The sequence below is a fragment of the Cellvibrio mixtus subsp. mixtus J3-8 genome (assembly GCF_000766945.1).
In the GTDB taxonomy this organism is placed as follows: domain Bacteria; phylum Pseudomonadota; class Gammaproteobacteria; order Pseudomonadales; family Cellvibrionaceae; genus Cellvibrio; species Cellvibrio mixtus_A.
The window spans coordinates 273,172-330,842 of the sequence record NZ_KN266207.1 but is presented as its reverse complement, the minus strand read 5'-3'; the positions used below and the strand labels follow the sequence as shown (position 1 = coordinate 330,842).

The window sequence follows — 57,671 nt, the reverse complement described above, 5'->3', positions numbered from 1 at the left end:
GCCCACTAAATCCCTCGAGTTGTTGATGGAAATTACCATCAGCAGGCGCTCCCATGGTTAATGGAGTGGATTTCACTTCCGCAGTACCGCCACCGGAAATTAATACCTCGCCAGTCAGGAGATTGAGGAAGTCTTTATTAAGGATGGTTTTGCCGTTTTCCTGGAAGGCATAGGTTAAATCCAACGATTGATTGGACTTAATATTGCTTTTCATTGGCTGTACCGTCAGTTGCAAATTGCTCACCACCGTCACACGGCTGCCGGGAGCCATATCGGTTTTAACTTTCCATTGTCCCGCCGGGGGATGCTGAACCGTAATCAAATCGTATTTGTCGGTACGATACCAATTCACATTATTTTTGGGGTCAGTATCACTAAACTCTTTGCCATCCGGTGCAACAATTATTGTGGCCGGCACTTCAGCACGGCGAAAAATCAGGGCGGTAAATTCCTGGATGCTGCTGTCTACCAGAAAACCATTTTCATCCAGCGGAACCCGCTCGGCGGGAACAGCCTGATCGAAAATTCGCAAAAAAGTGCTCATCAATTCGTCAGCTGTCTCAGCAACTTCTGAAATACCATCGGTGGCGATGGAGAGTTTTTTCATCAACTCCTGATCCGAATCACCGGAAAGCGCAATGGTATGAATACGGTAGTCCGAAGCTTTTAAACGCGGTAATAATTCGGTGAGCACGCGTTTGCGCTCATTGAGATTTACGACGGCTTCCTTACTGATATCCACCACACCATCCGTCAGCAAAATAATATTGCGCCGATAATCGTTGGACGGTGCTGCATAATCTTCAGCGGCTTTTTCCAATGCACCACCAATATTAGTGAACATGGCGACGGAATTAATCGTATGGGCTTTTTGCGAACCTTCAGCGCGCCACGCCTTGTCAACCACACGATGGGGAACCAGCATATTAACGGATTGGCCAAATGTCCAAATACCGGCTTTGCTGTTATCCGGCAGTAAACGCACGATTAAATCCACAGCAGGTTTACGCAGGTTTTGCGGATCGGTTTTTTTCATACTTCCCGAGATATCAATCAATACCCGCACATCAGCCGGTAATGGTTTTGCGATCTCATCAGCCCATAAAGGGCCATTCATGAACAGCGCAACAGAAAGTAAAAATAAACACAGCTGGCGCATGAGGTTTCCTGTCGGTAAATCGGCGCGTGCAAAAAGCAGGCAAAACCGGCTTATTGTGAATGTTATTGCCATTAGTTATAGCAGCAAGCAGCCAATTCGCCATTTTTGACAGGAATGGAATTTGTAAAAAACCGTAGTTGGAATTAGTTGGTTGATTACTATCCCGGCAGATAATCAAACACGGCGGCAAGTGAAGAGAAACAAAAAAGCCAGCAAAATACTGGCTTTGGCAAGGCTAGTTGGCAATGAATTGTAATTTGCTAGCGAATAGCGCGAATAGGTTCGCCGTGGAGGAGTTCATCGCGCGCAATACGTTCATCGCGCGATAAACCGCGGCCGGAATTACGATCATTCCGCGACGGATTGTAACCGTAATCGTCTTCATCATCATGATAGGTATTTTGCTGGAACGGACGGTATTCTTCCTGCGCCGGGCGGCGGTTACGCGTGAGTATCTGATAGATCAATGATAAAACCTGTGCGATCGCCCAAATCCCCAGCATTACTTTCAGCAGTGGTTTGATCGCAATAAATCCACCTTCAAAAAAACCAAACACCAGGGTATAAATCCCCGGGGCCATGGTCATTTTTTCCTGGTCAATCGCATATGGGGTAAAGAGCAGTACCATTACGGTGATTACCATAAAATGCGTGATAGCTCGTCCCAGCCGACAGAACAATAGCCAGGCAGCCAATGAACAACCCAGGGCACCAGCCAGGTAGAGCGCCCATGCATATTGGTATTCAGTGATATTTTCCATTAGCAGTACCTCCAGGCATTTATTTCAATAAACATCAATTCACCCAACGAATTACATAATCTTCAAGGTCATCGGGATTTACCGACGCTTCATGAAGCACCCGACCACGTACCGACACACCGGCACTGTGAATGGAGCCCGGATCACCAGACACCAGTGGATGCCAATCAAATAAGGGAATACCTTCAGCAACCAGGCGATAGGCACAGGTTTCCGGTAACCAGTAGGTATCGCCAACCGATTCCGGCGTAAGCACTGCACAAGCTTCTACTAACTGCTGGCGATTAGTGTATTCCTGGCAGCGGCAAGTGTCATGGTCCAGATAACGGCAAGCCACTTTGGTGTAATACACATCGCCGGTATCTTCATCTTCCAATTTGTGCAGGCAGCATTTACCGCAACCATCGCACAGGGATTCAAATTCCTCTGGCGACATCTGTTCCAGCGTTTTTGCTAACCAGAATACTTGTTGTGCCATATTGATTAATGACCGGATAACTTGGAGTTAAGCGCACGAATGCGCTCTGCATCAGCATCGCGTTCAGCGCGCGGTGGCATCTGCAAATAAAAACCTTTTTCTTCCAAACTCTCTGCCACTTTTTCTACACTGGCATTAGCGAGTTTTTTCCCAGGTGTTAATAACAACACCATCGCTTGTTGCGGTTTTCCAAAAAGCGCCAATAAATCTTCCGGAACCCGGCTCAGGCCTTCCTCCTTTTTTACGTAGAGGTACATTCCTTCTTCTTTTGGGCTGCGATAAATTTCACAAATAATTTTCATAAGTAGCTGGCTTTCGTAGATAACAGGCGATTAAACAGTCAGGTTCAGGTTAATACACAGATTAGGATACAAACTGGCTTTGTGCTGCGATGCGCAATAATCCTTCGCCGATCAAACCGAAACGCCAGCCTTGCAAACGCACTGGCAATTGGTATTCACCGCCGTTCATTCCCGAACGCACAATAAATTCGTAATCTTTTTTGCGAATCAATATTTCGGCGGGAATTTGTTGTTGCTCAGCGAACTCACGGACAAAATTTTTCAGATTTTTCATCAATGGCCCCTCACTCTGCGCCAGCGGAGGATCAAGCCGAGCAGGCCAGGAGGATTCATCGCGATCCAATGCCGTGCTCACAATCTGCAAAATCGTTTCGCCATCATTTTTAATCGTGCGCGACGGAACATCCGGCACTTTTTGTAAATGGGCAAGATCCTGTACTTTTTTGCGCGCAATTTCCCACAGCGATGGCTCTTTGATTAGGCGATTACGCGGGATGTCGCGCGCGCGCGCTTCACATTCGCGCCAGATGCATAAATCGCGCAGAATCGATAACTCTTGCGGGCGCAATTTCCACGCAAAACCTACTTTCTGGTAAGCGTCAGAAAATTCTTCCGGCTTGCGCGCATTCGAGACCAAATCAGCGCAATCGCTTTTTACCCACTCCAGGCGGTTATTGGCTTTCAACAATTGCAACAACTTTCCATACACAACAAGCATATGGGCCACATCCAGTGCTGCATATTTCAATTGAGCAAGGCTTAATGGCCGCTGCAACCAATCAGAGCGGGTTTCATCTTTGGGAATTTCGATAGTCAGCAGGTTTTTTACCAGCGATGAATATCCGAGGCTGAAACCCAAACCAGCAAATGCAGCAGCAATTTGCGTATCAAACAATGGCGCAGGTACAACGCCTAACCAGCGTTGGAACACTTCCAAATCTTCCGAACAGGAATGCAATACTTTGGTTACTGCCGGATCAAGCATTAATTCCCGTAGTGATTCGTTGTTGGTAATCGCCAGGGGATCAATTAGATAGCACCCTTTGCCATCGCCGATTTGCAGCAAGCCAGCAATCGGATAAAACGTTTCGCTGCGCATAAACTCCGTGTCCACAGCAATAGCCGCTTGTTGGCGCCAGGTAGCGCAAAGCGCAGCTAATTGATCATCCTGATCAATCCAGATTGGTTCAGTAGGAATTAACATTAGGCAATTATCTACACAACAGGTATTTATGGAATTTATAAACTGCGGCGCGATGAAAACGCGTGCGCGAGTGTACCGCCGTCAATAAATTCCAACTCACCACCAAGCGGAACACCGTGGGCAATACGCGATACAGTGACATTTAAATTTTTGGCGCGCTCACTGATGTAATACGCCGTAGCTTCACCTTCCACTGTAGGGTTAGTCGCAAGAATAACTTCACGAATTCGATCTTCGGGATGCCCGGGATCATGCTGCAATAATTTTATTAATTGATCGACACCAATATCTTCCGGGCCTATGCCATCAATAGGCGACAGATGGCCGAGCAACACAAAATATTTACCCTGGTAAGTACCCGCTTGCTCAATCGCCAGTACATCACCCGGCGTTTCCACTACACACAACAAACTGTTATCGCGACGATTGTTGGCGCAAATACCACAAAATTTTTGTTCGGTGAGCGTGCGGCAGCGTTCGCAACGGCCAACACCGGCGACAGCTTTTTGCAAACTCATAGCAAGGCGCTCCGCGCCTGCGCGGTCGCGTTCCAATAAATGCAACGCCATACGTTGGGCAGATTTAGGGCCAACGCCAGGCAGGCAGCGCAGTGATGCCATAAGTTCATCAATAAGCGGACTAAACATGAAGGCTACTTTCTAATGGTGATAAATTAATTTTTAGTGGTAATAAACTGGTTTTATCAAACCTTAAAATGGCATTTTGAAATCAGGCGGAATTCCCATGCCTGCAGTCATTTTTGCCATTTGGTCACGATTTTGCTGTTCGATCTTGCGTACCGCATCATTCACCGCAGCAGCGAGCAAATCTTCCAGCATTTCTTTATCTTCACTTAACAAACTGTCGTCGATGCTTACTCGTTTTACATCGTGGCGACCAGTCATCACCACGGAAACCAAACCAGCACCCGCCTCACCTTTCACTTCAGCTTTGGCCAGGTCTTCCTGCATCTTTTGCATATTGGCCTGCATTTGCTGGGCCTGTTTCATTAAATCGCCAAGACCTTTCATAGCGCCCTCTTTCCAAAAATAAAATTAAAATAAATTGATCAAAATTTTAATTGACCGGTTGAATGGTATCTTCACGTAAAGTCGCGCCGAATTGTGCGATCAACTGTTGCACAATTGGATCATTCTTGATTGCATCAATCGCTTGCAATTGCCGTTCTTCGCGCAAACGAATCGCCATCATTGCCGGCGTTTCTGCAGTAATTTTGCCCAACTGGATACTGACACGAATGGCTTCAGTGAAATAATCCGTGAGCAAATCAGCCAAACGTTTTTCATGGCTCACATCAAATAACGTGCTGTTGTTTTCATCCAATACAAATTGGAACGTATTGCCTTGCCGGCCAGTCAACTGGCAATTGGCAACAGTGCTTTGCAAAATGCCGGTAACTCCCAGGCCCAAATAAATTTCCGTCCAATCCTGCGGCCCTGCTTGCTCATAAGGAACCTTGCGCAAGGGTTTTGCGCGTACAGGTTCAGGCGTTATCGGTTTGGGTACGGGAACAACGGTTTCAACCGCAGCAGCAACAGCCGGGGAGTTAAATACAGAGTCTAATATGGCCGCGGCAGGCGGCTGCGCCGCCTCAGACTTTTTTGGCTCGTTTACTCCATGTCCAACCGATACAGAATCCTGACCTGCAACAGTTGGTGCTTCGTAATACGCGGGAGCTTGTGCATATTCCGCATATTCATCGTCAGGAACATTGTCATAAGGGCCATCAAACGGTGGTGGTTCAGGCATCGCTGCAGGCGCTACAGGTTGCGGTGCAGACAGAGGGGTGCTTGCCGGCGCAACAGGAGCACTCGCTTGATTAATTACCGGCGCCGGAGCCTGGGCAACAGGAGTCGGCTGTGCGGCTTGATGTTCTTGTACCTGTGGCGCCGATACCTGTGGTACAGGCGGGATTTGCGAGGCAACATGGGCAACAACCGGATTGGATACAACAGGGTTTGCAGGAATGTTAGCTGGCGCTGTCGGCGCGACCGGTTTTATCGGCGTATTGGATTGCGGCAATGCCTGGGTCGGCATCTCTATTACGCCCTGCGGTTTGAACGCCAGCATACGTAACAGCACCATCTCAAAGCCGGCGCGAGGATCCGGTGCCAGGGGCAAATCGCGACGGCCTAACAACGCAGTTTGATAAAAGAGTTGCACATCCTCCGCTGGCATTTGTTGCGATAACTGCAGGATACGCTCGCGATCACCATGGCTGTTATCAACCGCTTCCGGCAATGCCTGGGCGATAGCAATGCGATGCAACACTGCCAGCATTTCTGCCAGCGCGCTGGCGTAATCCGGTGCTTGCTCCGACATACGCTCCACCGCCGCAAGAACTGCGCGGCCATCGTAACTCGCCAACGCAGTCACTACATCGTAAACGGCGGTCTGGTCGATAGTCCCCAACATGGCACTGACTTCAGATTCGGTAATCTTGCCGGAACCATAGGCAATCGCCTGGTCAGTAAGGCTCATCGCATCGCGCATACTGCCATCGGCAGCGCGGCCCAAATGCCAAAGGGCAGATTCTTCGTAGGGTACCAATTCCTGCTCCAGCACAAACTTCAAATGCTGGACGATTCGCTCAGGGTTCATATTTTTCAGGTTGAACTGCAAGCAGCGCGACAGGATGGTCATCGGTAGTTTTTGCGGATCAGTGGTCGCCAGCAAAAATTTCACATGGGGTGGAGGTTCTTCCAGGGTTTTCAACAGTGCATTAAAGCTACTGTTGGAGAGCATATGGACCTCGTCGATGAGGTAAACCTTATAGCGGCCACGAGTTGGCGCGTACTGGACGTTTTCCAGTAACTCACGCGTATCTTCCACTTTGGTACGCGAAGCAGCGTCCACCTCGATCAAATCAACAAACCGACCTTCAGCAATTTCGCGACAACTTGAACATTGGCCACAAGGCTCGGAACTTACACCGGTTTCACAGTTGAGGCATTTCGCCAAAATACGCGCGATGGTGGTTTTACCCACGCCGCGCGTACCGGTAAACAAATAAGCATGGTGCAGGCGATTGTGGTCCAGGGCGTTAATCAGGGCCTGGAGCACATGCTCCTGCCCCACCATTTCGCGGAAAACCCGCGGACGCCACTTGCGTGCCAGAACTTGATAGCTCATGCCGGATGCTGCTCTCTTGCAAAAAAGACGAATGGAAAATCAGGCGGCGATTATAGCGGCGCAAGGCGCAAATAGACACCAAGCGCAAAGAATCCATTAATCAAATAACGTTAATTTCAGGGAAGAAAAACAGATTTAAAGTGAAGGGAGTCAGGAGACAACAGTTAGGAGGCAACCTAATCAGCCACACCCCGGCACATAACTTACTGCTACCGTTGCTCCCTTCCGGGCCTGGCGGGGTTTACAGATCATCATTGCGAGGGGACCGATCAGGTCACCATAGTGCTTGCATCGATAACCGGGCGGCTACCGCAAGAGGCGCGCATTATCAACACTTTGCCCTGCCATTGCAAGGCAGAATTTACCATTTACTTTTTTTGAACAATTGTTGATCCATAAAGGCAACAATTTATTTATTGCCCCCAATTTCTTGCTCCCTGTGTTGGGATTTCCTGTAAAAAGATTATCGCGAATTTCGGGGTGTAATAAATTGCGCCACAGCGATTGAAAACATTCGCACCGCAATTCGTCAAAACATGACCAATTCCCTGTTATTAAAAAGATTTTTTCCTCCATGGCGTCCATTGCAATTCCTTTTTTCGTCTCCATCATCTAGGCTTCACAAAGTTATTTTTACCGACAATCAACTCACAAGGTTCAGGAGTATTTTTATGGCAACAGTGACCCTCAAAGGAAATCCTTTCAATACCAACGGAAACCTGCCAGCAGTTGGCAGCAAAGCACCTGCTTTCAAACTGGTAAAAACCGACCTTTCCGAAGTGTCCTCTGGTGATTTGGTTGGCAAGCGCGTTGTGCTGAATATTTTCCCAAGTGTTGATACTCCTACTTGTGCACAATCGGTACGCACATTTAACGCCCAAGCCAGCGCGCTCGATAACACCGTTGTGATTTGCGCATCGCAAGACCTGCCTTTTGCCCTGGCCCGTTTCTGCGGTGCGGAAGGTTTGGACAAAGTAATACCGGCATCAGCGTTTCGCTCCGCTTTCGCGTCTGATTTCGGTGTAAAACTGGTTGATGGCCCCCTCACCGGTTTGAGTGCCCGCGCTGTAGTAGTACTGGATACCGAAGGCAAAGTGCTGCACACCGAGCTGGTGAGCGAAGTTGCCCATGAACCCAACTACGATGCAGCATTGAAAGTACTGGCTTGATTGCCGTGACTTAATTTTTGAAAGCTTCGAGTTGAAAACGCCAGCATGATGCTGGCGTTTTTTATTTATACGTCATTTGCCAGCCTTCCCTGCCTCGCCCGTATTCAACCCAACTAATTGCATCAGCCCGTCGTTTTCTTATTACCAAAAACTCTGAAAAACCCCTGTCTTTTTCGCTGGCAACGTCGCCTGGCAAATAGCCACTGCCTATACTCAAGCCAGTAACTGCGCGGTGTAAGGGGAATCTCCTTGCGAAACGCCACGCGCGGTTAAGTAAAGGCAACCAAGGGAGCCGTACGGATGCCACCTCAGGGTACTATCCCCAAACAACCAGGTTACATACGCGAGTTACTGGATGCAGTACCCGCCGGTATTATCGTGACCCATCAGGATGGCCGCATTAGCTATATCAATGCCGAAGCCGAACGCCTGTTTGGTTATTCCCGCGAAGAGCTGCTTGAAAAAAGCATCGATCTGCTGCTTCCCGAACGCTACAACCGAAATCATGCGCAATTGCGCCAGAGTTATATCGATCAACCCTCTACACGCTACATGGGTGCAGGGCGAGATTTGTATGGCAAGCGTAAAGACAATACCGAGTTCCCGCTTGAAATCGGCCTGCGCTCACTCCTTGCCGATGGTGAACAATTTATTGTTGCCACTATCGTTAATATTTCTCGCCGAAAACAACTGGAAGAGCGATTGAGCAAAGTGATTGAAGCCTCCCCTTACGGCCAGTTATTGGTCGATGAGGGCGGCATCATTCAAATGATAAACCCCAGCCTATTGAAATTATTTGGTTACACCAGAGAAGAGTTGCTGGGGCACTCCATGGATATTTTATTACCTGAACGCTATCGCGAAGGCCACGAAAAATTACGCGAGGGCTATATCCAGAAACCCAGCTTGCGCCCCATGGGATTAGGGCGCGATTTAACCGGGCGCCATAAAAGCGGGACGGAAATTCCCATTGAAATCGGTTTAAGCCAGGTTGCCAGTGACACCGGCAATTTAACGTTAGCCGTGGTTACTGATATTTCAGAACGCAAACGCCTGGAATTAAACCTGAAACAAGCAAATGCACACCTGGAAGAATTTACCTATGTCGCCTCACACGATTTGAAATCACCATTGCGCGGCATCAGCGATTTGGTGGAGTGGATTCACGAAGACCTCGGCGACGATGCTCCTGAAGCGGTCCAAAAAAATATCGAACGTATTCGCTTGCGTATCGAACGTATGGAACGGCTGATTGAAGATTTATTGCTTTATGCGCGCGCCGGTAAACGCGCCAAAGAATCTTCCGTGATTGACGTAGAAGCATTGATTAACGGAATTGTTGAAATGCACCCTATACCGGCAAATTTTTCCATTCAACAAGAGGTGCACCTTAAAGAAATTACCGCTGCTAAAATCCCGCTGGAAACCGTATTGCGCAATTTATTTAGCAATGCGCTAAAACACCACAACGGCATAAATCCCCGCATTACCATCAGCGTTGAAGCAAGTGGCAGCTATTCCCTGTTTAAAGTAACAGACAACGGCCCCGGCATTCCCAAAAATGCACAGGAACGCGTTTTTCGCTTATTCCAAACACTGGGGAGCGGTGAATCTAGCGGTAGTGGTATTGGCTTAGCACTGGCCAAGCGCCTTACCGAAAGTCACGGAGGGCAAATTGAATTAATTAGCAATACCGATAATCCCGGCTGCAGTTTCCATGTGTGGTGGCCGCGCTTTGCGAGGAAAGATATCGATGAATAAATCCAATAAAGTAAATATTTTAATTGTAGATGACGATGATGTTGCAGCGGAATCTGTAGTACGCAGTTTGCGTAAGCATGAAATGGATTTCCCAATTACACTCGCGCGCGATGGCTTGGAAGCGCTGGAAATTTTGCGCCACCAAAATGATCAACTCCGTGTTGAAAAACCTTATTTGATTCTATTGGATTTGAATATGCCACGCATGGATGGCTTTGAATTCCTGCAAGAGGTTCGCAGCGATAAAGAACTGCACGACAGCATTATTTTTATCTTGACCACCTCGGACGCCGATTCAGACCGCACGCGCGCCTATCACCAAAATATTGCAGGCTATATGGTGAAATCGTCAGTGGGTCCACAATTTTCCAAATTAGCCAATTTGCTGGAAAACTATCGTAGTACCGTAAGCCTGCCCATGTAATATTTCAATCGGCCCGCACAACAAAGGCCAGAGGTTCGTTAGGCATGAAGCTTGAGAATTACGCTGACAGCAAATCCCTGCAAATCCTTTTAATTGAGGATGACGATGTTGATTTGGAAAAAATTAACCGCCTGCTTCGCAAAACATTATTGAAATTGCGCATTATGGAATCAACCTCTGCACAGCATGCGCTGGGGTTGTTGCAGCAATACCAGTTTGATTGTGTGATCGTGGATTATCAACTTCAGGACGCATTAGGTTCCGAGTTAATACAGAAAATCCTGCATCATAGATCTACACCAACGCCCGTTATTATGATTAGCGGCAATACCGATGAACGGGTTATCGCAGAAGCTATGCGTGATGGTTTGTTCGATTACTTACCTAAACGTAATCTTGATGCAGACCTGTTGCGCCAAACGTTACAAGCCAGCCAACTCTGGGCGGAAGCAGAACATCAGTCGAAAGAAGACAGGCTTAGATTTAATGAACTGGCCGAAGGCTTACCACAACTTACCTGGACCTGTCTCCCCAGTGGGCGCTGTGATTTCCTCAATCGACGCTGGTGTGAATACACCGGTATTTCCGCCGAAGAACAATTAGGATTTGGCTGGCTGGATCAGATACACCCGGATGATCGCGACTATTTAATGAAAGCATGGATGGAAGCGGTTGAATCCAGCAAAGAAATGTTTGTGATATTTCGTATTCGTCGCCACGATGGTGTCTATCGTTGGTTTGACACGCGCGCAGTGCCACAAAAAAATGAACAAGGAGAAATTATTCGTTGGCTGGGTAGCAATACGGATATTACCGATGTAGAGCTGACCCGTCAGGCCCTGGCCAATAGCGAACAACTTTTTCAGGCAGTATTTGATTATGCTCCACTGGGGATGATGTTAATAAACCTGCGAGGGCAAATTATGCAAATTAATCCTGCCTTGTGTCAGATCCTCGGTTACGGCAACCATATTTTTGATAATGATCGCGAGCCCTTACCGACAACATTCAATGCAATTGTTGGTTCCCACGATCTGGATAATGCGTTATTCCAGCTTGAAAAATTACGCACAGATAGTATCCGCTTTGTACAATTTGAAGCGCAACTCACGACACGCAACGCACAGTTTGTCCCCACATTAATCAGTGCTGCGTTTATTAATAAATTTAATGATGAATCCTGTTACCTATTGCAGGTATATGATTTGTCTGAACGCAAACGCTATGAATCACAACTCATAAAACTCGCCCATTATGATACGCTCACAGGCCTCGGCAACCGCGCCAAACTCCAACAGGAAATCGAATTCCTGATCCAGAAATCCCATCGCAGTGCAGCACCTTTTGCTGTACTGTTTGGCGACCTTGATCATTTTAAACAAATTAATGACGGGCTTGGCCACGAAGCCGGCGATCAATTATTAAAAATAGTCGCGCGACGCTTGCAAAAATCCTTGCGCCATGAAGACAGTGTTTGTCGTTTGGGTGGAGACGAGTTTGTCATCTTGTTACAAGACGTCACCAAGTTTGAGGCCGTAGTTTCTGTGGCTGACAAGCTGATCAAAAAAATCAGGAAACCAGTGAAGCTGGGCAATAACCGTGTTCATGTAGGTATAAGTTTTGGAATAGCGCTCTATCCTACTGATGGCAATGATGCCAAAACATTATTACGCAATGCCGACAGCGCACTCTATGATGCAAAAGCCAAAGGGCGCAATTGCTACCAGCTGTACCGCAAGGAATTAACTGAATATGTTCATAACCGCTTACTACTTGACACAGATTTACGCAAAGCGATTAGCAATCGTGAATTTGAGCTTTATTACCAACCTGTTATTAATTTGGAAACCAAAGAAATTGTATCTGCCGAAGCACTGATTCGCTGGCACCACCCTACCCGGGGAATGGTTCCACCTGATGAATTTATTTCCTATGCCCAGGAAACAGGCCTCATTGTCGCCGTGGGTGAATGGATTGTTCTGCAGGCTTGCACCCAGGCAATGGAATGGGAAAAAGCGGGGTTCCCGCTGGCGGTATCGGTGAATATTTCTGCGCGCCAGTTTGTGCAACAAAATTTAATCAATATTATTGAACACGCACTGGAAACTTCACACCTGCCTGCCGAGCGATTGATTATTGAAATCACCGAACAAATGTTTTTGGAGAATACCGATAACAATCTAAAACAAATCAGCCAACTCAAAGCATTGGGGATAAAAATATCCCTGGATGATTTTGGCGTGGGTTACTCATCACTGAGCTATATTATTCGTTTTGCACCGCAAAACCTAAAAATAGATCGATCATTTGTAAACCGCATCGGCACCGCCAAAGAACACGATGAAATGATCAAAGCCATTATCGGTTTAAGCAAAATCATCCCCATGCAAATTGTTGGTGAAGGAATTGAAGACGTGAACCAGCAGCATTTTTTATACAGTAACGGCTGTAACTTCGGTCAGGGTTATTTATTCTCCCGCCCTCTACCACAACATCAATTGCTCGATTTTTTACGCAACCATACCGGGCAACAGCCTGCCAAAATTGCCTGATGTTTTAAAAAAAAACCAAAGCATCAGCTTAAACAGGCACCCCTGCCCATAGCTCACAGTCACAGTCACAGTTCAGGAATGGGCCTTCTTAAATAGTAACAAAAGCGGGCTTGCAAAAATAAAGAATACCAATTGCCAAAACGGAATAAAAATAAACGCCAATGCACCTTGGGCATCCAGGTGAATGAACAACGTATCAATCATCACACCAATACCCAGCAAACCGACAATTGCAGCCGTAATTGCGATGGCAATTAATTTTGATTTTTGCGCGATAAATGAAGTAATCATTGCGACATACAACCAGGGCACCAATCCCCACGCAGTAAAGCCTAACGAACTTGATGACCATGCATCATTCGCAGCATTGAGGGTTAACACTAATACAATTAGCGAAAATGCTAACAACAATAGAAAGATCAGGTGTTTCATAGATTTCATATGAAAATTCCCGTTGAATTTTATAAACCAGGATATAAAAACCAAACCACTCTAATTATTGGGCCATTATCAATCGATTTTTTTCAATTTAAAAATATTGAATTTTATAGAGATTTTATAATCATCAGGCCAAATAAAATGCCAGCGCAAGAATCCATAAAAAAACTTTTAATAGGGATAAGTACTACGAAGCCTACGCCATATTATAACGAATTAAAATAACGCCACATCCGTCCTCCACACTTTATTGACAGCTATCCCCTCCTTTATTAACCTGCATCACAAACCTTTGTGTCCTGCTGAAGCGTTGCCGCATGTAACAGGCCGCCATTGGGTAGGCCAGTGTTGGTTTTGGGACAAGATGAGAATCCTGTTCGCCCCTTCCCCATGAATTACCCTCTGTAAATGGCAGGTATTTTTATGAAATATATTGTTATCTATATACTGACTGTTATCACATCACTTGCCTTTGCAATTGACGATAAAGATTACAACGGAAAATATGACCCTGCGCGCGATTCTTTTGCAGACTTTGAAGCTGCAAAGAAGGATGCCCAAGCGAGTGGGAAGTTAATTTTGGTGGAGTTCGGGGGCGAATGGTGCGTGTGGTGCCATCGCATTGAAAAGTTTATTTTGGCTAACCCGGAAATCAATAGTGGCATCGATGACGTTTTTATTTTCCTTAAAGTGAATGTAAGTGACGACAATAAGAATGATAAATTTATTAGCCAGTTTCCGGAAATAAAGGGTTATCCATTTTTTGCGATCACAGATAGTAGCGGTGTTGTAATCGGTTCCCAAAACACAGGATTACTTGAAAAAGGCAAAGGATATTCAGCTGAAAGATTCAAAGAATTTATTGCAAAATGGAAAGCAGTTCAGGCCAAACAAAAATAAATGAAGGCGGCAATTGCCGTCTTTTTCATTTCAATTTAATCATAATTTACCACTCCCAATCCCATATTAAACTGGCTTCCCGCCCGCGATTGGGTACACCACCGACTAAACCTGTGCCTTGCGCAGGAGTAAAATACTCTTTATCGAAGGCATTTTTTAGCGCAAGTGCAATACTCGTTTGCGCGCTTATTTCGTAACGCAATTGACTATTGGCATACCATATAGAATCCAGTGTTGCACGCTGGGTGGTGGTGAGTTGGTATTGGCGCTCGCCTTGATAAACTGTCGATAAATTCCAATTCCAGCGGCCATTGTGATAATTCACATCCAGCGAACTTAACTTATCGGCTTCACGGAAATATGCATCGGGTAAATCGCGGAATGAACTTAAATGGCCGCGCAGCATCCACTGTTGACTCAACTGCCAATCCACGCGCAAACCGGCACCATAATTTTTTTGACTGGAACCGTTCATGTAGGTGCGCGTGGTTCCATTAAAACCCACGCTAATGGGATTTTCATAATAGTTGCGATAAAAATTTGCACCTACACTAAATTGATCCCAGGTTCCAACCCATAACAATTCACTGGATTTAACCGTTTCACTTTTCAAATTCGGGTTGCCGACCAACACCGGATTATTGAGCAAATCGGTTTCACCTTGCGTAGGTGCACGAAAGGCTTCGCTGTAAAGTAATTTGATGGTGTGCGTGGAATTAAGTTGGTGAACCAATCCAAAACGCGGGCTGGAGTGCGTGTCAATTGCTTGGTAGTCATCATGGCGAGCACCCGCAGTCAAGCGGGTCTTATCGCTCAGCTGATAAAGAAATTGTGCATATATACCGGAAACATTGCGCGACTCTTCTTTTCCGACCAGGGTTCCATGATCAAGATTGCCGTGATAGGTCACCGGAAATTGACGGTTGGCCCATTGGGCAAGATCATAATTGTTATAGGAACGCGCGCGAATTTCGTGTTGACGTTGCCATTCCACACCAAACTGCGCACTAAGCTGCTGGTTGATATCAAGGTCATTGGCGAGATTAAAACGATAAGCTTCACTCGCCAATACGCCTTTGGTAAGAAAAGGATCATTACTGGCAGGAATACTGTTTGCTGCCAAACCGCCTGCGGACAAAATCAACCCTTTTAATTCTTGCTCCGCTTTTTCATGGCTGATTGCGATGTTTACCTTCCACGCATCTGAAGGATTAAATTGTTGATCCAACCGCAAGTGCTGGAAGGCTTGCCAATAATTATTAAATTTATCGTTAATTTTTTCCAGCACGTAAAAATCACTGGCTGCTTGTTCGGAATAAAATGCTTGTATTTTGGTATTGCGATATTGGATGTTCCAATCAAACATTTTTTCTTCACGCGGATCATGTGTTACCTGGTTAGCAATGCGATATTGCTGCCCTTCATCTTCAGCAAGGTGTGCATATAAATTAGTTTGCCAATCGCCGTTGCTACCGGCGAGATTAATATCTACCGCGCGCCGCTGGCTTTCGCCTATTCCCACCGCAATTTTATTGATCTGCTTGCGGCTGACGATATTGATAACGCCAGTGAATGCACCTGAACCATAGATTGATGATGCAGGGCCGCGGATAATTTCAATTTGCTCAATGTTAGCCAGCGGATAAAGATGCATCGCGCCTTCAATGCCGCCGGAGCGCGGATCCGTAAATACCCGTCCGTCAACCAGCATTAATACTTCGCGCGATTGGCCGCTTTGGCGCCGCCCGCGAATACTAAACGCATAACTCATTGGGCTATCAGCGGCGCGGCTGGTTTGAAAACCGGGAACGAGATTAAGTAGCTCATGCAAATAATCCAGGCCCAATGCATCTAATTGTGCACGCGTAAATACGGTGGTTGATGATGGAACCGTTTTGATCGATTCTTCACGCAATGTTGCACCAACAATATTGACCTGCATTAACTGCTCGAGATCCATATCAAGCAGGCCCGTTTGCTTGGCATGCAGCGGCGGCGCTACACAAAGCATTGCAAGGCCGAAAAAAAAGAAACGGATAAAGCCTGGCATCATTGAGTTCATTGTTGTTAAAACTGCCAATCCATACCTATGCTGGCTTCCCGGCCGCGATTGGGAACTCCGCCCCGAATTCCAACACCCAATGCCGGGCTGGAATAGGATTCATCCAGCAAATTTTTCAGGCTCAACCTGAGTTTTGTTTGCGTATTAAAGTTATAACTGACTTGCCCGTTCGCGAGCCAATACCCCTCCAGATATCCCTGCTGGTTGAGCGTGATTAAATAATTGCGCGGCCCCTGGTAACTCGCCGACAAATTCCAGTTCCAACGCCCGTGCTGGTAATTTACAACCGCAGAAGCCAGGTGCTCTGCTTCCGCAAATGCGGAGTCCGGCAAATCGTATAGATGGGTGTAACTCGCGCGCAACAACCAGCGCGCATTCAATTGATAATTGACATCCAGCGATGCGCCCTGCGCTTCCTGGTCTTCACCATTGATGTACGCGCGTGCGCTGCCTTGAAATGCAGTGAGGATAGGATTTTCATAACGGCTGATAAAACCGGCTAATTCCATACTGGTGCGCTTGCCTGTTGCGATCCACGCCAGGTTCCAGGTTTTTACCAGCTCGTGATCAAGGTCGGGATTGCCTACCAGAAACGGATTGTTAAGCAATGCCACTTCTACAAAGTTAGGCGCACGAAACGCTTCGCCGTACAATAATTTAATGCTGTGAATAGTATTTAACTGATGCACTAAACCCAAACGTGGACTGATGTGATCACCAATACCTTCGTAATAATCGTAACGTCCACCCAGCGTCATGCGCGTCGCTTTACCTAAATCATAAATCCACTGCCCGTAAAGGCCGGCAGTCTCGCGTGAAATCGCTTTTTCCACGGCGGCGGAGTAATCGAAATTACCGTAGTAATCTACACGTTGCCTGGCAACCAACTGCTCCAGGTTGTAATTGGTGCGGCCACGTGTTTCGTCTTCTTCAGCGCGTTGCCAATCAAGGCCAAATTGCACATTGCCCTGCGCTGCCAAATCTATTTCATTAGCAAATGTCAGCTGTGTTGCACGGGCATTGAACGTTACTTTGGCCAACATGGGTTCGCTGCTGCCGGGGCGGCTCGCCGCAAGGAGTTCACCGGCCGCGGTTAACGGCGCGTGAAAATGTTGTTCGCCATCGCGATACGCCAACGTCAATTTCGTATGCCAGTTATCTGCCGGTTCAAATGTTTGCTCAAGACTCAAGTGGCGAAATTGCTGGCGATATTCATTGAAATCGTTGAGCACTTTTTCCAGCGTATAAAAATCATCGCCTTCAAGGCGATACCAGGCAGCTTGTAACCGACGGGAATCATCGTGCACATCAATATCAATATCCAACTCGCGACGCGGATCATCCGTCGTTCTTCCATCGGCAAGGTGATAGGTTTGCCCATCATCGCCGTAAGCATGGAAAAATATATTGCTTTGCCAGTCATCAACTTGCCCGGACCAATGCCAATCCAGTTGATGGCGATTATCGCTACCCAATGCAGCTTTAACACTGGTTTCGCCGTGCCGGCTGATAATGTTGATTACGCCGGTGTAAGCACCGGAACCATACAATGCAGAACCCGGCCCCTGTATCACCTCTACACGTTCGATTTGCGCTAATGGAAACAATGAAATACCGGTGTCTGCTCCGACCGCGCGGGGGTTGCCAAACAAACGGCCATCCACCACTAGCAAAATTTCCAGGGCGCGGTTCCCCAAGCGGCGGCCACCGGAACTATAGGTGTAGTTGAAGGGGTTGTCCGCATTACGGCTCACCTGGAAACCGGGCACTAACCTGAGCAATTCGTACAAATAATCCAGCCCCAACCGGTCAATTTGTTCACGCGTAAACACCGTAACGACTGAAGGAACAGTCTTGAGCGATTCTTCCGTCATGGTGGCGCCGGTCACCGGAACTTCCAGCAACTCCTCCAGATTCAATTCGAGGTAGGCAATATCATTGTCATCTGCATAGCTAACGCTGGCACAACACACAGCCAGAACCAGGATACCCGCATGAAAGAATTTCCTGTTACCCATCTATCCTCCGCACTTGAGTGTTTCGCGCCAAAAATTTGCTGCGCAACCAATCGCGCGTCTCCTGGCGATTAAACAGGTTGCATACAAGGCCGCTGGATAAACTTCGCCAAACAGACATCACCAACCTGTTCTCTTGCCGCCGTCCCATTGCTGCAACCATTCTTCAAACGGCTGGACGGGCAATGGTTTGGAAAAATAATACCCTTGCATAAGTTCGCATCCCTGGCTCGCCAATACCTGGCTTTCTTCTGCCGTCTCTACACCTTCGGCGATGGTTTCCATTCCCAATGAATCGGCAAGGCGAATAATGGAAGTAACAATCGCGAGGGACGCGCTGTCGGTTTGCATATCGCGCACAAACGATTGATCAATTTTGAGAATATTTACCGGCAAACGGCGCAAATAATTCAAACAAGAAAAACCCGTACCAAAGTCATCAATGGCAATGCGGTATCCAAGGTCGCGAAATGCTTGCAACACCTGGATTGACACTTCCATATCGCTCATCAACATACTTTCGGTGAGCTCTAATTCAAGCGCGTTGGGCGCGGTACCCGCTTGTTCCAATATTTTCTGTACTTCGTTCAGGAAACCGGCCTGATGAAATTGCAACGCGGAAATATTTACGCTCACGACCAGATTGCTAAACCCGGTCGCTCGCCATTGTTTTACTTGCCGCGCAGCTTCGGCAATCACCCAAGCTCCCAACGGAATAATCAAACCAATTTCTTCCGCAATAGGGATAAAGTGATTGGGCGGCACCAAACCGCGCTCGGGATGACGCCAGCGCACCAATGCCTCCGCACCGTAAACCTGTTTTGAGCGCACATCGATTTGCGGTTGGTAATGCAATTCAAATTGGCCCTGGTCCAACGCCGAGCGCAAGTCATATTCAAGTTTGAGCCGATCCAGTGTGCGCGCATTTAAAATAGGGGTATAGAATTGATAATTGTTGCGCCCTTTTTCTTTGGCGAGGTACATGGCTGCATCGGCATTTTTAATCAGCGTGCTCGTCGTATCGCCATCATCCGGATAAACCGCAATACCAATACTCGGGCTTAAATGCAGCGGCATGTCTTCAAGCGTGTAGGGCTTTAATAATTCCTCGCGCAATTTGATTGCCACTTCAGCCAGGCTGCGCTCGTCGCGCACACGTGGCAACAGCACCACAAATTCATCGCCTCCCAACCGTGCCACAGTATCGTCATTGCGCACAGCAGCTGTTAAACGCCCGGCGGTTTGCCGTAAAATTTGGTCGCCCGCGCTGTGGCCGAGCGAGTCGTTAATATTTTTAAAGCGATCGAGATCAATAAATAAAATGCCCACTTTTTCGTTGCGGCGTTTTGCAGTATTAATCGCCATTTCCAAACGGTCATTGAGTAACGCGCGATTGGGTAATTCAGTGAGGCTGTCGTGATGGGCGAGGAAATCAATGCGCTCGCGGGATTTTTTGCGTTCGGAAATATCGCTAAAAATGGCGATGTAATTTTCCGGTTGCCCTTCTGCATTCAACACCTGGCTGATGGAATACCAGGTAGGAAAGCGCTCGCCATTTTTACGCCGGTTTACCAATTCGCCTTGCCAATAGCCACGCTCTTTTAATACAGATACCAAATTGCGGAAAAAGCCGTGGGAGTGGAGTTGCGCACCAATTTTGGCGGTATCTACCCCCAACACTTCCTCTTCGGTAAAGCCCATGATTTTTTCGTAGGTTTTATTCACCAGCACAATGCGCAATTTTGCATCGGTAATTAAAATTGCTTCATTGCTGCCTTCAAATACTTTACCCCACAAGCGCAACTCTGCTTCCTGTTGCTTGCGCTGGGAAATATCGCGCACCACCATCACCATTTCATCGCGTTCACGCAAAATCAACCGCGCTTCCCAGGTGCGTAAATGATTTTTTTGCGTCCATTCAAATTCCACTAACTGCTCGCCCTGCCCGGCAAAGACGCGACGAACAGGTGTTGCGAGAGTGCGATAAACCGGCCCGGGCAAATGACCTTCACCGGTATCCGGATCGTAGACTACCCACTCTTCCATATCATTCACGTAGGCGCCCACTTGCATATCAATCACATGACCGTCGCGATCAATGCGCAAAATAATGTCGGGGATTCCCGCCAACAGTGCGCGGGTTTTTCCCTCGCTGATACTTGCATCGCGAAACGCCCTGCTTGCGCGCAAAATAAATTGAATACGATAAGGCAAGGTGCCCCAACTTACCGGTTTGGTAATGAAATCAGTTGCGCCGGACTCATAGGCGCGATGAATCGAATCAATATCGTCGAGCCCTGTCACCATCGCAATCGGTAAATCCTTTCCACCCGGTAACGCCAACAATTCACGGCATAAACTGAAACCATCACCATCGGGCAGCAACACATCCAATAACACGATGTCCGGGCGTTGCTCATTAAATTTTGCGCGTGCGCTGGCGCAGTCAGCAGCTTCGATAACGTTGTAACCAGCGCGCTCCAACGTGATACTGGTAGTTAAGCGCGCGGCTTCATCATCCTCGACAACCAATACCCACTCGCCTCCCGATGCATTCATGCCGAGATTTATTTGCCGTGGTTTGTTTGCTATTTCAGTGCCGGGCTTTTTCACTGGCCTTGTTCCTCCTGCTCCAGCAGTGCTAATGCCTGCAGTGACAGTTCATAAAACGATTGAATCGATTCCAGTTGGATATCAGCCTGCTCCATATGGCCCTGGCGCGCGCTGGCTTCACATTCGCGGCATGCCGCTGCGAGTTCGATCAAACCTAAATTGGCAGCGCTGTTTTTAAAATTGTGCGCCGTTTTATAAATAGCATCTGCACTGCGTTGCGCAACAGCGTCCGCGAGTTGCGCCAATAAACCGGGACTGGTGCTGCGAAACAGCTGGATAATCCGCAACAATAATCCTTCGCGCAATTCGCGCAGCTGGCGAATGATTTGTTGGTCAATTTCAATCGCCGGTGCTGTAGTCGCAGCGACGGGAACCGGGCGAACATTTGCCGCCGCATCGCTCCAGCCCTCCGCGAGTTGCTCATCGCGAGTGTGTAACCAGCGGGACAGCAATTCATGCAGTTGTTGCTGTGAAAAGGGTTTGCTTAAGTAATCGTCCATCCCTTGGGAAAGACAATATTCGCGGTCGCCACTAATAGCGTTGGCGGTCAGCGCGATAATCGGAATCGCAGGCAACCCGAGTTCCTGCTCGCGGGCGCGAATGCGAGAGGTTGCCTCAAAACCATCCATCACCGGCATTTGGCAATCCATCAGAATCAAATCGAAATGTTCGAGCCCGGCAAGCTCAAATGCTTCTTGCCCGTTGTTGGCAATTTTCATAGAGACACCCAAACGCTGCAGCATCACACTCGCCACTTCCTGGTTTACCAGGTTGTCTTCCGCCAATAAAATCCGGCCCGCCAGGCGTTGCAATTTGTGCTCGCCATTGGCAAGTTCGTTAACCGCGGGCAAGCGCTGGGTCAGGTCACCCGCGAGAACCTGGGCGATCAGATTATGCAGTTCTGATTGGCGCACCGGCTTCAGCAACAAGGGCGCGCGGTGGGCAATTTCGGGCCGCACGGCCATGCCAGCGGAACTCAGCACAATAATGGCAAGATCGTTAAAACGCGCGTCGGCTGCCAGGGCATCCAGCAATTGCCCGCCGTCCATTTCCGGCATGGCCCAATCGGTCAGCATGAGCTCAAACGGTTTGCCGGTTTGGTATTGTCGATGCAATAACGCAATCGCTTCGGGCGCAGATGATGCCAGCACCGGAATCATTCCCCAGGATCTGAGCCAGTAATCCAGGATCTCGCGATTCGTGGGGTTATCATCCACCACCAGCGTATGCAATTTGCCGAAACCCTCTACCAGCTGGTAATCACGTGGATCATCTACGCGTTGCACATCCAGCTCAAAATGAAACAGGCTGCCTTCCCCCGGTACGCTCTTGAGCTGGATTTCTCCTCCCATCATTTCCACCAGGCGCTGGGAAATGGTTAAGCCCAACCCCGTACCGCCATACTTGCGCGCCATGGAGGAGTCAGCCTGGGTAAAGGATTGAAATAATCGCGCCTTTTGTTCTTCGTTGATGCCAATGCCGGTATCGCGCAAACAGAATCCCAGGCGCACCTGGTCACCTTTTTCAGCAACCACGTTCACAGCAATCTCTACTTCGCCGTGCTCGGTAAATTTAATCGCGTTGCTCAATAAATTGGTGATGACCTGCCCCAGGCGCGCCGAATCGCCCACCACCGACAACGGTGGCAACGGTGTTTTGCACAGCAACTCCAAATGCTTGCCCTGCGCAATTGGCGCGTAGCGTTCAGCGATATCTTCCACTAATAAATTAAGCTGGAAGGGGCGATATTCGAGTTCCAGCTTGCCCGCTTCGATTTTGGAGAAATCCAGGATGTCATTGATGATCAATAGCAGGTCTTCGCTGGAGCGCCGCGCTACCCGCGCAAACCGTTTCTGCTTGGGGTCCAGTTCAGTGTCCAGCAGCAACCCGGTCATTCCCATAATGCCATTCAAGGGGGTACGGATTTCATGGCTCATCACCGCCAGGAATTCACTTTTGGCTTTGCTGGCCGCTTCCGCTTGCGTACGCGCGGTTTCCAGCTCCAGGGTGCGCGCGGCAACCCGCTGTTCCAGATGCTCATGATGCTGACGCAACTCTGCATCCTGGTTTTCGATGCGATCCAGCATATTGTTGAAGCGTAAAGTGAGGCGGCCCACCTCGTCCTGCGCCGCCGGTTGCGGGGCGCGCTCGCGATAATTACCTTCGTGACCGATGCGCTCGGCCAATTCACTCAATTTACCCAATGGTCGCAGCACTGCTGTGATCAACACCCGCGCCAGGATGCCGCACGCCAAAATGGTCGCCAGCACGATCAGCAGAATCCAGATCAGTTGCCCGTAAAACTCCTGGCGCAATGGCTCCAGGGTTACATCCAATTCCAATTGCCCGAGGTTTTCCCCTTCCCACCCAACATTAGCTTGTACCCGGGTATCCAATGACATCGCAGGGCCAGGGCTTTGGCTGTGGTATTGCGCCAGCAACTGGCCATTCGTTAAACGCAGGCGTGCTGCCAATACTTTGGATTCAACCCGCAACGCGTTCAGGGTTTGGTTGGCAGCTTCTGCATCGATAAACATACTCGGCGCCCCCAGATTGATCGCGGTAGCTTCCGCCAACACTTGCATCTGCTTATTAAATTGTTCGCACAGGTAGTTATATTGTTGCCAACTGCTGGCAAGGCTAGCGCCGAGTACGGCGATGCTGGCCAACAACATTGTTAACAGGCCAATGCTGCGAGCGAGCGAGGCGGATTTTCGGGAAATAATAACGGACATCAGCTGGCTCCCCCGGGTTGCTTTTTGGCCAGCTTGAGCAATTGGCTACTGACTTTAACTCCCGCCTGTTTGATGGCTGAATCGTTGATAGAAAACTCGATGCGGTTTTCCGCTGTGCGCGTAAGGGCGATCCCCATGCGCGCGTCTTCCTGCGCAGGATCATCAACGACCAGCAGCACACCGACGGGTATAGTTGCCGGTAGCTGATGATCGGCACCGGACACAGGGACATACACCAGGTTGCAACGGCTAAAGTGTTGCTCCAGCCCACTCGCCTCATCCAGGAATAACACCTTGATATTGACTTTCTGGGTGCTCTTGCCATCAATTTGAGCGAGCGATTGGCGAGTCGCATCCTGCGCGCCTACTGCACACAGGAACAACTCATTGCCTTGCAGCTCAGGCCATTCAATAAATTTGAGGAAGTTATAGACAAACGCCACCCGCAACCCCGCCTCGGATGCTTGCGCCGATACACTCAGGCTTTGCCCCATCAATATGAGCGCGGCGCCGGACACGAGGCATCGGCGCAAACTCCTTATTAATCCCAACCACGCAATCAAACAGACCTCCCCTGATCTCCCCTGGCTACGCCGGAGGCAAGAACACCAAACCTTAAACCCATATTATCCAGGAAGTAATAAAGCTCCTGATTCATCAATCACTTGAGAATAGACCAGAGATCTCCGTAGGGCGAAAATGAACGTGAGATAAATTACGCCAGACGGACACTGTTCACAGCCTGAACCCACCGAACAAACCCTGACAATGAAGTGGTATCATGTGCGCCCTTCTGAATTACCCGAATGGTTTTGCTATGTTGTTGTTTGTCGATAACCTCACTAACGTCGATTTCAGTTTCCTGGATCCGCTTCGCGGTTTGCTGGGCGAAACCTGGCTCGCGAATGTGCGTTTGCTGGGAGAACTGGATGAACAAGGCATGGTATGCGACTTCGGCACCGTGAAGAAAATCACCCGAAAATGGCTGGATGACGAGCTGGATCACCGTCTCGCGGTACCGGTGCGCTCACCCAATATTCGCATTGTCGAAGAGAACGATTACCTGACTATCGAATGGAAATTCGGTGCTAAAGGCGAATTTATTAGTACGCGTTCACCGCGCGATGCTATCGCCCTGGTTGATGCTGAAGAGTTAACACCGGAAACAATTGCAACCTGGTGTATCACCCAATTGAAACAACATTTTCCGGTGAGCGTGCGCCTGGAGCTGGACTTCAGCATCGAGAATATCGAGGGTGCCTATTATCATTACAGCCACGGACTGAAAAAGCATTTGGGCAATTGCCAACGTATCGCCCATGGCCACAGGTCGCGCATTGATATTTGGGCTAATGGTAAAAAATCGCCGCTGCTGGAACAGCATTGGGCGGATGCATGGGAAGATATTTATATTGGCACGCGCGAGGATATTGTCGGCAGACCGCAATTTGACGATATTGATTATTACCGTTTTGCTTACGATGCCCAGCAAGGGCCGTTTGAAATTACCCTGCCCCAACGCTGCTGTTATTTGATTGATACCGACAGCACAGTAGAGTTTATTGCCTGGCACATCGCACACAAAACCCGCCAGGCAAATCCGGAAACCTTTATCCGCGTTAAAGCCTATGAAGGCATCGGCAAGGGGGCCATCGCTGAAGCCTGAGCTTAAACAACCGGCGTTTTAATTAAATTTTCAGCAACATTAAAAACGGCACCAGGGTTAAGGCCGTAACAAAAATAATCGCACAGACCAATAATAAAAACCGAATCGGCTGCGCGCAAAAATGTTGCCATAGGCTGGGCACTTGCCCCGCCTCTACCAACTCTGCATAAGTTGCTTGTTGACGTGCAGCGCGCTCTTGCTGGTAGGTACGGATTAATTCACGTGCGTGCTTTTCCTGCGAGTTATCACCCAACCAGATTGCATCAAGCCCCACCCGAAAAAAACCTGCGTCGGTTTCGTAATAATGAATCTGGTGTTCATCCAGCAACGCACGAATTTCCTGCGCTTCATCCGCCGGCACCTGGGCGAGCTTGAATAATAATCTGGCCATAAATAATCAATCATTAACATTCAATGGATGTGAACATCATAAAAAATGTTCATTTGAAAGCGCGTAGATTCAAACGGGTCCTTTGCGCAACGGTGTATAGCATACCAAAATTGCTTATCACCCCCGGATTATTTACCTTTTCTTTATTATTTTATGGTTATAGATGTACGCTTCTGCAAGCCGCCGATGTGCAAAACCTTGTAGCCCTTCGAATTCGGGTTATCCATCTGATAGAAATCAAAGACTGGCCAATAAAAAGTGTAACGCCAGGGTGAACGGTTTCAATTTTCACGGTCATAGGACTATGATCAATTAGCTATGCTGACAAATAACCATTTTATTCACATCGTACAGGAAGACGCCTTGCTCTATAGAGTCGAACAAGACGCTGATCAAACCAGCGCCCGCTGCACACTATACCTGGCGGGTACCTGGCGTTTGGGAAATACGCCCGCAACCACTGAGTTGATAGCGGCACTGCCAGGGCAATGCAATACAATTATCGTAAATACCAAAGAGCTAGAGGCATGGGATTCCAGCCTGGCTATTACATTATTGCAGTTATCCCGCCAGTGCGAACAACAAAACACCCAACTGGATTTGCAGCAAACCCCCGATGGTTTACAACAATTATTAAATCTCGCCACCAGCATTCCCCCGTATCAATCGTCTAAAACCAACGACACTACCAGCCTGTGGAAAACGTTATTAAGAGTCGTACACAGCGTGCAGCACGGCGCAGAAACTACCTTTGCGTTTATCGGTGAAGTTACACTCGCACTTGGAGCCTGGTTTCGCGGTAATGCCAAAACACGACGACAGGATATTTTATTTTTTATCGAACAATCCGGGCCCCGCGCATTGGCAATTGTGACCCTGATTGCATTGCTGGTCGGGATGATCCTCGCGTACCTGGGTTCCGTGCAATTGCGCCAACTGGGCGCGCAGGTTTATGTGGCAGACCTGGTAGCGATCGGCATGGTGCGCGAAATGGGCGCATTGATGACCGCTGTAATTATGGCTGGCCGAACCGGCGCTGCATACGCGGCGCAATTAGGCACCATGCAAGTGAACGAAGAAATCGATGCATTAAAAACCATGGGCATTTCCACCATGGAATTTTTAGTGTTGCCACGTTTGATTGCATTGGTACTGGTAATGCCGCTGCTATGTATTTACGCTGATGTGATCGGCATCATCGGCGGCGCTATAGTCGCCACCAGTATGGATGTAAATTTCCTGCAATATATTTTGCAAACACAAGGCGCGGTAGATTGGGTTGATATCACCACCGGTTTAATAAAAAGTATTTTCTTCGGCATTTTAATTGCACTGGCCGGATGCCAGGCCGGTATTTATTGCGGCCGCAATTCCGACGCGGTGGGGATGGCGGCAACCAATGCTGTGGTGCGTGCAATTGTGTACCTGGTGGTCGCCGATGCAGCATTCAATATTCTCTATGACAAAATGGGAATTTAATCGTGGATACCGCGCCTTTTATCAGCGTACGCAATTTAAACATCGGTTATGGCAGCCGCGTGGTGCAGGAAAACTTGAATTTTGATATTCAAAAAAACGATATTTTTTTTATCATCGGCGGCAGTGGCTGTGGCAAAACCACATTGCTAAAACACATGATTGGCTTGATCGCTCCCAGTAAAGGCGAAGTGTTATACGAAGGCGTAAATTTTTATCAGTCGGATGAAGATACCCAATTAAAGCTGCTGCAACGCTGGGGTATTACTTATCAGTCCGGTGCACTTTTTTCCAGCATGACACTCGCTGAAAATGTTGCCCTGCCCATGCAGCTGTATACCGATTTATCCGAAGCACAAATCGCTGAAACTGTTGCTTATAAATTAGCGCTGGTGGGCTTGGCTGGATACGAGGCATTTTATCCATCCGAATTAAGTGGCGGCATGCACAAACGCGCCGGCCTTGCGCGCGCCATTGCGCTTGATCCGCAGTTATTATTTTTTGATGAGCCTTCTGCCGGATTGGACCCGATCAGCTCATTGCGGCTGGATCAGTTGATTGTGCAGATTTGCAAAGCGTTGAATTCCACAGTGATTATTGTGTCCCATGAATTACCGAGTATTTTATCTATTGGCACAAACTCTGTATTCCTGGACGCACAAGCGAAAACCATGCTGGATTCAGGCGACCCGAAACAGTTGCTGGAACACAGTGAACAGGAAAAAGTCCGACAATTTCTAAGCCGTGCAGGTACCGCGCGGTAAAAGGAGTTTTATGAGCAAACCCAAATCTGTTGCCATAGGTGCATTTATTGTCGGTGCGATTGCGCTGGTATTTGTTGCACTGTTATTTTTTTCCGGCGGCCAGCTCTTTTCCCATAAGGAGCGGGTCATCATGTATTTTGAAGGTTCAGTGCAAGGCTTGCAGGTCGGCGCGCCCATTAAATTAAAAGGCGTTGTGCTCGGCGAAATTTCTGCTATCCAGATTAATTTCCAAAGTGATGACAAAAATGTACTCACCGCAGTCACTGCTGATCTTGCATTGCAGCGCATTAATCGCAAAGGAGGCGATGTAGACCGCGATTTTTTTGAAGATGCAATCACGCGCGGTTTGCGTGCCCAATTAAATTACCAAAGCTTTCTCACCGGGTTGCTCTACGTAGAACTGGATTTTTTCCCTGACACCCCGTCGAAAATTTACGGCTTCCAACATGACCACCTGGAGTTACCCACAGTAGGCACCGAATTCGAGGAAATTGCCGAAACATTGCAAGACCTTAACATCAAAGGCGTTATCGACAACCTGGAAAAATTAAGCGGAAATATTGCCAAACTGGTTGAAAGCGGCGCAGTAGAAGAAACCCTGGGCAGTGTTAAAAAAGCAGCGGACTCTATCGATCAAACTGCTATCAATTTACGCACTGATGTTAACAATATCAGCCAGGGATTAAATAAAACCACCGGGGAATTAACAGTACTGTTGAAATCGCTTAATGCACAAGCACCTGCCATCACCAACAACCTGAATGAAACACTGGTGCTGCTGCAAAAAACCCTTGATCAATTTAATGCCACCGCACAAACACTGGATACAACCCTCGCTGAAGATTCGCCGCTGGTATACCAACTCAACCGCACTTTGAAAGATGTCAGCCGCTCAGCCAATGCATTGCGCAATTTAAGTGATACAGTGGATCAACAACCTGAATCGTTGTTACGCGGCAAAAAAATATTGGAGGAGAATTAATACATGGGACACAAAATTTTGTTGGTTGTCATTACCCTGGCTATTTGCGCGTGCCAGAACTCACCACGAAGGGAATACTTTGCATTGAGCGCAAGTGAGGCAGATTTCAACATAACAGCGCAAACACCGGTGAACCAGTTTGTGGGTATAGGCCCGGTGATAATTCCGGAATATTTACAGCAAAATAAAATTGGTTATTGGAAAACACCGCAACAATTAATTTTATTAGATAACCACTATTGGGCAGAACCGCTGGAACGTGGAATCACTCGCGTGCTTGCATTGGAATTACAAGCGGCACATACCGATTGGAGGGTATTACAATTTCCCTGGCCTAATAACCAACGCCCGAATTACTCAATCAAAATCGACATTCAACGGTTGGACGCCTTCACGGATCATCTGGTGTTTGAGGCCAATATAGACTGGATCAATGTACAAACCAGAGCAGTATTGGGTAGCCAGCGAATAAAACTGCGCCAGGACTCCCGTGCAAATTCTGCTGCCATCGCCCGCGCAATTAGCGAATTGTTGCAACAGGCTGCGCGCATAATTACCCCGCCACCATTGCACAATGGCAGCTAATTACCAAATTACAAACCCGCCATCAAATTCAGGGCTAGACTCTGTAACACAGCATTTATAGAGTCTGTTTATAAACATCCTTTGGTCTATAAACATCCTTTGATAGCAACAAGACATTCGTTTATAAAAATGGTGCATTATGAAAGTGGCTGTATTCAGTAGTAAAACCTATGACCGCGAATTTTTAACCGCCGCCAATAATAACCTGGAGACGCCACTGCAGTTAATTTTCCATGAAGCCCAACTCAACCAGCACTCCACATTACTAGCCCAGGGCTGCGCTGCCGTATGTTGTTTTGTGAACGATCAACTGGATGCAACCGTTCTGCAACAATTAGCAAAATCCGGTGTGAAACTTGTGGCATTGCGCTGTGCCGGGTTTAACCAGGTGGATTTGGCAGAAGCCAAAAAACTGGATATTAAAATCGCGCGCGTGGCTGAATATTCTCCTCACGCGGTAGCAGAACATGCACTGGCATTAATACTGATGCTGAATCGCCAATTGCATCGCGCTTATCGCCGTGTTCACGACAATGACTATTCCCTTAACGGTTTGCTCGGTTTTGATTTGGTCAATAAAACGGTGGGCGTAATTGGCACCGGAAAAATCGGCCATACGTTTGCACGCATTATGCAAGGCATAGGTTGCGAAGTAATTGCCTATGATCTGCAACCTGACCCCGCGCTCGCCGCCAGTGGAGTCACTTACGTTGCATTGGAAGATTTATGGCCCGCCGCCGATATTATTTCATTGCATTGCCCGCTAAATATACACACCCACCATTTGATCAATGCCACCACAATCGACCAAATGAAAGCGGGGGTGATGTTAATCAATACCAGTCGCGGCGGGTTAATTGACACACGAGCAGTTATTGCCGGTTTAAAAAATAAAAACGTTGGCTATTTGGGCCTGGATGTTTACGAAGAAGAAGCCAATTTATTTTTTGAGGACAATTCAAACAGTTTATTGCAAGACGATATTTTTGCGCGCCTGATGACATTTCCCAATGTAGTCGTTACCGGCCACCAGGCATTTTTTACGCGCGAAGCATTAACAACCATTGCACGCATCACCCTCGACAATATTCGCTATTTTGAACAAAACGATTTTTCAAACATGGTGCTAGTGGGTTAATCACCGCCCCTGTCAACGCCCGGCCGGGCGAAGGATGGATGCTATGCCGCAATTTGATCGTGCGCTGCCAGAAAACTTGCAAGAATTGCATTCCCTCGCACTGGATTTGAATTGGAGCTGGAATCACGCTAGCGATGAACTCTGGTGCAAAATCAACGCCGACATCTGGAATTATTCCCACAACCCGGTATTGGTCTTGCAACTCACCAGCGATGAGCATTTCACCGCACTCTCCACCGATAAAAATTTTCGGGCGCTGCTGGATAAATTAATTGCTGCGCGGCAAAAAAATTTACAGGAACCCGCCTGGTATCAACGCCAATACCCCAACTCCCCGTTGCGCTGCGTAGCTTATTTCAGCATGGAATTTGGTATTTGCGATGCATTGCCGTTGTATGCCGGCGGATTGGGAATGTTAGCGGGCGATTATTTAAAAACCGCAAGCGATTTAGGTTTGCCGCTGGTTGGTGTGGGGTTGTTATATCAGGAGGGTTATTTTCGCCAAAGCATTAATCGGCAAGGTTGGCAACAGGAAACCTATTTGTACAACGATCCCGGCAGCTTGCCGTTGCAACCACTGCGCGCAGTAGACGGTAGCTGGTTAATTATAAAAGCGCACTTCCTCTGTCGCGAAGTGTGTTTTCGGGTATGGCTGGCACAAGTTGGACGAGTGAAATTATATTTGCTGGATAGCAACGATCCACGCAATTTACCGAGCGATCGCGGCATTACCAGCAAACTGTACGGTGGCGGCAGCGAGTTGCGTATGGTGCAGGAAATTGTGCTGGGAATTTGCGGCTGGCGCCTGCTGGAAAAATTGGGCCTGGAAGTAGATATTTGCCACCTCAATGAAGGTCATGCAGCCTTCGCCACACTTGAACGCATTCGCCACTATTGCAAACGCAATAACTGCGATTTCTGGCAAGGATTATGGGCCACACGCATGGGCAATTTATTCACGACGCACACACCGGTGGAAGCCGGGTTTGATCGTTACCCCGCCGAATTATTGCGGCGCTACGCGGATAACAGCGGTGCTGAAATGGGCATCACGGTAGAAGATGTTATCGCCCTGGGCCGCGCCAACCCCAAAGATGAAAACGAGCCTTTTAATATGGCATGGCTGGCAATGCGCACCTGCGCCCATAGCAACGGTGTTAGCGCATTACACGGTGCAGTTAGTCGCCGCATTTTCCAGCCGCTCTACCCGCGCTGGCCTGAATGGGAAGTCCCCGTTGGCCACGTCACCAACGGTGTCCATATTCCCACGTGGGATTCACCGCTTGCTGATCAACTCTGGACGCAACTCTACGGCAAGGATCGCTGGCGCAAAGACCCGGCAGAACTGAATCCAACGCGGCTGGATGAAGTCAGCGACCAGCAACTCTGGCAAGTTGCCAATGAAGGGCGTAGCAGCCTCGTCGACTACACGCGCTTGCGTTTGTTGCACCAATGGCGCAAGGAATCAACGCATTCCGAACACTGCGATCTTGCGCAGGAAATGCCACTCGACCCAAGCATTTTAACGCTCGGTTTCGCGCGGCGCTTTGCCGAATACAAGCGCCCGGACTTATTGTTATTTGATCCGGACAGGCTTGAGCGAATCCTGTGTAACCCGCGCTATCCAGTGCAATTATTGGTCGCGGGCAAAGCGCATCCCGCCGATAACATCGGTAAAGAAAAATTGCAGCGCTGGCAAACATTTTTGCAACGCGAAACCGTGCGCAAACATTTGGTATTTCTGGAGGATTACGACATTGATCTCGCCCAACATTTAATTCAGGGGGTGGATGTCTGGATTAATAACCCGCGTCGCCCCTGGGAGGCGAGCGGCACCAGTGGCATGAAAGTATTGGTGAACGGTGGATTAAACTTATCGAGCCTGGATGGCTGGTGGGTAGAAGCCTACCAACCGGAATTGGGCTGGGCGATTGGCGATGGCCAGGAGCATCCCCCCGAAGCCGATGGCCGCGAAGCCGAAGCACTTTATAAACGCCTGGAAGAAGAAATCATTCCGCGCTTTTATCAACGCGACCATGAGGACCTGCCGCGTCAATGGCTGGCAATGATGCGCACCAGCATGGCCCAATTAACGCCACGTTTTAGCAGCAATCGTATGTTGCGCGAATACGTGGAAAATTATTACCACCCCGCCGCGAAAGGCTACAGCGAACGACAAAACAATGCTCTCCAGTTGGCCGGCGAATTGCGTCGTTGGCAATTACATTTGCAACAGCACTGGCACGAAGTCCATTTGGGAGAATTACAACAGGAAGAAAACCAGCTATCGCTACGAGTAAGCCTTGGCGGCCTGCAACCTGATGAAGTGCGTGTTCAATTGATCGCCAATCCAATTATCGATGCGCGCGGCCACCCTGTTCCCGGCTCCATTCTCGATATGCAATTGCAATATAGTTTGGGCAGCGATGCCCATGCATGGCGCTATACATTGGCGACGCCAGAAGATCGACCGCTAAGTGATTTTACGGCGCGGGTAATTCCCGCCCACATAGCGGCACTGGTTCCGGCAGAACTGCAATTAATTACCTGGCAAAATAAAAGCTGAGGAGAAGGAATCAAAAAAGTGCAATAAATCAAAAACGCAGGAAAAGAAACTTGCAGAAAGCGGGAATGCTGGCAATCTTTAGCCCACGTGAATTCAGCTGCTGGTGCTATTGCATCACCGATTAAGGACTCGATAAATTGCATTTTCTCCACTGTGTATCATTGCACTCACGTAGTGCGCTGTTGTTCATTTTTTTAGGCAGCCTGCAAACCGCAGCGGCGGATTATTCCATCACAACCATTACCGCCGCAAAAACTCCCGCAGAACCCCAACGCACCCTGACTATAGCAACCGGCGAATATCCGCCATGGACCGGTGCCGAGCTTCCACAACAAGGCTTGGCCAATCAAATTGTTACTGAAGCATTTGCCAGCCAGAATATCGCGGTGAAATTTGTTTACCTGCCGTGGAAACGCGCTTTTGAAGAGACGCGCCAGGGTCGTTTTGATGCAAGCTCTTACTGGTATGACAGTAGCGCACGCCGCGCGTATATGCTCTTCAGCGAACCGTTACTACTTAACCGCACTGTCTTTTTCCAGCGTAGCGATGCACCGCCCATCCAATGGCAAACATTTACTGACCTTGGCAGTTATCGTTTGAGTGCCACGGTAGGTTTTACTTACACCAGCGAGTTTTACCAGGCGATAGATGACAAAATCATAGATCCCTTGATGGTTCCGTCAGATACCCAAAATATCAAATTACTGATGGCCAAACGCACGGACCTTTTTGCAACAGAAGAAATGAGCGGTTTCTATATGGCAGCGCAACTTCGCATCGACCCACGCAAATTACGGGTGATAGAACCTGCCTTGAGCTCACCTTATGGCTATCTGCTAATCAGCAAAACGCATCCGGACGGTGAGCAGCTAATGGCGCAATTCAACCGTGGATTGAAGGCAATCAAGGCCAATGGACAGTACCAAAAAATCCTTACGAGGATTGATGACACCAGCTTTTACGATCCAGCCAATAGCACACCGTCTCCCCGTTAAACACTTGTATCATCGGCGAAAACTTTACAAATCAACACCTTCTCCGCTAATACAAACTGTTATAGTAAAAACCGCTTTAACCACCCGCAGTACTCGCAGCTCCTCCACATTGCCTGGCGGAGTTGCGCATCGTCATTGAGAGCATTTATGTCTGTTTCCAAATTATCCGCCACTGCAAGCGGCGCATTTCCCATACCCGGTTTTACCGAACAACTTTCCACCCGCCTGGCATTTTTAATTACTGGCCTCGCCATGTCAGCCTGGGCACCGCTGGTTCCTTTTGCACAAGAGCGATTGGGCGTGAATGAAGCCACGCTCGGTGCCTTATTACTCTGCCTCGGCGGAGGCTCACTGGTTGCAATGCCGTTAACCGGCCCACTGGTCAATCGTTTTGGTTGCCGCAAATTTATTACGCTGAGCCTGTTATTAATGTGTATCAGCCTGGTGTTTCTCGGTGTGGCATCGACCATACCTACCCTTGCCCTAACCCTGTTGATTTTTGGGATGGCACTCGGTGCAACCGATGTAGCTATGAACATGCAAGCCGTCATCGTGGAACAAGCCAGCGGACGCAGCATGATGTCCGGCTTCCACGGCTTTTACAGCCTGGGAGGGATTTTTGGTGCGGTGATTATCAGCGGATTGCTATGGCTTTCGCTTTCACCGTTTCAATCGCTGTTAGCGCTTACCGTCGCTCTCCTGGCGATGTTGATTTACACCGTCCCCAAATTATTACCCTACGGCAATAGTGCCGATGGTAAACGCGAGCCGTTCTTTGTTTTGCCGCGCGGCAAAGTATTACTGCTTGGCTCCCTGTGTTTTATTGTCTTTCTGGCAGAAGGATCGGTACTGGATTGGAGCGCAGTATTCCTCACCCAGGTGCGCAAAGTAGATCCGGTACAAGCCGGCCTTGGTTTTGCCTGCTTCTCCGTCGCCATGACCATCGCACGGTTGACGGGTGATCGCATCGTGCAACATTTGGGAGGTAAACGTATTTTATTGTGGGGCGGCAGCTGTGCAGCGCTCGGTTTCGCGATTGTGGTTTTTATACCGCATACTATTGCCGCCTACATTGGTTTTACATTAATTGGTTTGGGAGCATCCAATATTGTGCCAGTGCTGTTTACCGCCGCAGGCAACCAAAAATCCATGCCGATGGGCCTGGCTATTTCTGCCGTTGTCAGTATGGGTTATGCGGGATTATTAGCGGGGCCAGCACTGATTGGCTTTATTGCGGAACTCAGTAGCCTTTCCGTTTCATTTCTCATTGTTGCTGCTGGTATGTTGTTATTAGCTGCCTGTGCAACCAAGGTGACGAAATCGGCATAACGCCTGGCAAGCAATAAAAAAGCCCATGAATTTCATGGGCTTTTTTATGCACAACACTTTACCGGAAAATCACTACACCAGCGCTGTTGCCGTGTTTGCAGAGGCAATATGCGGCACATCTTTTTTGCGGATAATAAAATTATCAATCACCAGGAAATCAATCTTGGTGCGCAAGAAAGTCTTCAATGCATCTTCCGGGCTACACACAATCGGTTCGCGATCATTAAATGAAGTGTTCAATAACAATGGAACCCCCGTTAACGCTTTGAACGCGGAAATCAATTCGTGGTATCGCGCATTGGATTCAGCACTCACCAATTGAATACGGCTGGTCCCATCTACATGCACCACAGCAGGAATTAAATCGCGCTGCTCCGGTTTTACCGGATATGCCATCAACATATAGTGCGCCGCATCGGCATCCTTCCTGATATCAAACCATTGTTTCGCATCTTCTTTAAGTACACTCGGGCAAAACGGGCGGTGATCCTCGCGATGCTTCACCAGCAGGTTCATGCGCTTCACCATATCCGGATCGCGCGGGTCGGCCAACAAGCTGCGATTACCCAACGCGCGTGGACCAAACTCCATCCGCCCCTGGAACCATCCCACAACTTTGCCCGACGCAATTAATGCCGCGACTTCATTAGCAACATTTTCAGAGCGCTCATAAAGCAGATCAAACATTCCCAAACTGGCGAGCACATCCGCTTCCGAATAGCCTGGCCCAAGGTAAGTATCTTTTGCTTCAAACGCCGGATTTTTATGGCCGTAGAAAATATTATGGTAGGCGTAAAGTGCTGCGCCCAATGCAGTACCTGCATCGTTCGCCGCCGGTTGGATATAAATATTTTCAAATGGTCCCTGCTCAAAAATCGCCGTATTGGCAACACAATTTAACGCCACGCCGCCTGCGAGACATAAATTTCTGGAGGGATACAATTGCGCAGTATGCTTAACGATATTGAGTAAGATTTCGCTGGTTAACTCTTGCAAAGCTGCCGCCAAATCCATGTAATCACGCGTGATCGCTGCGCGGTCTTGTAATGCGGGCAAACCAAACACCTGCTCAAATGATGAAAAATTATTTGCGCGGAACTGGCATACATTGATATCCATTTCAAAGCCATCTTCATTGACTTTAACGAACTGATGGAATTGATTAATAAAACGTGCAGGGTCGCCAAAAGACGCCAGGCTCATTACCTTGCAGGCGTCATATTCACTCATTCCCATAAACATGGAAACCTTTTCCCACAGCAACCCCAACGAGTTGGGATAATTAATTTCCTTTAAGGAAAATAATTTACCATCGCGCGCGCCGCCAATAGTGACAGATTCGGATTCGCCAATACCATCCACCGATATCACCGCCGCGTCTTTAAATGGCGAAGGGTAATAAGCGGACGCAGAATGCGCAACGCAATGATCCACCCACATAAATTGGCCATTAAAACCGAGCGCGCGAATTTGATCGGGAATACCAATTAATTTTTTATAGAATTTTTTCTCACCATCTGCTGTACCCCATTCACCATCAATACATTGTTCATTCAAATTAAGGTTGTTATGCAAACGTTTTAATGGATTGAATGAAAAAGCAATAATGTCGATATCCGACAACAACAGGTTTCCCATCTCCAGGCAGGTATTAATCGCCTGCCAGGGAATTTCATTGGGGTTTCCAGTTAGCGCTGGTTTGGCATGCTTGACACGGTTCAAGCGTTCTTCTTCAATCGCTGCAATTAATTGGTTATTGCGAATTAATGCCACAGCGGATTCATGGTAGGCACAATTCAGGCCGAGAATATTGATAGTCATGGCTCCCTCTCATAAAAAAATGTGTGATACCCCAATGGGTAGACCTAACTGACGAACAGCCTTATTTGGTTCCCAGCGGGGTTTCCCAGGGTTCGTAAATTTTGGGAGTAAAGGAAATCTGCAAGTCAGGTGCAGTATTTTTTCGATAGCGCAGGATGCACATATGCAAATGTGTAATACCATTTGCAGCGGCTTCATTTTTCATTGCATCAATGACGGATTGATCCTGGCCAAAAATACCGACGAAGCGATCCACAAAAGCGGCGTAAGTGATAGGGGCCAAATCGCAAATAATTTCAGTAGCACCATGGGGCAAATATTTTTTAACAGCATCAACCAACCTCCCTGGCACCTCTTTGTCACCGGGAGCCATAGTGACAATTTGCAAAACGCCATTATCAGATAACCGGGCATTGGCATCTTTCAACAAATTTTCAACGAAGGTAAAACCGTAAATTCCTGCAGCAGAATTCAGGTAATAATCCATACCGGGAGGCGTTGGTTCAAAGGGAGGGTTGGAAATGATCAAATCAAATTGTTGATCCTGCACTGGCGCAAAAATGGATTGCACATTGCCATCGCGAATATGCAAGCGATCGCTTACACCATTTATCAATGCATTAAACCCGGCGTAAACCTTGGCCCTGGGATTAATCTCCAGGCCAGTAACCGTTGCAGCGCCTTGCTGCAGCGCAAAAATACTCAATACGCCCGAGCCCAAACCAACCTCAAGCGCTTTTGCACCTTGTAAATCAGCAGGCAAAAGATAATCCATCATGAAATATTGTTCAGGCTGCATGGGAATAACCTGATCAATACCCTGGTAATCAAATGGGTCAGTAACAACACTTAGCTGTGATCCGGATTGTTTTGCAGCAAGCACCTGCTGCAACCAATCAATGCCGACAAACTGCGCATTTTGTTCAGAAAACGAATAATTGTTGATTTCGCCTTTCAGGCTATAAATCTGTACATCTACAACTTGGCTCATCGCAGTTCCTCAATCAGTCTTTGCCTTTTTCAAGGCGATAAAAGACTTATTGTTAAGGCTTACTCCGAGCTGCTTGTGGTGGGTTTTAAATAATATTTATAGTTTGCTTTGCAACATTGCTGCTGTTTTCTTAAAAACCAGTTCTTAATTCAAAGCACTTTCGATACTCGAAATTTTTTAGTACCTGAAAATCCTGCCTGAATAATTCTACACATCTCAAATAAATTGATAATAAACCACGCTATTTTAAAAATTGTATTTTTTTGTATGCTTAATTTATTAACAGTAGCCAATCAAAAAAATCCAACATTCATCCTAATGTTTTAACATTATTGCAAAATTAATTTTTGCACGATATAGAAATTTTATTTAAAAAATATTACTGAAGGTTACGCTGTCACATAAAACAACATTGCATCAAAATTTAATCAGGTTATTAACTCATTGCTCATCCCATTAATATTTAATTAACCATTTTTTTCACATAGAAAATGGATGATAAATCACAGTTTCATAAAAACATTAAACTTTAATGTTATGGTCAGATAACAAATATGCATAATCCTCGCTGCCAAAATTATTTTACGAGTTATTACAAATTATTTATTGGCGCAAGATTTCTATCTTCAAATTTGCGGTATATGATTGCCACGAATTTTTATTAAAACTATCAAAAAAGTTATTCCACTACCCCTGCTTACAGATCAAAAGAGAACCACTTTATTTACATAAGGTGATGGTTTGATTTTACTAATTGATTTGTAGAACCGCGTATTGCGCACAAATCAGCCAATTAGCGTAAGCACGGAGTCTGGAATATGAACAGCTTTAATGCCTTGGCGCCCGGCGCCAGTTTTCACGAAGGTGAAATACCTGCCAGGTATACACAGGACAATAATGTTCTCGGAGTTGTGTCGTACATTCCCGATGACCAATACTCACCATCAACAGATCTCCCTCATTTGCAGGTCCAGATTCCATCGGAGCAGCGAATTACGCTGTCTGAAATCTGGCGCAGTGCAACCAATGTCACACGCGGGCATTGGGAATCCATTGATTTCAGCCACGATGGAGAATTACTGTTTGGTTCAATTAGCTACGATATTGATGATGGGCTTATTCATGCAAACCAAACCGAAAAAAATTTCCGCAATATTTTCCGCCTGATTAACGAGCATGGATATCCACATTTATTTCGCATGTGGAGCTACATTCCCGGCCTCAACCAGGACAATAGCGATAATGTAGAAATCTATAAAGATTTCTGCTTTGGCAGGTCAGTAGCCTTCTCTGCCGAATTTTCCCGTTCACTAGCACAAGTTTTACCTGCAGCAACTGGTATAGGCTCTTGTGCCAGAAAAGTAGCGGTATATTTTCTGGCGAAGAGAACCGCCGATTTAATCCATATCGAAAATCCCATCCAGATTCCTGCATATAAATATCCACCGCAATATGGCGTTAGAGCGCCCTCTTTTGCCCGCGCTACTTATGTTCCCTTTGGCAACGACGAATACCGCATGTATTTATCAGGTACGGCGAGTGTTGTTGGCCATAGCTCCCATCACCCGGACTCAATCGAAAAACAATGCGAAACAACTTTACTAAATATTCAACGGTTGATTGATGCAGACAATCTGAAGCATTACGGCATCCAGCACCCCGTTAAGCTGTCTGATCTCGACATGATCAAAGTCTATATCCGCCATCGCAGTGATTTTGCAGCAGTACAAAGTATTTGCTCTGCGTTTTTCAGGCCAGGAACCTCTGTTATTTACTTGCATGCCGATATCTGCCGCAAAGAATTGCTGATTGAACTGGAAGGTATTTTTAGTGGCAGTCGATCTGCGAACTGATCAGCCCGTTAATTGTCCGGATGTTCCAAAAAATATACGGACAATAAATATACCGGCTAATTAATCAGCGGGTTATCGGAGTAATTTTTATCAAAGCACTTTTTATTAAAGCACTTTCTACCAAAGCGTTTCCTATCAAAGCACTTCCTATAAGAGCATGGTCATGTTAATTACTGAAAAAATTTTAGCGAATTGCAAATTAGTTAATAACAAACCGTTATTTATTACGCTGGATGGCAACGGGCAGCGAAACAAAACCCTGGGTTACTCCGATTTTATAGGGCAAACCTTGGCCTTGGCCTCATGGCTCAATGCCGAAGGTTATAAAAAAGCAGTATTAGCCTATGGCCCGGGACTCGATTTTATCGTCAGTTTCTATGCTTGTTTATTTGCTGGTGTTATCGCTGTTCCCCTGCCCGAAATTACTGAAGGTAAACTCGAAGAAGATTTGCAAAAATTAAACGCCATTGGTGGTGATATTGGTGACTGTATAGTATTGGTTGATAACCAGGCCTATCAATTATTGCAACAACAATCCGGCCTGCATAAAAATATCCGCAACATTATTGATACCACTGGTCTATCCCTACTTGCACAACAACAAACATTACCTGTGCTTAAGCCGGATGATATTGCCTGTTTACTGTATACCTCAGGCTCAACTGGCACGCCCAAGGGCGTCATCATTCGCCACAAGGATTTCTATTACAACGCCGCCTCACTCGCTGAAGCCTGTGCATTTACATCCGCAAGTATTGGTGTTAGCTGGATGCCCCAGTATCATTCATTTGCATTGGTATTTAATGCACTACTGCCCGCTTATACTGCGGGCACCATGGTCCTGTTTGCACCTTACACATTTATTGCACAACCTCATCGCTGGCTACATGCGATCTCCGAATATCGCGCCACCCACAGTGCAGCACCAACATTTGGTTACCTGCAAGCCGCCAGGAATTGTACTGATGAGCAATTGGAAGGCATTGATTTATCCAGCTGGCAAGTGGGATTGATTGCCGCTGAGCCTATTAAATCCTTTGTTTTCGATACTTTCTTTAAACGTTTTGCAGCGAGTGGATTGGAATCGGAATTCCTGAAACCACTTTATGGTCTCTCTGAAACCGGTCCAATCAGCTGCGTGCGCTATCAACAGGCTCCGTTTTTTAAATCCGAAAATACCCGCGCGCAATCATTAAGTAATGCGTGCCTTGGAAGCGCCTTTACCGATACGAAAATTGTTTGTGTGAACCCGGATACGCGGCAAATTTGCGCAGATCTGGAAGTGGGTGAAATATGGGTGAGTGGTCCTTCCGTCAGCTCCGGGTATTGGCGTAACGACGATATCAACGAACAAGTATTTAACCAGGCCCTCGCGACAATTCCCGGTGATTTTTTTCGCACAGGAGACCTTGGCTATCTCTGGAATAATGAGCTTTACATTACCGGGCGGCTCAAGGAAATATTAATTATTAATGGCAAAAATCACGCCCCGCAAGAAATAGAATGGGCTGTGCAACAAATTTCCCCCTTATTGGCTAACAATGCCACCGCCGCATTTTCAGTGGCGACGCGCGAAGGTGAGAAAATTATCCTGGCCCAGGAAATTACCGAAGAAATTGCATCAACAGCAACCAATATTGACGCTATTTACCGAGCGATATTACAAGCGGCTTACCGCGTGCACAACATCCAATTGGCCAGTGTGGTTTTTACGCCAGTTGGAGCGATCCCACGTACAGCAGGTGGAAAAATTCGCAGGAGTTATTGCAAGGAATTATTCGAACAACAGCGATTACCTGTATTAGCAATTCGCACCAAAGATGATGCAATTACAGCAAATCTCACTGCAACCCGACAATTACCCTCTTCTGGCAATCCACTGGAAGATCAGCTCTATGCTCTCTTTCTGAAAAAATTATCGCTGGATCTATTACCCCGCGATCTCGAGCTGGATGCGATTAACCTGGATTCCCTACAAGTAGCTGAATTGGCAGCATCAATTGAAGCCACATTCAAAATTTCGTTTCCGTCTACCTTACTGTTCAAATACAAAAACTTTCACGCTATTTATAGCTACATCGAAGCGCGCATTTAATTGCGCGCCGTTCTTTTTACCAAGCTTGATCTTAATGTCAGCGCTTGATTCTGATAGTCATCGTCATAACCTGTATCAATAGCTATTGAACAGGTATTTGATTAGCAATACAAAAGGCAAATTACCATGCTGAACGAGTACCAATCCGCCAACAATGAATTATTTCCTCTCGCCCATCCCCAACAACGTATTTGGTTTGCAGAAATTATTAATCCGAATAGCGGTGTAGGAAACCTTGTTGGACACTCGGAATTTCAAGAACCGATTAATAGCAAAACGCTTGAAAAAGCTATTAATGAATTGGTTAAGTCAGCAGACACGTTACGTTTGCGCATCCAGAGCACCCAAAGTGATGTTGCGCAATACGTTGCTGATTACGAACCTATTACACTACAAGAACTGGAATTCCCTGCTGAAGAGCAATTCCAGCAACACATTGACAGATTGATTCGCTATCCCTTTGCTGCTAACAACACCGCATTATATTATTTTGAGTTAATTCGGGTAGCCGGAAAACCTGCACGCCTGGTGTATTGCTTCCATCATGTAATTATGGACGCAGCCAGTATGAAAATTACCCTTGATGCCATCCACGATAATTATCGCCAACTCGCACGTGGCCGTAATTGCTTGCCACTGGAAAACCAGGATTATCGTGAGTACCTAAAATATGAAGCCAGATACCTATCGTCCGAAAAATGTGTACACGATAAAAAATTCTGGGCAGAAAAACTCGACACCTATGAAGAACCGGCAAGAATTAAACAGGTTAACAAATCGGTGTCAGTGCAGGCTGACAGAATCGATTATAATTTTGACCAGGTGTTTAACCAGAAAATCCACGAATTTTGCAAACGCGAAAAAACCTCGGTTTATCGCTTATTAATGGCGGCATACTATGTCTACCTTAGCCGTTTATCTGGCCGTAGGGACGCAGTTATTGGAACCGTTTTTCATAACCGCTTTAACCTTGAGTTTTGCGACAAAATAGGTATGTTTGTCAGCACTACACCGGTGCACCTGGCAATCGCTGAGAATGCATTTATCAGCTTTCGCGAATTATTATCGCGCGTTGATGCCGAAGTTAAACTTGCCCAACACCATCAGGATTACCCCTTCGATTTATTGATACAAGACCGCAAGAAAAATGGTTGGGATGCGCCATTATTTGAAACCGCTATCAGCTACCAAAACTCTTCTTTTTTATTTTCAACTGAATTCCATTTCCAAAAAGCCCAGGAGTTCCCGCTTGTTATCCATCTATCCCATCGCGGGGATAACAATCAATTAAAACTCGAACTGGATTACCAAACCGATTATTTTTCACGCGCAGAAGTCTCTGCAATTTGCGCGCACCTGCTCACCATTATTGAAAGTGCTATTGCTAACCCGCAATCTGATATAGAAAACCTTGCAGTGCTGACGCAAGGCGAACAAGAAAAATTAATGCAACCGGGGAACAATAATCATTTTATACCCGTGCATACAATCACTGAATTGTTTGAACAACAAGTGGCCATCAATCCGGATGCATTGGCAGTAATACATGACGATAAGCCTATTACCTACAAAGACCTCGATGCACAGGCAAACCAGCTTGCGAGCAAATTACAAGCACTGGGGGTCGCACGCGAAACAATAGTCGCTATTTTACTGCCTCGCTTCAGCGAGCTGATTAGTGCCATGCTCGGCGTTATCAAAACGGGTGGTGCTTATTTACCGATAGATGCGGATTACCCGCAGGATCGGGTTGAATTTATGTTGCAAGACAGTGGTGCAACGCTATTGGTTACCACGGCTGAATTAGCAAATAACTATTCGTCGCACTGCAACCTGTTACTTATCGATAAATTACCGACTGCAGCACATGAATACCAACCTGTTAAGGGCAAGCCGGACGATTTGTTTTATGTAATTTACACCTCGGGCTCTACTGGCCGCCCTAAAGGTGTTGCCGTTGAACACGGCAACTTTGAAAATTTAATCTACACCCATCGCCGTATTTATTCTGAGGGCCCAGGAGTACGTATAAGTCAGGTTGCCAGCGTCAGTTTCGACGCGATGGCATTTGAAGTCTGGCCTTGCATCACCAGTGGAGCAACACTTTATATTGCCAGTGATGAAACACGCCTTGATCCAGTTGCGTTAAAAGAATGGTTGTTACGTAACAAAATTACCCTGAGCTTTCAATCCACCCTCATGGCTGAACGCTTGTTAGAAGAAAAATGGCCACCCGAAACAGCACTGCGATTCTTGCGTACTGCCGGTGATAAACTCAATCGTTTTCCTTCACACCCGTTACCATTTGCGGTACACAACCTTTATGGTCCTACCGAAGATACGGTGTGGACAACCTTGGCCGATGTGTCCCGCCCGGAAAATAATGATGAAGCGCCGGATATTGGATATGCGTTGGATAACAAGCACATTTTTATCCTTTCCCAACGCAACCAACTACTACCGCAAGGCTGTATTGGCGAATTGTGTATTGCCGGTGCGGGCCTCGCACGCGGCTACATCAATCAACCGGAATTAACGGCACAACGATTTATTTCATTGCAACTTCCCACAACCAATAATCAACCGTTAAGGGTTTATAAAACCGGTGACCTGGCGCGCATTAAGGAAAATGGTGCGCTTGAATTTATCGGCAGGAATGATAACCAGGTAAAAATTCGTGGCTTCCGTATCGAATTGGGTGAAATTGAGCAACAGTTAATTAATTTATCGAAAGTTCAGGAGGCCGTTGTAATACCACTTGCGGACAAGGACGGTAGCAACTATTTATGCGCCTACTTCACCGCAACTGAAACATTATCTGTTTCCCGGCTTAAAAAAATGCTCGCCCGGCATTTACCCGATTACATGTTGCCTGCTGTATTTTTGCAAATTGATGCAATGCCATTAACCCGCAACGGGAAAGTTGATCGCCGTGCCCTGCCCGCCCCGCAAAATAACACAACACCAACATATTCACAGGTTCCAATGAACGCGTTGGAATTACAGCTCTGTGAAATATGGCGATCATTGTTGCCGGTAACCAACATAGCCAGGGAAGATAATTTCTTTAACCTTGGTGGACACTCATTTAAAGCCGTAGCGATGGCTTCATTAATTCGCCAGCAATTGGGAAGGGAAATTTCGGTAAAAACAATTTTTTCCAACCCCACGCTGGGAGCCCTGGCCACTGAACTTGAAAACACTGGCAGTAAAACCTACGCAACAATTCCAGTCGCTACGCCCAAAAAATATTATCTGGCATCTTCAGCACAAAAACGTTTGTTTGCGTTGAGCCAACTGAATACCGGACAAATTACTTATAACATCCCCGCGGTGTATAACATTCTGGGGCCATTGAATTTTCTAAAGCTTCAGGACGCATTAAACCAGTTAATCCAGCGGCATGAATCATTGCGCACATCATTAACATTCATTGATGGCGAGGTAATGCAAACCATCAACGATAACATTACCGCAAACATTGAATTTTTTTCCGGCACCGCGGAGCAGATAGATCATTGCATTAATCATTTTATTCGACCTTTCGACTTAAACCAGGCGCCTTTAGTACGGCTGGGTGTTTTTTCGATAGATGAGTACCAACATGTATTAATGATCAACGTTCACCACGCTATTGCGGATGGAATATCGCTGAGTATTTATTTGCAGGAATTAGCCGCCCTTTATGAAGGAACACGCTTGCAACCTGTGCGTTTGCAACATAAAGATTACAGCGAATGGGAACTCAGTGAACACTATGCGGCGATAATCCATCAGCAGCGTGAATTCTGGTCGTCACTATTACCAGAAGATTTGCCGCTGCTCGATCTTCCTACGGATTTTCCTCGCCCCGCCAAATCGTCTCATCAGGGCAAGAGTTTACACCTTGAGCTTACGCCACCCCTGACAGAAAAATTACGCGCTGTAGCCCGACAACAAGGCTATACGCCTTATATGATCACCCTGGCAGCCTTTGGGATTTTGTTGCATAAGTATTCCCGCCAGCAAGATTTAATTATTGGCACCCCCGCGATGGGCCGGCAACACCCGGACCTGCAGGCTGTAACCGGAATGCTGGTGAATACCCTTGCATTACGTTTAACACCATCCCCGGACAACACGCTAAAAAATTATCTCGATCAGGTCAAGCAGATGGTTATCGGTGCTGTTGATAATCAAGGTTTTCTCTTTGAAGAGTTGCTCAACCAGTTAAATCCGGCAACAGATAATTCGCGCAGCCCTGTATTTGATGTATTTTTTTCATTGGTTACCGAAGAGCTTGGACAATTCTCATTGCCCGGCACGCAGACTACCTCGCGTGAATTCGAATTCCCTATTGCCAAATTTGATTTGTCACTTACCGTTTATGAACGAGCCAAGGGGTTCGCGATTACCCTTGAATATGCAACAGACTTATTCAAACCGGAAACTGCACAACAGTGGTTACACCATTACCAAATGGTTATCACCCAACTCAGTAATTGTTTATCAGATTTTGCTGAACAGGAAGCGGCTAAAACAATTGGCGAATTAACACTCGTTGATCACAATGAACAACAGTTTTTACTCCGCAATTTCAACAACACAGCAAAAGAATATCCGCTGGAACAAACGCTCAACAGCGTGTTTGAAATGCAAGCCGGCAAAACGCCCGATAACATCGCCGCAGTATTTGCAGATAAGCAATTGACCTACAAACAACTGAACGCCCGCGCTAACCAACTGTCGCGCCAATTGCTGGCACTGGGCGTAGGCCGCGATAAAATCGTTGCTGTATTGCTGGAACGCAGCCTGGAATTACCGGTAGTGCTTTTTGCTATTTTAAAAGCAGGAGGTGCTTACCTGCCTATCGGCCCCAGCCTGCCGCAAGACAGGATCGATTATATGCTTGGCGATAGCCAGGCCCAGTTAGTGATCAGCCATAGTAAATTTTCGCCACAACTGGAAAATGTCAATGGCCAACTATTATTGATTGACCAATGCTTAGCACACGATAATTTGGCGAATATTGATGATAGCAATCCCGCTGCGCAAAGTGGCCCGGATGATCTCGCCTATGTTATTTACACCTCTGGTTCCACGGGTCGCCCCAAGGGCGCGATGATCGAACACCGCGCGGTATTGAATCGAATTTTCTGGATGCAGGATCAATATCCACTGACAGAAAAAGATGTAATCCTGCAAAAAACGCCCTACACCTTTGATGTATCTGTGTGGGAATTATTTTGGTGGTCATTTACCGGCGCCTCGGTTTATTTCCTTGCACCGGATGCTGAAAAGGACCCGCAGGCTATTTTCGATTGCATCGAAACGCAAAAAATTTCCGTTATGCATTTTGTGCCCTCCATGCTCAATGCATCCCTGGAATATTTAGCAGCAGGTTCCCTGCCTCATAAACTGGAAAGCTTGCGCAATGTATTTGCCAGCGGCGAAGCGTTAAGCCCGGCACAAGTAGAAAACTTTAATCGGCTCGTCCATACCAACTCCGGGGCACAGTTGATTAATTTATACGGCCCCACCGAAGCGGCAATTGATGTTACCTGGTTTGATTGCCCGGTCTCCGGCCCTATTGCGCGCGTCCCTATTGGAAAACCTATCAGCAACATCCAGCTTTATATTCTGGATGAGCAGCAGCAGCTGGTTCCGCGTGGCATCGCTGGTGAACTTTATATTTCAGGAACCGGCGTCGGGCGCGGTTATATTAATAAACCCGAATTAAGTAACGAAAAATTTATCGCCAATCCTTTTACCAAACACTTGCGTATGTATCGCACCGGCGATTTATGTCGCTGGCTCGACGATGGCAACATTGAGTATCTGGGGCGCCTTGACCACCAGGTAAAAATTCGCGGTTATCGAATTGAGTTGGGTGAAATTGAAAGCCGCCTGCTCAGTCACCCACGCATTCGTGATGTCGTTGTGATGGCGCGACAAGATGTGCAAAATGATAATTATCTGTGCGCTTATGTAGTAGATCGCACACCGGAAAAAGAACCGCATAAATTAATCGATGAATTGCGCAATTACCTTGCGCAATGGCTGCCTGATTATATGGTGCCTGCGGTAATTCAAGTACTGGATGCAATGCCGTTAAACCCCAGTGGAAAAGTTGATCGCCACGCCCTGCCTGAACCGGATCAACAGTCTACCAATACCCGTGCGGATTATTGTGCCCCCGGAACAGCGCTTGAAAAACACATGGTACAACTATGGGAAACTGCATTAGCGCGCTCACCTATCGGGCTTAACGATGATTTCTTTGCGCTGGGAGGAAGCTCGTTATCATTAATACGCTTGCTATCGCTCATTACCAATACGTTCGGTGTTTCATTGCCGATTGCAACTTTTTTTGAAACTCCCATTTTGCGCGATATAGTGACTATCGTTGCCGCCGCCGGTGCTAATTTAACGCACACATCCATTGCCATTCCTGTTGCAGCGGAGAAAACCTGGTACAAAACCTCTGCCAGCCAACAGCGCATGTATATCCTTGACCAATTTGAAGAGTCATCGCGCAGCTACCTGATTACCGCACTATTCCGGATAAAGGGCACATTGGATATTGCAAAACTGGAAACCAGTTTCCGCCAACTGATTCATCTGCATGAAGCCCTGCGCACACGTTTTAGTGTGCAGGACGACAGCATTGTGCAGGCTATTGAACCCGATGTTACTTTTGCGTTGGAGCAAATAACCTTACAAGGCAAATCGCTTCAGGAACGGCCACTGGAGCAAATCATTAACGACTGTTTGCAACCCCTGAATCTTGCCTGTGCGCCTTTGATGCGCGCTTCACTTATCGAAGAGAGCCCTGATAATTATTGTTTGGTTATTTATTGGCATCACATTATTGTCGACGGTGTTTCGATAAACCTGCTGCTAAAAGACCTTGCGGATTTATACAATGGACAAACGCCGGACACTGCCAACATAACCTTTAAAGATTATGCGGAATGGGAACAGGGCGACGAATACGCAACGCTTATAGAAGATGATAAAAAGTATTGGCTTACCGAATTCCAGGGCGAAATCCCTGCCCTTGCATTAGCCACGGATTTTAAACGACTTGGCCAACGCAGTTTCGCTGGCGACCGTATCAAACGGGAAATTCCGGCTTCATTGATGAACGCTGCACAACAATTTTCCGAACAGCAAGGTTATACCTTGTTTATGACACTGCTTGCCGCACTCAATATAGTGCTGCACAAACATACGCAGCAGGATGAAATTATTATCGGCACACCGGTTGCTGGCAGAGGTTTGGGAAATTGCGATGACATTTGCGGAATGTTTGTTAATACCTTGCCGCTATTGTGCCCTGTCGATAGCCATCTAACATTTATTCATTATTGCGAACAAGTAAAACAAAAAGTCTTACAGGGACTGGAACACCAGCAATATCCCTTTGACCATCTGGTAGAACAACTGGATATTGCACGCGATACCAGCCGCAACCCTATGTTTGATGTCATGTTCGCACTGCAAAACCATGGAGAACAACAATTGCTCCTGGAGCAATTGGAAACCTCATCACTGATTTGTCCGTTACCAATAGCAAAATTTGATTTAACGGTAACATTATTCCAATTGACCCATAATATCCTGTGCGATTTTGAATTTTGTACAGACCTGTTTGATCCACGCACTATTGAAAAGCTGGCTGATCAATATCTGTATACATTGCAAACATTTGTAACAACACCGGAGTTAACGATTGAAGATTTTCATCTTGTTGCTACACCATCAGCACAACCTGTTTTACTTCCTGTTACAAGCAACATTAACAACTCACAACCAACCAGGTTAGCCCACCAATTATTTGAGGAACAAACTGCGTTAACACCGGATGCAACGGCACTGGTATATCAAGGGAAAGAAATTACTTATGCAGAACTTGATGAACAAGCAGAGCGTATTTGTACGAGGCTTGTTGCGTCAGGTGCAGGCCCTGAAAAATTTGTCGGTGTGATGCTGGGTCGCCGGCCTGAATTGATTGCAAGCCTTTTAGGAATTCTCAAAGCCGGCGCCGTTTATTTACCAATAGATCCTGAATATCCACTGGAGCGTAAGACCTATCAGTTGCAAGATAGCCGATGCGAATTATTAATAGGTCAACCCGACAGTGAAATACCCGCAAACTGGGATGGCACATTTTTACCAATTGATAGTATTTTTTCCGATACTGCATCAGTAAACGAAACCGCTACTACTTATAAAAAACCTCGCAATTCCTTGCTCCCGATTACGGGGGAAAATGCGGCCTACTGCATTTATACCTCAGGCTCAACCGGCACACCTAAAGGGGTAGTCATAGAACATCGCAACCTGGTCAACCTAATCCAGGCCCAACGCGAATTTTATGGCATCACAGCCGAAGAAAAAGTATTGTTTTTCGCAGCACCGGTATTTGATGCATCGCTAGAGCAGATATTCGTTGCACTTACCTCGGGTGCAAGCCTGTTGATTGTTGATGATGAAAATATTCGCGATCACCTGCTGATGCAAAATATTATTGCAGAACAAAAAATCACTCACCTGAATGCAGTACCTGCATTTTTAAATTTGCTGGAACCAAAAACGTTGCCTGCATTAAAACGCGTGGTGTGCGGGGCTGATATTTGTTCACCGGAACTTGCCCGCAAATGGTCAGCGCATTGCAAATTTATTAACGTATACGGACCTACCGAGGCGGCAATATCCAGTACTGTGCACAGTGTGGATGCTAACAGTTTTACCCTGCCATCAATTCCAATTGGCCACCCTATTGCACAGGCAACAACCTATGTTGTGGATAATAAACTCAGGCCGGTGCCCGATGGCATCCCCGGTGAATTATGTATTGGCGGTGCCGGTGTCGCGCGTGGTTATTTAAATAATCCGGAATTAACCCGTGAAAAATTTATCAAATCACCAGTGGATAGTGCGGATCGCTGGTATCGCACGGGTGATCTGGTGCGTCGCAACCTGCGGGGAGAGCTGGAATATTTGGGGCGGATTGATGCCCAGGTAAAAATTCGTGGCTTCCGTATTGAACCCGGTGAAATTGAAGCAGTATTAGCTACCTATCCCGGAATTATTCAGGCAGCGATAGCGGTTAAAAACGATGTGCACACAGGTCAGTTCCTGTGTACTTATTATGTTGCGAACCAGGAATTTTCTACACAACACCTGCAAGATTTCCTTGCCAGCCATTTACCCCATTACATGGTGCCCGGGTGGTATTTGCGCCTTGCTGAATTGCCAGTCACGGCGGGTGGAAAAATTAATCGCCAGCTATTGCCAGTACCCGACCGTAATTCAGCGGCCAACAATAATGCTCATTTGGCCTCGCTGAATGTAACAGAACAATTCACAGCACTTGAACAGCACTTGCTCGAATTATGGAAAAACCAGTTGGGAATCACAACCCTTGGCATTGATGACAACTTCTTCCTGGTTGGTGGCCATTCCATTACGGCTACGCTAATTTGTGCCAGTATCCAGAAAATTTACGCTGTTAAAATTCCGCTCAAGGAATTTTTCCGCCTGGCAACAGTGCGCAAGCTGGCAAATTATTTATCCAGCATTTTAGACGCGGTGGTTGGACAGCAAAAAAATAATTTATCATCCCGGGCAACGGATTTAATGCTTGCAACCACCCGAGACTATTATCCATTATCCAAGCAGCAACAAGGAATTTACGTTTTATCATTATTTAATCCGGGGGAAACCCATTACAACATTCCTTCGGCTTACCAAATTCGCGGCTCGCTGGACGCTTCCAGGTTGGAGCAAGCAATCAACAGCCTGTTACACAGGCACAATGCATTGCGTAGCAACTTCACACTCATTAATGGCGAACCGGTTTGCACTATCAGGCCATATGAAAATATTTCACTGCAACAAAAAATTGTAGCCCTTTCGGATCATCAAAAAATTCAAATTCACCTGAATGAATTTGTAAAACCATTTGATCTTGAAAACGATCTATTATTCCGCTGTTTATTGCTGCGTTGCGCTGATGATCTGCACATCCTTGCACTTGATGTACATCATATTGTTGCCGATGGTACAAGTTTCCAATTACTGTTAGCAGAATTACACGCTGCCTATACAGGCATTCCATTACCAAAGGTTGAATTCCAATATACCGATTATGCTGTATGGCAGACCAGCGACGGAGCGAAACAACAGTTGGAATTACAGGAAAATTACTGGCTGGAAAAACTAACTGATTTACCTTCACTGGATTTAAAAGCCGATTACCCACGCCCGCATGTACAAAGTTTTGAGGGCGACTATGTAGAGTTTGAATGGAATCAGGAAGAATCAACACAGATCATCACGTTTGCCCGCCAGCTTCAGGTAACACCATTTACGTTGTTTTGCGCGGCGTTTGCATTATTGCTGCAAAAATATACGGATCAAAAACACATATTGTTAGGCACGGTTACCGCGGGACGTGAAGAACACCCATTGCAAAATATCTGGGGAATGTTCGTAAATACCCTGGTACTTAAACTGGATATAAACAACAATCTTTCTTTTGCGGATTATTTGCAGGCGGTGCAAACGGAAGTATTGGAAAGTTTTGCACACCAGCAATATCCCTTTGATCAATTGGTACAAAAACTGGATGTTCCCCGCGATACCAGCAGAAATCCGATTTTCGATGTAATGTTTACTTATCTGGTTATGGATACACCAAAAAATCTATTGGGCCTTGAAGAATTTACTCCTTATAAAACCGGATATAGTTCGGCCAAAAACGATTTGACGCTCAACGGTTATGAGCTTGATGGAAAAATCCTGTTCAACCTTGAATATTGCACACGCATTTTCTCGCGTGTGCGTATTGAACGCATGGCCGGCCACTTTAAAAACCTGGTACGCCAGATTATTTCCCAACCAAACCATTCGCTGCAAAACTTATCAATACTGGGTCGGGATGAATTCGCCCAACTGGTGCACGGATTTAACCAAACAGTTGCTGATTACCCTCGCGACCAATCCATTGCACAGGTATTCCGCGAACAGGCATTAAAAACACCTGACGACCTCGCCTGTTATTACGAAGGTCATAGCCAAACATATGCAGAACTTGATAGCAGCAGTGAGCAATTAGCCCAACACCTGCACAACATTTTTAATATTAGCCCCGGCAGCATAGTGGCGTTATTGCTTAAACGTTCATTGCGGATTCCACAAACTATTTTTGCTGTGTTGAAAACCGGGGCTGCCTATTTACCGCTGGACCCGGATTATCCTGATGAGCGGATTCGCGAAATCCTGGACAATTCGGGAGCAAGTGTATTATTAACCGATGACCAATCATTGGCTGGACATAGCCTCAATTCATTAACCGTGTTAAATCTGGATCGACTCGATGCCGGCACCAACAGCGTTCGCTCACCAACGTCATTACCTGTTCCGGGTGCAAGTGATCCTGCTTATATTATTTACACGTCCGGTTCAACCGGAAAGCCCAAAGGCGTAGTCATTAACCAACGCGGGGTACTTAACCTTTCCGAATGGTTTAATCGAGCACACGATTTGCAAAATAACCGTCACGTATTGCAAATGACGAACTACTGCTTCGATGTGTCGGTTGAAGAAATTATTATCCCGTTATTACATGGCGCCGCCATTTTCATACCAGCAGATCAGATTCGCCTGGATAAATCGCAGCTGCTGGATTTTATTCGCCTGCATCACATCAATATTGCCGAGTTAGTTCCGGGGTTATTGCACGATTATTTAATTGAAAGCTCTTTTATCGACTGTTTAAAACGAGTTATCACCGGTGCCGAACGCCTGGATCCCGTATTAAAAGATGCCGTGATTGCCAAAGGTTATTCGTTATTTAACAGCTACGGCCCGACGGAAACCACAGTCACAGCATGCGGAACGCTATGCATTCCCGGACGGGATGTTATCGGCAAACCTGTTGCAAATACCCGTATTTATATCCTGGATTCCAATAATCACCCTACGCCGGTCGGCGTGCCCGGTGAGCTATGTATCGCCGGTGATTTATTGGCGAGTGGCTATTTAAATGATGCCGGGATGACCGCTGCAAAATTTGTGGAAAATCCTTTTGAAAAAAATGGCAAAATGTATAGAACCGGCGATCTGTGTTGCTTCCTTGACGACGGCAATATTGAATTTATTGGCCGTATGGACAACCAGGTAAAATTACGTGGTTTCCGTATCGAGTTAGGTGAAATTGAATCGCGATTAATCAGTAATGAACACGTTAGCAATGCCAGTGTATTAATTCGTAAGGATAGCAATGGCACGCGGCTCTGCGCGTACGTAACGGCATCGACGGATATTGCAGAGGAATTATTACGTAAGCAATTAAAGACCCAATTACGCAATCAGTTACCGGCCTATATGATTCCGGAATATTTCCTTGTGCTTGATAAAATGCCATTAAATCGCAATGGCAAAATAGACAAGCCCAAATTGCTGGCGATGCCGTTGCATAAAGAACCAGGGTTTTCAGCCAATCAAATCCTCAATACTACTGAGCAACAATTGGTTGAGCTTTGGAAAAAAGTACTGCCGCTTGACTATATCGGCGTAAACAGCATTGACGTAAACAGCAATTTTTTTGAACTTGGCGGCAACTCATTGCTAATCATTAAATTGCATTCATTAATCAAGGATACCTTTGCGCAGCACATTCCTGTTGCCAAACTGTTCCAGTACGCCAGCATTCGTGAATTTGCCGCTTATCTTAATCCGCATCAAATCGCTGCTACCGGAAATAACAATGATACGGCCATTTCCGCAACACAGGAGATAGCCATTATCGGTATGGCCGGCCGCTTTCCAGCCGCAAAAAACCTGGAACAATTCTGGGAAAACCTGAAAGCGGGTCGCGAGTGTGTCAGCTTTTTTTCTGCTGAAGAATTATTGCCCCTCGGGTTTGAGCAGGAGTTGCTGGATAATCCTGATTTTGTCGCAGCCAAAGCAATCATTGATGATGCCAATGCATTCGATCACGAGTTTTTTAATTATCACCGTCGCGATGCATTATTGATGGATCCGCAATTGCGAGTATTCCATGAAGTGGTTTATCACGGCCTGGAACATTCAGGAAACAACCCGTTTACCACTCAGGAGAAAATTGGTTTATTTGCCGGGGCATCAAACAATCCGGAATGGCAGCAGCGGGTAAAAATGCATTGCCAATCACCGGGCGAGCAATTTGCAGCGGACCTGGTAAGCGATAAGGATTTTCTTACCACTCGTATCGCCTACAGCCTCAATTTGCGCGGCCCTGCCTTGAATGTACAAACCGCATGTTCGACATCGTTAGTTGCAGTGGACCTGGCTTGCCAGGCGCTGCTAACCAATAAATGTTCTATTGCCGTTGCCGGAGGTGTCAGCCTCGGGTATCCACATAAAAGCGGTTACCTTTACCAGGAAGGAATGGTGATGTCCCCCGATGGGCATTGCCGCGCATTTGATGCCGACGCACACGGCACCACCGCGGGTGAAGGTGCAGGTGTTGTAGTATTAAAACGCCTTGAAGCTGCGCTAGCTGATGGCGATAAAATCTACGCCGTGATTAAAGGCAGCGCCACCAATAATGATGGCCAGCAAAAAATGGGCTTCACCGCACCGGGCATTAATGGGCAAGCAGATGTTATTCGCAGTGCACTTGCTGCTGCAAAAATCCCTGCCAATAGTATTCATTATATTGAAGCCCACGGTACCGGCACAGTTTTGGGCGACCCATTGGAAATTGCCGCATTAACTGATGCATTTACTGAATCATTGAATCGAACAACTGCCAATTGCCGTATTGGTTCAGTAAAAACCAACATTGGCCATCTGGATGCAGCGGCCGGAATTGCCGGCTTGTTAAAAACAGTGTTGGCGTTGCATCATCAACAATTGCCACCTTCCATTAATTACACAACACCAAATCCCAAAATTGAATTTGAGCAAACACCATTTAGTGTACAAACCCGACTTGAAGACTGGGCACCAAAAGAATATCCGCGTCGTGCCGGCGTTAGCTCATTTGGCATTGGCGGGACCAATGCGCATATTATTCTGGAAGAGTTTATTGAAGACACCGCTACAGAAATCAACCAATCAATTGCAGATAAGATTCATGCAACAGAAGAGAGTTGGTTAATTCCATTAGCTGCACATTCGGAAGATGCATTTCAGAGAAATTACGAAAACCTGAAACACTGGATAATCCAAACCAATCCTGCACTGGCGGACGTTGCTGCAACACTGGCATTGGTACGCAGTAATTTCAATTGGCGCGCTGCGTTGGTGGTCAATTCTATTGCAGAGCTGCTCGACGCATTGGATGAAACCATTAAGCCCATCAAGGTTGATAAAAGCACAAACACTGTCGCCATTACAGGCAATAGTGCCTTCACCGCCCTGGCGTTAAAAACCCATTGGTTGGCTGGGGATGATATAGATTGGGAGAGTTTTTTTTCCAATAAATACCAACACAAGCTAGCATTGCCTGCCTATGCATTCACCCGTGAAATATTTGAATTAGCACATTATAAAACGGCAACATTGGCTACTGCCATTGCGCCCCAGGAACTTAACCAAGCCGCAAACACCTTGCAAAAAAAACCGTTGGACCAATGGTTTTATACAACAGGCTGGCAAAGCTGGTACTCTGCCAATGGATCTGCAAACCCTGCAAACCAACTTATCCTCGCATTTGTGGATGACTCCCCGTTCACACAAGAGTTGCTCGACATTCTTAAGTATAAAGGCGCGGATATTATTCACATCCAACACGGAGATAATTATCGCCAGCTTGATAAAAACCATTACCAGGTTAATAAAAATAACGCTCAATCTTATCGCGAGTTATTTAAACAAGTATTGATTGAAAAACCACAACAACTTTTATATTTCTGTGGCATACAAAAGAATGTTGTTGATATAAATCAGCCCCTGGATTCAGTTATCAATAAAGTCAATACTGATATTGAAAAAGCACTTATTTTCGCGCAGGCACTTGCTGCTGCAGAAATCAATCATCCATTGCACCTGCATTTAATCGGCGCAGAATTATTTGAAGTAACCGGTGATGAAGTGATTAACCCTGTAGCGCTGTCGATTAGCGGATTCTTTTCTGTGCTTGCGGAAGAAATTCCATTATTAAATTGTAACGTTCTGGATACGGGCAACCGCACCGGAAGCAATAATTACCAACAAAAAACTATAGCAACAATAATCGCCGGGGATTTATTCAATCCCGAATTACCTGACGTAGTAGCCTACCGTGGCAAGCAGGCATTTTCACGCAACATTCAACC

At 46.8% G+C, this 57,671-nt stretch carries 35 protein-coding genes, 1 other RNA gene and 1 pseudogene (2 of these 37 only partly in view); 18 read left to right on the top strand and 19 right to left on the bottom strand.

Annotated features, from left to right (window positions below):
- The 10 genes and pseudogenes from A596_RS06425 to A596_RS06385 all read right to left on the bottom strand — a co-directional run.
- Positions 1-1,159, bottom strand: partial view of a VWA domain-containing protein gene (locus A596_RS06425; RefSeq protein WP_039913320.1) — the 5' portion only. 854 nt of this gene lie to the left of the window's left edge; 1,159 of the gene's 2,013 nt are visible here — the first part of the coding sequence; its start codon is at positions 1,157-1,159; its stop codon lies off the left edge, out of view.
- A gap of 260 nt (positions 1,160-1,419) precedes the next feature.
- A complete protein-coding gene (locus A596_RS06420; RefSeq protein ID WP_039913319.1) occupies positions 1,420-1,920 on the bottom strand; it encodes a hypothetical protein in 501 nt (166 codons plus the stop codon).
- Between the two features lie 34 nt (positions 1,921-1,954).
- The gene (locus A596_RS06415; protein ID WP_039913317.1) at positions 1,955-2,398 is read right to left on the bottom strand and encodes a YcgN family cysteine cluster protein; all 444 of its coding nucleotides are present in this window, start codon (positions 2,396-2,398) and stop codon (positions 1,955-1,957) included.
- 5 nt (positions 2,399-2,403) lie between these two features.
- Entirely contained in the window at positions 2,404-2,700 is a 297-nt protein-coding gene (locus tag A596_RS06410) for a YcgL domain-containing protein (RefSeq protein WP_039913316.1), read from the bottom strand.
- A 61-nt stretch (positions 2,701-2,761) separates the two neighbouring features.
- Positions 2,762-3,904: a ribonuclease D gene (gene rnd, locus A596_RS06405; protein WP_039913315.1), complete on the bottom strand. Its 1,143-nt coding sequence runs from the start codon at positions 3,902-3,904 to the stop codon at positions 2,762-2,764.
- Positions 3,905-3,939: 35 nt separating this feature from the next.
- Positions 3,940-4,551, bottom strand: a complete 612-nt coding sequence (recR, locus tag A596_RS06400; RefSeq protein WP_039913314.1) for a recombination mediator RecR — start codon at positions 4,549-4,551, stop codon at positions 3,940-3,942.
- Positions 4,552-4,614: 63 nt separating this feature from the next.
- Positions 4,615-4,941, bottom strand: a pseudogene (locus A596_RS06395) (YbaB/EbfC family nucleoid-associated protein); the annotation flags it as partial.
- A 40-nt stretch (positions 4,942-4,981) separates the two neighbouring features.
- Positions 4,982-7,057, bottom strand: coding sequence for a DNA polymerase III subunit gamma/tau (gene dnaX / locus A596_RS06390; RefSeq protein ID WP_039913312.1), 2,076 nt, complete (start codon positions 7,055-7,057; stop codon positions 4,982-4,984).
- 175 nt (positions 7,058-7,232) lie between these two features.
- Positions 7,233-7,328: signal recognition particle sRNA small type (gene ffs, locus A596_RS22620), an RNA gene on the bottom strand.
- A 35-nt stretch (positions 7,329-7,363) separates the two neighbouring features.
- On the bottom strand, positions 7,364-7,669 hold the full coding sequence (locus A596_RS06385) for a hypothetical protein (protein ID WP_152600119.1): 306 nt from the start codon (positions 7,667-7,669) through the stop codon (positions 7,364-7,366).
- Between the two features lie 59 nt (positions 7,670-7,728).
- On the opposite strand from A596_RS06385, the gene tpx reads away from it, so the two are divergent.
- From tpx to A596_RS06365, 4 genes are all read left to right on the top strand, one after another.
- On the top strand, positions 7,729-8,226 hold the full coding sequence (gene tpx / locus A596_RS06380; protein ID WP_039913310.1) for a thiol peroxidase: 498 nt from the start codon (positions 7,729-7,731) through the stop codon (positions 8,224-8,226).
- Between the two features lie 300 nt (positions 8,227-8,526).
- Positions 8,527-9,987, top strand: a complete 1,461-nt coding sequence (locus tag A596_RS06375) for a sensor histidine kinase (protein WP_052417299.1) — start codon at positions 8,527-8,529, stop codon at positions 9,985-9,987.
- Positions 9,980-10,411, top strand: coding sequence for a response regulator (locus A596_RS06370; RefSeq protein ID WP_039913309.1), 432 nt, complete (start codon positions 9,980-9,982; stop codon positions 10,409-10,411). The genes A596_RS06375 and A596_RS06370 overlap by 8 nt, the downstream gene beginning before the upstream one ends.
- Positions 10,412-10,455: 44 nt before the next feature.
- Positions 10,456-12,963 carry an EAL domain-containing protein gene (locus tag A596_RS06365; protein ID WP_039913308.1) on the top strand — a complete coding sequence of 836 codons (2,508 nt, stop codon included), beginning with the start codon at positions 10,456-10,458 and terminating at the stop codon, positions 12,961-12,963.
- Between the two features lie 72 nt (positions 12,964-13,035).
- On the opposite strand, the gene A596_RS06360 is transcribed toward A596_RS06365, so the two are convergent.
- Entirely contained in the window at positions 13,036-13,404 is a 369-nt protein-coding gene (locus A596_RS06360; RefSeq protein ID WP_039913307.1) for a hypothetical protein, read from the bottom strand.
- On the opposite strand from A596_RS06360, the gene A596_RS06355 reads away from it, so the two are divergent.
- Positions 13,405-13,626 (top strand): hypothetical protein, encoded by a 222-nt coding sequence (locus tag A596_RS06355; protein WP_039913306.1) that lies wholly within the window; start codon positions 13,405-13,407, stop codon positions 13,624-13,626.
- 198 nt (positions 13,627-13,824) lie between these two features.
- Positions 13,825-14,301, top strand: coding sequence for a thioredoxin family protein (locus A596_RS06350; protein WP_039913304.1), 477 nt, complete (start codon positions 13,825-13,827; stop codon positions 14,299-14,301).
- Positions 14,302-14,347: 46 nt separating this feature from the next.
- Here the strand turns inward: A596_RS06350 and A596_RS06345 are convergent, their stop codons facing one another.
- From A596_RS06345 to A596_RS06325, 5 genes are all read right to left on the bottom strand, one after another.
- Complete coding sequence (locus tag A596_RS06345) at positions 14,348-16,351, bottom strand: TonB-dependent receptor plug domain-containing protein (protein ID WP_039913303.1); 2,004 nt, start codon at positions 16,349-16,351, stop codon at positions 14,348-14,350.
- Between the two features lie 17 nt (positions 16,352-16,368).
- Positions 16,369-18,381 carry a TonB-dependent receptor plug domain-containing protein gene (locus A596_RS23475; protein ID WP_039913302.1) on the bottom strand — a complete coding sequence of 671 codons (2,013 nt, stop codon included), beginning with the start codon at positions 18,379-18,381 and terminating at the stop codon, positions 16,369-16,371.
- 117 nt (positions 18,382-18,498) lie between these two features.
- A complete protein-coding gene (locus A596_RS06335; protein ID WP_235425632.1) occupies positions 18,499-20,991 on the bottom strand; it encodes a two-component system response regulator in 2,493 nt (830 codons plus the stop codon).
- Complete coding sequence (locus A596_RS06330) at positions 20,988-23,726, bottom strand: response regulator (protein WP_052417298.1); 2,739 nt, start codon at positions 23,724-23,726, stop codon at positions 20,988-20,990. Before A596_RS06330 ends, A596_RS06335 begins: the two co-directional genes overlap by 4 nt.
- Positions 23,726-24,244 carry a YfiR family protein gene (locus A596_RS06325; RefSeq protein ID WP_039913300.1) on the bottom strand — a complete coding sequence of 173 codons (519 nt, stop codon included), beginning with the start codon at positions 24,242-24,244 and terminating at the stop codon, positions 23,726-23,728. The genes A596_RS06330 and A596_RS06325 overlap by 1 nt, the downstream gene beginning before the upstream one ends.
- A 299-nt stretch (positions 24,245-24,543) precedes the next feature.
- Here A596_RS06325 and A596_RS06320 point away from each other — a divergent pair, with 299 nt between their 5' ends.
- Positions 24,544-25,392, top strand: coding sequence for a 6-carboxytetrahydropterin synthase (locus A596_RS06320; RefSeq protein ID WP_039914350.1), 849 nt, complete (start codon positions 24,544-24,546; stop codon positions 25,390-25,392).
- 22 nt (positions 25,393-25,414) lie between these two features.
- Here A596_RS06320 and A596_RS06315 read toward each other — a convergent pair whose 3' ends face one another.
- Positions 25,415-25,783, bottom strand: coding sequence for a DUF6164 family protein (locus tag A596_RS06315; protein ID WP_039913299.1), 369 nt, complete (start codon positions 25,781-25,783; stop codon positions 25,415-25,417).
- A 318-nt stretch (positions 25,784-26,101) separates the two neighbouring features.
- On the opposite strand from A596_RS06315, the gene A596_RS06310 reads away from it, so the two are divergent.
- The 8 genes from A596_RS06310 (at position 26,102) to A596_RS06275 (ending at position 35,618) form a co-directional block, all read left to right on the top strand.
- The gene (locus A596_RS06310) at positions 26,102-27,262 is read left to right on the top strand and encodes an MlaE family ABC transporter permease (RefSeq protein ID WP_052417297.1); all 1,161 of its coding nucleotides are present in this window, start codon (positions 26,102-26,104) and stop codon (positions 27,260-27,262) included.
- A 2-nt stretch (positions 27,263-27,264) separates the two neighbouring features.
- The gene (locus A596_RS06305; RefSeq protein WP_200882880.1) at positions 27,265-28,023 is read left to right on the top strand and encodes an ABC transporter ATP-binding protein; all 759 of its coding nucleotides are present in this window, start codon (positions 27,265-27,267) and stop codon (positions 28,021-28,023) included.
- Between the two features lie 10 nt (positions 28,024-28,033).
- Positions 28,034-29,005, top strand: coding sequence for an MlaD family protein (locus A596_RS06300; RefSeq protein ID WP_039913297.1), 972 nt, complete (start codon positions 28,034-28,036; stop codon positions 29,003-29,005).
- Between the two features lie 3 nt (positions 29,006-29,008).
- Positions 29,009-29,590, top strand: a complete 582-nt coding sequence (locus A596_RS06295) for a PqiC family protein (protein WP_039913296.1) — start codon at positions 29,009-29,011, stop codon at positions 29,588-29,590.
- 139 nt (positions 29,591-29,729) lie between these two features.
- Complete coding sequence (locus A596_RS06290; protein ID WP_039913295.1) at positions 29,730-30,728, top strand: 2-hydroxyacid dehydrogenase; 999 nt, start codon at positions 29,730-29,732, stop codon at positions 30,726-30,728.
- Positions 30,729-30,771: 43 nt separating this feature from the next.
- Positions 30,772-33,294, top strand: coding sequence for an alpha-glucan family phosphorylase (gene glgP / locus A596_RS06285; RefSeq protein ID WP_052417296.1), 2,523 nt, complete (start codon positions 30,772-30,774; stop codon positions 33,292-33,294).
- A gap of 137 nt (positions 33,295-33,431) precedes the next feature.
- Complete coding sequence (locus A596_RS06280; protein WP_039913293.1) at positions 33,432-34,289, top strand: substrate-binding periplasmic protein; 858 nt, start codon at positions 33,432-33,434, stop codon at positions 34,287-34,289.
- A gap of 147 nt (positions 34,290-34,436) precedes the next feature.
- Positions 34,437-35,618 (top strand): MFS transporter, encoded by a 1,182-nt coding sequence (locus A596_RS06275; RefSeq protein ID WP_052417295.1) that lies wholly within the window; start codon positions 34,437-34,439, stop codon positions 35,616-35,618.
- Between the two features lie 72 nt (positions 35,619-35,690).
- Here A596_RS06275 and A596_RS06270 read toward each other — a convergent pair whose 3' ends face one another.
- Both A596_RS06270 and A596_RS06265 read right to left on the bottom strand, forming a co-directional pair.
- Entirely contained in the window at positions 35,691-37,439 is a 1,749-nt protein-coding gene (locus tag A596_RS06270; protein ID WP_052417294.1) for a carbamoyltransferase family protein, read from the bottom strand.
- Between the two features lie 61 nt (positions 37,440-37,500).
- Positions 37,501-38,430, bottom strand: coding sequence for a methyltransferase (locus A596_RS06265; protein WP_039913292.1), 930 nt, complete (start codon positions 38,428-38,430; stop codon positions 37,501-37,503).
- A gap of 818 nt (positions 38,431-39,248) precedes the next feature.
- On the opposite strand from A596_RS06265, the gene A596_RS06260 reads away from it, so the two are divergent.
- The 3 genes from A596_RS06260 to A596_RS06250 all read left to right on the top strand — a co-directional run.
- Positions 39,249-40,283, top strand: a complete 1,035-nt coding sequence (locus A596_RS06260; protein ID WP_052417293.1) for an FkbO/Hyg5 family chorismatase — start codon at positions 39,249-39,251, stop codon at positions 40,281-40,283.
- A gap of 163 nt (positions 40,284-40,446) precedes the next feature.
- Positions 40,447-42,378: an AMP-binding protein gene (locus A596_RS06255; protein WP_039913291.1), complete on the top strand. Its 1,932-nt coding sequence runs from the start codon at positions 40,447-40,449 to the stop codon at positions 42,376-42,378.
- Positions 42,379-42,504: 126 nt separating this feature from the next.
- A protein-coding gene (locus A596_RS06250) for a non-ribosomal peptide synthetase (protein WP_039913290.1) crosses the window boundary here: on the top strand, positions 42,505-57,671 show its 5' portion. Its footprint extends 1,993 nt past the window's final position; only the first 15,167 of its 17,160 coding nucleotides appear in the window; it begins with the start codon at positions 42,505-42,507; its stop codon lies beyond the right edge, outside the window.

Excerpts from the sequence above, each read along its gene's own strand:
- A596_RS06365 (WP_039913308.1), top strand. The coding sequence starts at position 10,456 with ATGAAGCTTGAGAATTACGCTGACAGCAAATCCCTGCAAATCCTTTTA.
- A596_RS06375 (WP_052417299.1), top strand. The coding sequence starts at position 8,527 with ATGCCACCTCAGGGTACTATCCCCAAACAACCAGGTTACATACGCGAG.
- A596_RS06295 (WP_039913296.1), top strand. The coding sequence starts at position 29,009 with ATGGGACACAAAATTTTGTTGGTTGTCATTACCCTGGCTATTTGCGCG.
- A596_RS06415 (WP_039913317.1), bottom strand. The coding sequence starts at position 2,398 with ATGGCACAACAAGTATTCTGGTTAGCAAAAACGCTGGAACAGATGTCG.
- glgP (WP_052417296.1), top strand. The coding sequence starts at position 30,772 with ATGCCGCAATTTGATCGTGCGCTGCCAGAAAACTTGCAAGAATTGCAT.
- A596_RS06420 (WP_039913319.1), bottom strand. The coding sequence starts at position 1,920 with ATGGAAAATATCACTGAATACCAATATGCATGGGCGCTCTACCTGGCT.
- recR (WP_039913314.1), bottom strand. The coding sequence starts at position 4,551 with ATGTTTAGTCCGCTTATTGATGAACTTATGGCATCACTGCGCTGCCTG.
- A596_RS06360 (WP_039913307.1), bottom strand. The coding sequence starts at position 13,404 with ATGAAATCTATGAAACACCTGATCTTTCTATTGTTGTTAGCATTTTCG.
- A596_RS06255 (WP_039913291.1), top strand. The coding sequence starts at position 40,447 with ATGTTAATTACTGAAAAAATTTTAGCGAATTGCAAATTAGTTAATAAC.
- A596_RS06370 (WP_039913309.1), top strand. The coding sequence starts at position 9,980 with ATGAATAAATCCAATAAAGTAAATATTTTAATTGTAGATGACGATGAT.
- A596_RS06350 (WP_039913304.1), top strand. The coding sequence starts at position 13,825 with ATGAAATATATTGTTATCTATATACTGACTGTTATCACATCACTTGCC.
- A596_RS06260 (WP_052417293.1), top strand. The coding sequence starts at position 39,249 with ATGAACAGCTTTAATGCCTTGGCGCCCGGCGCCAGTTTTCACGAAGGT.
- A596_RS06345 (WP_039913303.1), bottom strand. The coding sequence starts at position 16,351 with ATGCCAGGCTTTATCCGTTTCTTTTTTTTCGGCCTTGCAATGCTTTGT.
- A596_RS06310 (WP_052417297.1), top strand. The coding sequence starts at position 26,102 with ATGCTGACAAATAACCATTTTATTCACATCGTACAGGAAGACGCCTTG.
- A596_RS06275 (WP_052417295.1), top strand. The coding sequence starts at position 34,437 with ATGTCTGTTTCCAAATTATCCGCCACTGCAAGCGGCGCATTTCCCATA.
- A596_RS06320 (WP_039914350.1), top strand. The coding sequence starts at position 24,544 with ATGTTGTTGTTTGTCGATAACCTCACTAACGTCGATTTCAGTTTCCTG.
- A596_RS06315 (WP_039913299.1), bottom strand. The coding sequence starts at position 25,783 with ATGGCCAGATTATTATTCAAGCTCGCCCAGGTGCCGGCGGATGAAGCG.
- A596_RS06385 (WP_152600119.1), bottom strand. The coding sequence starts at position 7,669 with ATGATGGAGACGAAAAAAGGAATTGCAATGGACGCCATGGAGGAAAAA.
- A596_RS06265 (WP_039913292.1), bottom strand. The coding sequence starts at position 38,430 with ATGAGCCAAGTTGTAGATGTACAGATTTATAGCCTGAAAGGCGAAATC.
- A596_RS06290 (WP_039913295.1), top strand. The coding sequence starts at position 29,730 with ATGAAAGTGGCTGTATTCAGTAGTAAAACCTATGACCGCGAATTTTTA.
- A596_RS23475 (WP_039913302.1), bottom strand. The coding sequence starts at position 18,381 with ATGGGTAACAGGAAATTCTTTCATGCGGGTATCCTGGTTCTGGCTGTG.
- A596_RS06270 (WP_052417294.1), bottom strand. The coding sequence starts at position 37,439 with ATGACTATCAATATTCTCGGCCTGAATTGTGCCTACCATGAATCCGCT.
- A596_RS06355 (WP_039913306.1), top strand. The coding sequence starts at position 13,405 with ATGAAAATTCCCGTTGAATTTTATAAACCAGGATATAAAAACCAAACC.
- tpx (WP_039913310.1), top strand. The coding sequence starts at position 7,729 with ATGGCAACAGTGACCCTCAAAGGAAATCCTTTCAATACCAACGGAAAC.
- dnaX (WP_039913312.1), bottom strand. The coding sequence starts at position 7,057 with ATGAGCTATCAAGTTCTGGCACGCAAGTGGCGTCCGCGGGTTTTCCGC.
- A596_RS06330 (WP_052417298.1), bottom strand. The coding sequence starts at position 23,726 with ATGTCCGTTATTATTTCCCGAAAATCCGCCTCGCTCGCTCGCAGCATT.
- A596_RS06410 (WP_039913316.1), bottom strand. The coding sequence starts at position 2,700 with ATGAAAATTATTTGTGAAATTTATCGCAGCCCAAAAGAAGAAGGAATG.
- A596_RS06300 (WP_039913297.1), top strand. The coding sequence starts at position 28,034 with ATGAGCAAACCCAAATCTGTTGCCATAGGTGCATTTATTGTCGGTGCG.
- rnd (WP_039913315.1), bottom strand. The coding sequence starts at position 3,904 with ATGTTAATTCCTACTGAACCAATCTGGATTGATCAGGATGATCAATTA.